The organism is Geothermobacter ehrlichii (genome assembly GCF_008124615.1).
In the GTDB taxonomy this organism is placed as follows: domain Bacteria; phylum Desulfobacterota; class Desulfuromonadia; order Desulfuromonadales; family Geothermobacteraceae; genus Geothermobacter; species Geothermobacter ehrlichii.
Map to the genome: position 1 here is coordinate 57672 of NZ_VNIB01000014.1, position 47402 is coordinate 105073.

Genomic DNA, 47402 nt, shown 5'->3' on the forward strand with positions numbered 1-47402 from the left:
CCGCTGCTCCTTTTCGGCCGGCACAACCGGCGCAGGGGCCTTCGGCACCTTGACCGTAGAGGAGACGGTGGGGCTTTGCGCGGCGGGCTTTCCCTTTCTAGGCTGCGGGGCGACCATTTTCGGCCGGGGCCTGGCGGCCGGCGGCGCCGGTGCATCCGGTCGTCGGTCCTCGGGACTGTCACCACGTGGTGCGGTTTCCCGTTCGACCACCTGGTTGCGCGCCGCCAGGCGCTTTGCCGGCTTTTTGCGCGGCCTGTCGAGCTCGGGTCGCACGGGCAGGTCGAGTTCGCGCGGCAACATACGGACCACGATCCGCTCCGGAACCCTCACCTTGGGCGCGAAGGGGTCGAGATTCCTGGTCAGGTAGAGAAAAACCAGGTGGAGCAAAAGGGAGAGAAGCAGGGCTCCCCAGAGCAGATTCTGTTGGCTTCGGTTCCGGTTCATGCACGATATCCAGGCGGGCAAATCCCACCGGAATTATAACCGAAGCGTTCGAAAAAAGGGTGATTTTTGCCGTGGCGGAAACAGATTTCCGCCACGGCATGTTCAACCGGCCGACAGTTTACCGAATCTTGTCAGCTCAGTCAGAAAAAGGAGGTACGTGTCATGCATTTGGTGGAGAGAATCAAGAACAAGGCCCGAGAGAACGTGCAGACGGTGGTCCTGCCCGAGGGCTATGACGACCGGATGATCGAGGCCGCCGGCCGCATCGTAGGCGATGGACTGGCCAGGGTCATCCTGCTGGGCAGGCCGGAAGCGCTGCAGACCAGGGCGACGGAACTCGGCGCCTCCCTGGAAGGCGTCACCCTGGTCGATCCCGCCACTTCCGACAAACTGGACGCCTATGTCGCCGAGCTGGTCCGTCTGCGCGAAAAGAAGGGGATGACCGCCGAACAGGCCCGGCAGACCCTGACCGCCGAAGACAACCTCTTCTTCGGCGCCATGATGGTCCGCCAGGGCGACGCCGGCGGCATGGTCGCCGGCGCCTACAACACCACCGGCGACGTGCTGCGGGCGGCCTTTCAGGTCATCGGCACCGCCGCCGGCATCAAGACCGTCTCCTCGGTCTTTCTGATGGTGACCAAAACCCCCGAGTTCGGAGAAAACGGCACCATCTGCTTCGCCGACTGCGCCGTCAACCCCAATCCCGACGCCCAGGCGCTGGCGGAAATCGCCGTATCCACTGCCGCCAGTTGCAAGAGTTTTCTCGGCGTCGAGGCCCGCGTCGCCATGCTCTCCTTCTCGACCAAGGGCAGCGCCAGACATCCCGACTGCGACAAGGTGCTCAAGGCGCTGGAAATCGCCAGAGAGATGGCGCCCGAGCTGCAGATCGACGGCGAGCTGCAGGCCGATGCGGCGCTGGTGCCCAGGGTCGGCGCCAAGAAGGCCCCTGAATCGACGGTGGCCGGCAAGGCCAACGTGCTGGTCTTTCCCGACCTCGACGCCGGCAACATCGGCTACAAGCTGGTCGAGCGACTGGCCGGCGCCGAAGCGGTCGGACCGATCATCCAGGGGCTGGCCAAGCCGGTCAACGACCTTTCCCGTGGCTGCAGCGTCGACGACATCGTTTCCGTCGCCGCCATCACCGCCGTGCAGGCGCAGGCCTAGCACCCTCATAGATCCAGGTGTTCCAGCAACAAGGGCCGGTGGGTTGTCCCACCGGCCCTTGTTGTTTGTATCCTGCGCTCAGTACCGCAAAACAGCCTTTACCCTGCCTCCTCTATTCCGACGGTCCCCAACACAGGCACGGCTGGCGAGCCGCCCGCGTCTCGTCGAGACGCCCGGTCCGGGTGCAGCGCGGCGCCTCGTGCAGCAGGTCGGGGTTTTCCTCCGACTCGCGGGCGATGGCCAGCATGGCGTCGCAGAATTCGTCGAGCACCTGCTTGCTTTCGGTTTCGGTCGGCTCGATCATGATGGCGCCGTGCACCACCAGCGGAAAATAGATGGTCGGCGGGTGGTAGCCGTAGTCGATCAGCCGCTTGGCCAGATCGAGGGTGTGGCAGTCGCCGCCGAGCTGACGGTCGGAAAAGACCACCTCGTGCAGCGAGCGCTGCCTGTACGGAAGGTGGAAGGTCTCCTCCAGCCGGGCGCGGATATAGTTGGCGTTGAGCACCGCCAGTTCGCTGACCCGTTTCAGGCCGTCGCCGCCCATGCTGCGCAGATAGGCCCAGGCACGGATCATTACCCCGAAATTGCCATTGAAGGAACGCAGCCGGCCGATCGATTGCGGCCGGTCGGCGTCGAGGCGGTAGCCCTCGTCGGTCTTCACCACCACCGGCGCCGGCAGAAACGGCTCCAGACACTTGGCCACACCGACGGCGCCGGCGCCTGGCCCGCCGCCGCCATGGGGCGTGGAAAAGGTCTTGTGCAGGTTGAAGTGCATGACATCGATGCCCATGTCACCGGGCCGGGCGATGCCCATCAGGGCGTTGAGGTTGGCGCCGTCGCAGTAGACCAGGCCGCCACCCTGGTGAACGATGTCGCAGATTTCGCGGATGTGGGTTTCGAACAGCCCCAGGGTGTTGGGGTTGGTCACCATCAGGCCGGCGACGCTGTCATCCATGTGCTCGCGCACCACCTCCGGCGTCAGCACGCCCCGGTCGCTGCTGGCGATGGGCACCACCTCGAAACCGCAGAGGGCGGCGGTGGCCGGATTGGTGCCGTGGGCGGTATCGGGAATCAGCACCCTGGTGCGTCCGCCGCCGCGGGATTCGTGCCAGGCCCGGATCATCAGCATCCCGGCCAGCTCGCCGTGGGCGCCGGCCGCCGGTTGCAGGGTGACGGCGGAAAATCCGGAAACCTCGGCCAGCCCCTGCTGCAGCTGGTACATCAGCTCCAGCGCCCCCTGGCTGAGGTGGTCGGGCGTCATCGGGTGCAGGTCGGCCAGTCCCGGACGCCGGCAGGCCACCTCGTTGACCTTGGGGTTGTACTTCATGGTGCAGCTGCCCAAAGGATAGAAGCCGGAATCGACGCCGTAGTTCCAGGTCGACAGCCGGGTGAAGTGGCGCACCACGTCGACCTCGGACAGCTCGGGAAAACCCTCCACCTCGTCGCGGACCAGACCGTCGGGCAGACTGGCCGGCGGCACGTCGAGCTCCGGCAAGCTGTAGCCCCGACGTCCGGGAGTGGAAACTTCGAAGATCAGGTTCTCGTTGAGAACCAGGCCGCGGGTTCCGACGCGACTCATGCCGTACCTCCTTTCAGCCCGGCTACCAGCCGGTCGATATCCTCCCGCCGGTTCTGCTCGGTGACACAGATCAGCAGCCGGTTGCTCATGGCAGGATCGAACCGCCCCAGATCGACACCGCCGAGAATGCCCTCACGCTCCAGACGCGCCAGCAGTTCGGCCGCCGGCATCGGACATTCGACCACGAACTCGTTGAAGATCGGCGCCGAATGCGGCAGGTTGAAACCGGGCAGCTCGGCGATCCGCTCGCGGGCGTAGGCGGCCTTGGCCAGGTTGTGCTCGGCCACCTCCCGAATCCCCTGCTTGCCCATCAGCGACAGGTAGATGGTCACCATCAGGGCGCACAGTCCCTGGTTGGAACAGATGTTGGACGTCGCCTTCTCCCGCCGGATATGCTGCTCGCGGGTCGACAGGGTCAGCACGAAGCCACGCTGTCCCCGGTTGTCGACGGTCTCGCCGACCAGCCGTCCGGGCAGCGAGCGGACCGCTTTCTTGCGGGCGGCGAAAAAGCCGACGCCGGGTCCGCCGTAGGAGACCGGCAGACCGAAGCTCTGTCCCTCGCCGACGGCGATGTCGGCGCCGCATTCCCCGGGCGACTTGAGCAGGCCGAGAGCAATGCCCTCGGCGGTGGCGGAGACCAGCATGGCCTTGCGGGCGTGAACCGGTCCGGCCATCGCCGCCAGCGGCTCGATGACGCCGTAGAAGTTGGGATAGCCGACGATGACCGCCGCGGTGCGGTCGTCGAGGGCGTCATCAAGCGCCTGCAGATCGGTCTGGCCGCTTGAGTCCAGCGGCAGCCCGACCAGCTCTAGACCGAGATAGCGACAGTAGGCGGCAACGGTCTGCCGGTATTCGGGATGCAGGCCGTCGGAGATCAGCAGCCGCTTGCGCCGGGTCGCCCGCACCGCCATCAGAGCGGCCTCGGCGGTGGCGGATGCGCCGTCGTACATGGAGGCGTTGGCGACCTCCATGCCCGTCAGCTGGCAGACGAGGGTCTGGTACTCGAAGATCGCCTGCAGGGTCCCCTGGCTTATTTCCGGCTGGTAGGGGGTGTAGGCGGTGTAGAATTCACTGCGCGAGGCCAGGTGATCGACCACCGCCGGAATGAAATGATTGTAGGCACCGGCGCCGAGAAACGACGTCCAGCAGTTCAGCGAAGCGTTCTGCATCGCCAGCCGGTCGAGCTCCCGCATCAGTTCGGCCTCGGAAAGGGCCGGCGGCAGATCGAGCGGTCGATCGAGCCTGATCGCTTCGGGGACCTCGACGAAGAGATCCTCGACACTCTCGACGCCGATGGTCGCCAGCATCTGCCTGACATCTTCATCGGTATGCGGTAGGTAACGCATCATAACCTCCGGAAATCTGGTCCTCAACAGGCGCAGGCCATGGCCGGAAAGGCTTCCGGCCATGGCCTGCGGAGATCGGACAACAACAAGATGGCCCCGTCAATCCGGCCCAAACCCGCGCCGACCCGAAAGACGCCGGCGGCGAATCGACCGACGGGCACAAGCGCCGGCTCAGGCCTCTTCCTCTGTCAGGGCCTCGTAGGCGTCGGCCTCGAGCAGGTTGTCGAGCTCCGAGGGATCGGAGAGGCGGATCTTGATCATCCAGCCGTCCTCGTAGGGCGAAGTGTTGACCAGCTCCGGGGTGTCGGGCAGCTCTTCGTTGACCTCGACCACTTCGCCGCTGACCGGTGCGTAGATGTCGGAAACCGCCTTCACCGACTCGACAACGCCGAAAGGCTTGCCCGCATCGACCTGGGCGCCGACCTCGGGCAGTTCGACAAAGACCACGTCCCCCAGGGCGTCCTGGGCGAAATCGGTGATGCCGACGGTCACGATGTCGTCCTCCACCAGAACCCACTCATGCTCTTCGGTATACTTCAGCTCTTCCGGGAATTCCATGCCAGCTCTCCTTGTCTAGACTCGCGAGTACTGAAAAACAGGGGCTCCATTTCAGGAGCGCCTGTTCTTGATGAACGGGGTTTTGGCCACCCGGCAACCGACCTTGCGGCTGCGGATGCCGATCTGCAGTTCCTTGCCGACGCTGCTGCACTCCGGCCGAACCAGCGCCAGGGCGATGCCTACCTTGAGGGACGGCGACATGGTGCCGCTGGTCACCACGCCGACCTGTTCGTCGCCGTCGTAGACCGGGTAGTCCTGGCGGGGGATGCCGGGATCGGTCATCACCAGGCCGACCAGCCGGCGGGGAATCCCCTCCCCTTTCTGCCTGAGCAAAGCTTCCCGGCCGATGAACGACGGCTTGTCGAGCTTGGTGATCCAGCCCAGGCCGGCCTCGAGCGGCGAAATCTCGGCCGAAATTTCATGGCCGTACAGGGCGTATTTCATCTCCAGCCGCAGGGTGTCGCGGGCCCCGAGCCCGCAGGGCTTCATGCCGTCCGCCTCGCCGGCGGCCATCAGGGCCTCCCAGATCGATTCGGCCGCCTCGCTGGCGAAGTAGAGCTCGAATCCGTCCTCCCCGGTGTAGCCGGTGCGGCTGATGATGGCCGGAACACCCGCCACCTGTCCCTCGGCGAAATGATAATACTTTATCGACGGCAGCTCACAACGGGTCAGCCGGGAAAGAATCGCCTCGGCCTTCGGTCCCTGCAGGGCGAGCTGGGCGTAATCGTCGCTCAGGTTGCGCAGCTCGACGTCGGCAAAGTCGCCCTCATCCAGCACCTGCTGCATCCAGGCGAAATCCTTGTCGGTATTGGCGGCATTGACACAGAAAAGAAAGCGGTCTGCCGCGAAGCGGTAGAGGGTGACATCGTCGACCACGCCGCCGTGCGGATAACAGATGGCCGAATACTGCACCTGCCCGTCGACCAGCCTGGAAGCGTCGTTGACGGTCAGCTGCTGGATGTAGTCCAGGGCGCCGGCGCCGCGAACCTCGATTTCTCCCATGTGCGAGACATCGAACAGGCCTGCCGCCGAGCGGGTGGCGAGATGTTCATCGATGACGCCGGTGTACTGCACCGGCATCTCCCAGCCGCCGAAGTCGACCATGCGGGCGCCGAGTTCGCGGTGGATTCGGTTCAGGGGGGTCTTCTTCATGGGTCTCTCCTTCGCCAATGAAGCCAATTATGGACAACGAAAAAAGAATTGCAAAGATTTTTCGCCGGGTCAAAAAAGAATTTGCCGCATCAGATCCTCCCGCCCGAGCAGCATCAGGTGAACCCCCTGGCAGTGCTCGCGCGCCACACCGACCATGTCGCGGGCGATGGCGACCCCCTCGGCCAGGGGATCAGCCGCCCGGTCGAGCAGCTCGACCAGCCGTTCCGGGACTCTGACGCCGGGGATGCAACGATTGAGAAAACGCGCCATGGAGGCGCTTTTGAGCAGCAGCACGCCAAGAATGACCGGCACGCCGAGTGGACGGACCAGGGTCATGAAATCCGCCACCGCGTCGGAATCGAACACGGCCTGGCTCTGAAAGAAACGGGCGCCGGCCTCGGCCTTCTTCACCACCTTCTGGTAGACGAGTTCGAGGGGACGGGTTGCCGGCGCAACGGCGGCGCCGGTGAAGAAACGGGGCGCCGACGACAGCGGCCGGCCGGCCATGTCGCTGCCGGCGTTGAGCTGCCGCACCGCCTGCAACAGCTGGACGGAATCGAGATCGAAAACCGGGCGGGCGTCGGGATGGTCGCCGAAGCGGGCATGATCGCCGGAGAGGAGCAGCAGGTTCTCCACCCCGAGGGCGGCGGCGCCGAGAAGATCGGACTGCAGAGCTATCCGGTTGCGATCGCGGCAGGTCAGCTGCAGAACCGGTTCGACCCCGCGCCGCACCATGAGCCCGGCCAGCGCCATTCCGGACATGCGCATGTTGGCCCCCTGGTTGTCGGTGACATTGATCGCCGTCACCCCGGTCTGAGCAGCGGCGAGGTCGAGTTCCCTTCCGGGATCGGCCCCCTTGGGAGGAGCGACCTCGGCGGTGACCACGAAATCGCCCGTCCGCAGGCTGTCAGCGAGGCGCGACATCGCCGTCCCGGTCCTTTCCGAGCCGGTGCCGGCCCGGCTTGCGCCGCCGGCTCCACTGCTTGGGCGGAACCAGTCGCCCGAAGACTCCCTGGCGATTCTGCCGCCTGAGCCGCTCGTAGATCAGGTGCCAGGCGCAGTCCTGCTCGCGATCGACTTCGCAGCGTCCCTCTTCCATGCCGCCGCAGGGACCGTTGAGCAGCCCCTTGCCGCAGGTGGTCACCGGGCAGATGCCGGCGGTTTCGTTGAGGATGCAGTCGCCGCAGAGCAAGCACTTCTCCTCGTAGCTGCCGATGCGGCGGATGTTGCCGAGAAAGAGGCTGTTCAACCCGCCGACGACCCGCTTGTCGGTAGAGGCGGAAATCGACTGCACCCCGGCGCCGCAGGCCAGAACCAGCAGGGCGTCCGCCTCCTCGACGCCGCTGCGATGCAGCCGCAGGTCACGGCCGGCGCGCGGGATGTGGCAGGCCTCGTCGATGACGACGCTGCCGGTCACCTGCCGGCCGGTCTCCAACAGCCATTCCTGGGTTTCGAACACCTGCTCCTCGCCGCCTGAACGGCAGGCGGTGGCGCAGGCCCCGCACCCGACCAGAAAGATCCTCCCGGCCCCTTCGAGGGAGCGGTCCAGGTCAGCCCGACTTTTCGGCTCGGAAATGATCAAGCGCCGCCCCTCAGGCTTCGCCGGCCCTCCGCCGGGCGCTTTCCAGGGTATTGTACAGCAGCATGGTGATAGTCATCGGACCAACGCCCCCCGGTACCGGGGTGATAGCCGAAGCCCGCTTGCTGGCGGCGGCGAATTCGACATCGCCGACCAGCTTCTTCTCCCCCACCCGGTTGACGCCGACATCGATCACTACCGCACCTTCCTTGATCCATTCGCCGCGGATCAGCTCCGGCCGACCGACGGCGGCGATGAGCACATCCGCCCGGCCGACCACCTCGGCCAGGTCCCGGGTGCGCGAATGGCAGAGGGTCACCGTGGCATGGCGGGCCAGACACATCAGGGCGACCGGCTTGCCGACGATGTTGGAGCGGCCGACGACGACCACTTCCTTGCCGGTCAGGTCACAGTCGATCGCCTCGAGCATCTTCATCACTCCGTAGGGAGTACAGGGCTTGAAGAGGGGATTGCCGGTCGCCAGGCGCCCGACATTGTAGGGATGGAAGCCGTCGACATCCTTCTGGGGCGAAATCGCCTCGAGAATCTTGCTCTCGTCGATATGATCCGGCAGTGGCAGCTGCACCAGGATGCCGTCGATGCGCTCGTCCCGGTTGAGCCGGTCGATCAGCTCCAACAGGGTCTGTTCGCTGGTGTCGGCCGGCAGCTTGTACTCGTCCGAGTAGATGCCCGCCTCGGCGCAGGCCTTCTCCTTCATCGAGACATAGACCCGGCTCGCCGGGTCGTCGCCCACCAGAACCACCGCCAGTCCCGGTGTCACCTTCTTCTGCCCGAGGCGCAAAACCTCCTGCCGGATCTCCTCGCGCAGACGCGCCGCAATCGCCTTGCCGTCGATAATTTCAGCCACGCTACAACCTCCTCCGTCGGTTTCAGAATCCTGAATCAGTGAGGTTGTGGTGGATGGAGAGTGCAAGTGCCTGGCCTGAATGAGGTCTTCAAAAATCGTCAGGCGCACCCACAGGTTCGCCGGTGATTTTTGGGGAACTCAGACATGTCAATGACATTGTGCTATCCGCCAGCGATGACCCCACTGATTCAGAAGAGTGTGTTCCGGTATTATGTTGAGGGACGAAAACAAAGTAAAGTCCGGCGTCGGCGTTTACGGCACCGCACAACAAAAAATCCCCGGTCGAAGCGACCGGGGATTTTGCGGTTTGCTGACAGCTCAGGCGTTGGCCGCCTTGGGGCAGCTACCACAGGCATCGCTCTTGCCGGCGGATTCGCAGGCCGAGCCCTTGCCGTTGTCGCCGCTGCTGTAGCCCTGGGCGTACCAGCCGCCTCCCTTGAGGGCGAAGGCGGTGCGGGAAATCAGCTTCTGCACCGGGCCGCCGCAATCCCGGCATTCGGACACCGGAGCGTCGGAAAACTTCTGCCGGACCTCGAAAACCAGACCGCAACTGTCGCACTGATATTCGTACAGGGGCATGACCTGAACCTCCTCGTCGGAATTCGAACGGCAATCTAATGATTTGCCACGCAATTGTCAAGGGAGGTCATCCCGCGCGCAACTCCAGCAGACGGCGCACTTCCTCCTCACTCAGCCCTTTCAGCAGCAGGCGCTTGTGGCGAGAGGTTTCACCGGAAAGGATTTCGATTCCGGACCGGGGAAGACCGAACATCTTGGCAAAAAAACGGATGCAGAGCCTGTTGGCGGCGCCGTCGACCGGCGGCGAAGTGAGCGCGACCTTCAGCTCCTCGCCCTGCAGGCCGACAATCCGGTTGCGGCTGGCGCGGGGCTGAACCAGCAGCTTCAGCACCACCCCGTCGGCGCGAGACTCGACGCAGGGCATCAGCCTTCGTCCTCCCCCACCGGCTCGATCAGGGGCGGCGACGCGTCGTCGAAGGGGAGCGGTTCGTCGAGCAGCTTCTCCTCCCTTTCCCGCCGCACCTCGACCACCTCCAGGTCGAGCAGCCGAAGGTGGCTTTCGACCAGGGCGCGCAGGGAGGTTTCGAACGAGATCTTCTGCCGCTTGATCTCCTGGATCTCGTTGATGAGCTGGATGCGCCGCTCCTCGGCGTCGCGCACGATCCGCTCGGCCTTCAGTTCGGCCTCGGTGAGGGTGATTTCGGCCTCGGTTCGGGCATTCTCCCTGATATCCTCAACCATGCGCTGGGTGGTCAGCAAAGTCTCCTTCAGCGTGGTCTCCCGCTCGCGCATCCGCTCCAGCTCGCTGCGGGTCCGGGCCAGCTCCTCTTTCAGCTCCTGGTGTTCCCGGTAGAGCTGTTCGAGCTGATCGGCGACCATCTCGAGAAAGTGATCGACCCCGGCGGTGTCGTAGCCAAACAGGCGGGTCTTGAACTGGTGCTGCTGGATGTCCATGGGCGAGATGGCCATCAGTAGCCTCCAAACCCGGCGCCCAGAGAATAGATCAGGCCGACCAGCAGCTGCCGGCCGACCTCGAGGGCAAGCAGCAGCACGATGGGAGAAAAGTCGAAACCACCGAACTGCAGGGGAAGGACACGCCGGATCCGGTAGAGCACCGGATCGGTGGCGCTGTGCAGAAAGCGGACAATGGGGTTGTAAGGGTCGGGATTGACCCAGGAAACGATGGCCCGGGCGACCACGATGTAGAAATAGATCTGGAACAGGTAGTTGATCACCGTGGCCAGGGCATTGAGCAGGATCGCCATGTCGAAATCGCCCCCAATCAGTCTGGATTCATAAGGGGTTAATTTTACGGATTTTTTCCATCCAGTCCCAAGTTATACAGAATCGCCGGATGGCTGTCAAACGCTTTGCGCCGCCCATGGCGGGGACATTCTTTGACAGAAGCGGGGACTTTGGTTAAAGTAGCCGCCACCAGTGGCCAGCCCGAAAAAAACCAGGCTAAACTCTTATTTATTCAAAACAAATCGAACGGACACAAACCATGACCCGGACCAACAATCTCAACGTCAGCGGCCTGACGCCGATCATCGCTCCGGCCGACCTGAAACAGGTGATCCCCCTGAGCGAAGAGGACGCGCAGTTCGTCACCCGCTCGCGCGAGGCGATCAAGGGCATTCTGCACGGCGAGGACCGGCGGCTGTTCGTGGTGGTCGGCCCTTGCTCCATCCACGATCCGAAGGCCGCCCTGGAGTATGCCGAACGGCTGCAGAAGCTGAGCACCGAGGTTGAAGACCAGCTGCTGCTGGTGATGCGCGTCTATTTCGAGAAGCCGCGCACCACCATCGGCTGGAAGGGCCTGATCAACGATCCCGACCTGAACGGATCGCACCAGATCTCCAAGGGGCTGGGCATTGCCCGCAGGCTGCTGAGCGACATCACCGGCCTGGGGCTGCCGGTCGCCTGCGAGATGCTCGACACCATCACGCCACAGTACCTGGCCGACATGATCAGCTGGGGGGCGATCGGCGCCCGCACCACCGAATCGCAGACCCACCGGGAAATGGCCAGCGGCCTCTCCTTTCCGGTCGGCTTCAAGAACGGCACCGACGGCAACCTGAAAATCGCCCTCGACGCCATGCAGGCGGCCTATCACAGCCACAGCTTCATCGGCGTCAACCGCGAGGGGCGGGTCTCCATCGTCCGGACCACCGGCAACCCGGACGTCCACATCGTGCTGCGCGGCGGCAACAACCGGCCCAACTACCATCCGGAGGACATCGCCGCCACCGAAAAGGCCCTGGCCGAAAAAGGGCTGGGCAACGGCATCATGGTCGACTGCAGCCACGGCAACAGCAATAAGGACCACAACCGGCAGGCCGATGTGCTGAACAGCGTCCTCGAGCAGCTGGCGGCGGGCAACCGCTCCATCTGCGGCCTGATGATCGAAAGCAACCTGAAAGCCGGCAATCAGGCGCTGAAAAACCCCCGCCAGCTGGAATACGGGGTCTCGATCACCGACAAGTGCATCGACTGGCCGACGACGGAAGAACTGCTGCGCCGGGCCCACGAGCGGCTGCGCGCCCTGGGCGGCCGCCGGCTCTGAGGAAGCCGACTCAGAGAGCGAAATTCCCTGCCGCCCGCGCCGCGATCTCCTCGCCTATGGCCAGGGATGCCGTCGCCGCCGGCGACGGCGCATTGAGCACATGGATCATGCCGGGCGCGTCGGCGAAAACGAAATCGTCGACCAGCCGTCCCGCCCGATCGACCGCCTGCGCCCGCACGCCGCTGCCCCAGTCGGCCAGATCCTCCCCCCGCAGCGCCGGAACCAGCCGCTGCAGATCAGCCAGAAACCGCCGCCGGCTCAGTGAACGCCGGTACTCCGCCAGTCCGGTGCGCCACCAGCCGGTCGCCAGCCGCCAGAAGCCGGGATAACCGACGATCTCCGCCAGATCGGCCAGCGAGATGTCCCGGCGCCGATAGCCTTCGCGTTTCAGCGCCAGCACGGCATTGGGGCCGGCCTCCACCCGGCCGTCAATGCCGCGGGTCAGGTGGACGCCGAGAAAGGGAAGCTCGGGGTCGGGAACCGGATAGATCAGGTTGCGCACCAGTTTCGCCCCCTCCTCGCCCAGGTGGTAGTACTCACCACGAAAGGGAAAGATGCGCACCGGCGGCCGCAGTCCTGCCATCCGGGCGATACGATCGCTGTGCAGACCGGCGCAGTTGATCAGCCAGCGACAGGCCGCGTCGCCGCGGGAGGTACGCAGCGAAAACCCGTCCGTCCGCCGGCGGATGGCCTCCAGCCGGCAGCCGGTGACAATCTTTCCGCCCCGGTCACGGATATCTCCCGCCAGCGCCTGCGCCACCGTCCGGAAATCGACAACCCCGGTCTGCGGCACCAGCAGCGCCGCCCTTCCGGCCGCGTGCGGCTCGTAGCGACGCAGCTGTCGCCCCACGAGCCAGCGCAGACCGGTCAGCCCGTTCGCCTCGCCCCGCTGCCGCAGCGCCTGCAACAGCTCCTCCTCGCGAGGGCTCAGGGCCACCACCAGCTTGCCGCACCGCCGGAAGGGAATCCCTTTCCGCTCGCAGTAGGCATAGAGCGCCTCCCGGCCGTGGCAACAGAGCCGGGCCTTGAAGGAACCGGGGCGGTAGTAGAGACCGGAATGGATGACGCCGCTGTTGTGGCCGGTCTGCTGACCGGCCAGCACGGCGTCCTTTTCCAGCAGCGTCAGGGACAGGCCGGGATGGCGCTGCAGCAGCTGCCAGGCGGTCGCCAGGCCGACGATGCCGCCGCCAACAATGGTCAGTCCATCCCCGCCGACAGATAGAGCGGCCAGCGGGCTCATGCCTCTTTCAGCCAGGGAACGTAGAGATGGTCTTCCTGCTGCACGTGCCGGACGAGAAATTCGAGCAGAAAGGCGAGACTGGCGGTGAAGGCCTCGCGCAGCTCCCCCTCTTCGGCCAGCTGGCGCAGCCGGACCAGCCGCTCGCGAAACTTCCGGTGGCTCTCCATATGGGCTTCCAGGTCGGGATAGCCAGCCTCGGCCATCAGCCGTTCTTCTTCGGAAAAATGAAAGCGGGCGTACTGTTCGAGCCGGTCGAGAGTCGACAGCAGGTCAACCCGGTCGGCGCGGGGATTGAGCGTCTTGTCGTGCAGCCGGTTGCAGATGTCGAACAGCTGCCGGTGCTGCTGGTCGATCAGCACGACGCCGGTCGCGAAAGCCTCGTTCCAGACGACGATGGTCATCTCACCTCCCGAAAATCATGGCAAGACTGCCTGCGGTGACTGGCCGGGGCACGCCACCGGCAAAACTTTTCCGTTCACCTTGCGAGTGCAAACCTAATGAAGCAGAGCTTATCCGTCGATAAACAACAAGAGAGACCGGGGCAACCAGCATCGGATCGGCCTCCGGGAGCAGGAAACGGGCTCACTCCTGCGAGCGCACCATGGCCTCGACTTCGAGCCGCACATCGTCGATGTTGACCTGGGCGACCCTGTCCTTTTCCCGTTCGCAGCGCACCAGGCCGGCATCGACCCAGGCCAGGACCTTTTCGGGGGCGAGGCCGAACTTGTCGGCGGCGGCTTCGGGCGTGTACCAGGTTTTGACCAGAGACATATTCACCTCCCGGCTGGACATTGAACCATTCTTCATTATTATAACTCAGAAGAGACCAAGATGACGGGACAAAAACCAAAACTGCAGCTGACTCACGGGGCCCTCGCGACTCCAGCTCACCGCGCCGACATGCCATCATCCATCCTCATCATCGACGATTCCCCCCAGGCCAGACAGCAGGTGATCGAGATTCTGCAGCCGAAGTCGCTGTTCAACTTCTTCTACGAGGCCGGCGACGGCATCGAGGGATTCAAGACGGCACTGAACCGCAAGGTCGACATCGTCCTTTGCGACCTCGAAATGCCGGGCATGGACGGCTTCAAGTTTTTGCAGATGATGAACAGCCGGGAAGAACTGGCGGACATTCCGGTGATCATGGTCACCGGCCGCGAAGACACCGAAACCAAGGTTCGGGGGCTGGAGCAGGGGGCGAGCGACTATGTCACCAAGCCCTACGACCCGGCAGAACTGATCGCCCGGGTCAAGGTGCAGATCAAGATCAAGTCGCTGCAGGACAAACTCAAGCGCAGCAACCAGATGCTGCTCGAACTCTCGCTCACCGACCCGCTCACCGGACTGAACAACCGCCGCTACATGATGGAGGTGCTCGACCGGGAGTTCGAGCGCAGCCAGCGGTCCGGCGCCAGCCTCTGCCTGGTGATGATCGACATCGACCACTTCAAAAGGGTCAACGATACCTACGGGCACCAGAAAGGGGACGTCGTGCTGCGGGGGCTGGCCGACCTGTTGCGCAAGCACCTGCGCCAGTACGACACCGCCGCCCGCTTCGGCGGCGAGGAATTCGCCCTGATTCTGCCGGAAACCGACCTTGGGGAGGCGGCCCTGGTGGCCGAAAGGCTGCGCCGGGCAACGGAAAAACTGACCTTCACACAGATACCCGGGCTGCAGGTGAGCGCCAGCCTCGGCGTCGCCTGCTATCCGATGCAGGGAATCGACGTTCCCGACGACCTGATCCGCGAGGCCGATTACGCCCTCTACAACGCCAAGCGTCTCGGTCGCAACCGGGTCGAGGTGATGGAGAACTGAATTCGGGAATCAGTCCCGCAGCAGGCGAATGGCGTCGTACCAGGCCGTCACCCGGCCGCCGGTATCGTCGCCATCGGTCATGACAGCGACCGCCCCCGCTTCCGGCGGGTCTTCGCCGAAGGCGCGCCGGTAATCCTCGAGCAGGTTCCGCCGTTCCGCAATCCACTGTCCGGCCCTGTCGTTGCCACTTTCGACGGCAATCATCACCGAGTTGCCGGTATAGGGGCTCGGCACAAAAGAGCCGCGCGGCAGCCGGTTGGCCCAGACATAGTTGAGGGCCCTGGTTTTCGGCACGAACCAGTGGGGAAAGACGACATAGACCCGTGCCGGGTAGTCGTCCCCCGCCCTGATCCGCGCATCCCCTTTGGGATGGACATGGTCGATCTTCCAGCGCCAGCTCAGAACCGGCCAGTCCGCCGGCCGGAAGGAGATCTTGCAGGCCAGGGCGCTCGCCGTCCCCGCCGCCTCGGAACGCAGCCAGCCGCCCCCGGAAGGATCGCTTTCGATCCGGTAGTCGGTTTTACCCCGGAAGACCTTCTGTTGCCAGCAGGCCGCCAGGCCGTTATCGAAATCGTCGATCGTCATCGCCGCCGGCGCCGCTCCCAGCAACAGCAGCAGCGGTAGACAGGCAACACACCTAACCCAGAACATCCCTTCGTCTCCGGCTCTCCCCTTCGTTGACCACCCGCACGGCGGAAACGCCGTCCAGGGGGCAACGGGTTTCGCAGATACCGCAGCCGATGCAGCGGTCCGCAAGCACCCGCGGCTGCTTGACCGTTTTCACTTCGCCGGCGACCAGAACCTGCCGCCGGTCGAAGACGATGGCCTTGCGCGGCGTCGGGCAGTGTTCCTCGCAGACTAGGCATTCCTCGCCTCTGGCGTAGGGCAGGCAGGTGTTGCGGTCGATTACCGCCAGACCGATGACAAAGGCCTTTTTCTCCTGCGGCGTCAGGCTCCGGATCGCTCCGGTCGGACAGACCTGGCCGCAGAGAGTGCAATTGTACTCGCAATAGCCCTGCCGCGCCACCAGCAGCGGCGTCCACAGGCCGACGCCGCCCGCCTCGAACAGGGCCGGCTGCAGGGCCCGGCCGATGCAGACCTTGAGGCATTCGCCGCAACGGATGCAGCGCCGCAGAAATTCCTCTTCCGCCACCGCCCCGGGCGGGCGCAGCAGGTAGGGATTGCGGCGCGACGGCTCCGGGCCCAGGCGAATGACCGGCGCCGCCACAGCGCCGGCAGCCAGCGAAACGACAACCCGGCGGCGGCCGACGTCAAGCCCCGCGCCGGCCGCCTGGCCGGTGCCGAACCGCACCTTTTCCGCCGGACACCAGGTCGTACAGTCGAGACAGCGGACGCATTCCGCCTGGCGATGTCCGTCCTGGTCGGTCGCCCCCATCCGGCATTGCGTGGCGCACAGGGAACAGCCGCCACACGGCTCGGCCGGCTGGCGCCGGACAAGGGCATGCCGGGCGCAGATGCCGAGCAGCGCCCCCAGCGGGCAGAGATGGCGGCACCAGAAACGGCGCTCCCAGCGCTCCAGCAGCAGCACGCCGGCAAAGACCAGCAGGGTGAACAGGGCCAGGTCGAACGCCGGCTGCTGAAAGGCCATCAGGTGGTCGCGCCAGAAGGGATAGACAGCGTCCAGCGCCGGCGATACCAGCGGCAGCCGGTGCCGGTAGAAAAAGTCGAACAGGCCGTTGGCCAGCAGGTTGTAGAGCGGATAGAGACTGAAGGTCAGCCCTCGCAGAAAGATGCTCAGTGGGTCGAACCAGCCGAAAAGCTGCACCCCGCACAGGGCGGCACCGGTCAGCGAGAAGAGGAGCAGGTACTTCAGGCGCCGCCACCGCAGGGGGCTTTTTCGCCCCTTCGGCCGCAGGCCGAGCCGGGACGCCGCGTCGAGGCTGGTGCCCAGCGGGCAGATCCAGCCGCAGAAGAAACGGCCGAAAACGAAGGTCAGGGCGAGGATGAGCAGGGCCGGCCAGAGCAGCTTCCAGCCGAAGGGGCCGGGAGCCGCGGCATCGGCGAGTGCGGCCAGTGGATCGATGCGAAAGAGCAGGGAGACGGGCCATGGGATTTCGTCCAGCCCCCGGTACTCGGTGGCGACGAAGAGCCAGAGGAACCCAGCCAGACAGAAAAGCTGCATCACTCGCCGCAGACCGCGCATGATGTCGCCTACACCCTGTTCAGCCGGGAAAGATCCATGACCCCCAGCCCGCGGCGGGCGGCAGCTGCGATGAAGCCCACCTCTTCGGGCCTCAGGCCGAAGAGGGTGGCGGCCATGGCGTCGGCGGCAACGATGTCCGGCGAGGCGATGAGGGTGTTGCGCACCTCGACATCCTCCAGGCGGCCTCCCTGCGGGCCGTTGGCGATGAGAATCCGGGTGGCGTCGACCAGGGTCAGGTCCGACTGCACCACCAGGTTGATGTCGACCAGGGCATCCTCGATGCGGCGGTGCAGAACACCGCGATTGCCGCCGATGACCCCCATGATGTTCTTCATGCCGACGGTGAGGCGGGAGATGGAATGGTGCTTGGCAACCGGCAGATTGATCAGCCGGTCGGCCTCGAGGACCGGCCGGTAGAAGGACCAGCGGCTGAGGGCCTGCCCGCCCCGGATCTCCAAGGTTTGCCAGGCGCGACGGTCCATGTGTTCGAGACGCACCCGGCGGTCACCGATGGCGTCGATCGCTTTCTCGATGCCGCTGTTGCGGTAGCAGCGGCGCGGGTCGTTGCAGGTGCGGTCGAAGACACGGACCTGCGCCGCCCCCGCCTCGAGGCAAAGCTGCACGACGGTGCGCACCACTTCCGGATGGGTGTTGGCCGCCTGTTCCGGGGTCCGGTCCCAGCCGATGTTCGGCTTGACCACCACCGTCTCTCCCGGATGGACGAACCGCTGCATGCCGCCGAGGGCGGCCAGCGTCTGCCGCACCAGTCGGGGAATGTCCTCGCCGGTGCGCATCGCCAGCTGCGGTCCGGCATCGGCCGCCGCCACCGGCAGGGCGTCGAGATCGAGCACACCGACGACTCCGGCGGCGACCAGCGAGCCGGCCTGGAGAAATCGGCGGATGAAAGTGCGCCGGTCGAGCATCCCTAGATCAGCCTGTTGGCTTTCAGAAAGTTGCGGGCCACCTGCTCCGGCGGCCGCGATGCAGCCTCGTCTTCGAGCCGCCTGATGGTCGCCAGGTCGATGCGACCGCCGAGCTTGTTGATCAGCCGGGCCAGGGCGGGAAACTTCTTCAGGGTGTCCTTGCGCACCACCGGCGCCGCCTCGGCCGGCACATCCGCCGGGGCGACTCCGGGAGCATCGAATCCGAACGGCTTGAGCCAGATCAGGTTCAGTTCGCTGTTGTAGCTCTGTTTCACCGCCGCATAGAGCGCCTTCGGGTCCGATATCGGATCGCGGCCGAGAATCTCCACCTGGCCTACGCCGGTATATTCGACATACATGTCGAGCTCGGCCCGCAGCAGCGCCTCGTGCAGCTGGCGGTGGGTCTTGTGCCTGACGATCTTCACCGTGGTTCCGGTGCGCTCGCTGATCAGCACCGCCAGCAGCTGGGCCAGCACCTGCTGCTGCGGCTCCTCGGTGGCACCGATGACCAGAGTCTTGCCGACACAGGCCGACGCCGGCAACACCGGAACCCAGAGAAAAACCAGAAGCAGCAGAGGCAGAAAAAACACGCGCAGCCGAATCATCATTCACTCACTCCCTGTCGGATCATCCGCCACCGCCGCGTCGCCGCCGGCGTTTGCGGTTCGCCTTTCGTCACGGACAATCCACGAAAACAAGTTTCGTGCCAGACTCCTCAGTGGTAGTCGCCGACCGTCGCCGGGTCGTCGGCGGCGACATCCTCGACCGATCCGAAGCGCGCCTCGTAGCGGTCCAGGTTGTCCTGCAGTGCCCGCAGCAGGCGCTTGACATGCCGCGGCGAGGTGATGATCCGGGAGCGGACCTTGGCGCGCGGTGCCTGCGGCTGCACGTAGATGAAATCGAGCACGAACTCGGCGTCGGTGTGATTGACCACTGCCAGGTTGGCATAGGCTCCCTGCGCCGTCTCCTCGTCCAGCTGGATCTCGATGCGGATTTCCCGTCGCTTTTCGTCACTCATGAGTGCTGTCCTGTAGTCAGTTTTTCCTGTTCTGCAAAATCAAGTCTCAGGGCGTAAATCTTCCCGTCCCGGCTGCCGAATACGAGCCGTCCCTGCAGCAGCAGGGGACGGGACTGAATGGCGTCTCCCGCGGCAAAAACGGCCAGCCGGCGACCGTCGAAACTGTTGAATATCTGCAGCCGCCCCCGGTTGTCGCCGACGAAAATCAGCCCGCGGGCTACCCGTGGCGTGGCATAGACCGGCGCCCCGACATCGATTCGCCAGAGCCGCGCCCCCGTCTCCGGGTCCAGGGCGTGCAGAGAGCCGGCGGCAGTCGCCACATAGAGCAGACCGTTTGCCGCAACCGGCGCCGCGTAGAAGGCTTCCTCGCCCAGCGGCATCCGCCAGCGGATCCGGCCGTCGTCGCCCACGGCCACCAGCTCGCCGTTGCGGGTCAGCACCGCCACACCCGTATCGAGCGCCACCGGACTGGAGAGCAGCGGCGATGACAGGTCGAGGCTCCACAGCAGCCGGCCGTCAGGCGCGATCCGGCTGAGCCGGCCGCTGCCGGCGGCCTGGTAGATTGCCTCTTTGCGTACCAGCGGCGCGCTGCGCAGCGGCATGCCGCAGTCGACGGACCAGACCTCGCGGCCGCTGGCCGCCTCCAGGGCGTACAGCCGGCCGTTCCAGGCGGGCACCAGCAGCAGATCCCGCCAGCGCGCCACTCCCCCCTGCCGATGATCGTCATGCGGCGAGGCCGGATAGCGAAAGCTCCAGAGGCGGCGGCCCTGCGCCCTGTCCAGCGCCAGCACCTCGCGCCCCCAGGTCTGGACATAGACCCGTTCGTCATCGACGGCGACCGCAGCGTCGGCGACCTCGCCCAGCTCGGCCGTCCAGCTCACGGTGCCGTCTGCCGTCAGGGCGCGAAGCCGACCGTCCCAGCCTGGCAGAAACAGGGTCTCTTCCGCCGCCACCGGGTCTGCGTCAACATAGCCGCCGGTCGCCAGCGACCAGTCTTCGCCGATGTCCGGCCGCGGATCCGGCCCGGCGGGAACCTGCCAGGTCGGCGCGGCCTCGGCGCTCAGCAGGCCGCTGGCCGGATCCTCGCCCCGGTCATGCAGCAGCCGGTCGAGTTCATCACCGCCGGAAAACCAGTTGCGGCCCAGATGAATCTCACCGCTGAAGAAATCGCCGAGACGGACGTGGGTGTCATTACCGAGAAAATTGTTGCCCGCGACCGTCAGCGGCCGGTCGGTTTCGAAAATGAACAGGCCGGCGTGATTGCCGATGAACAGATTGCCGTCGAGGATGACCTGGCTGTTGCGAAAGTTGATTCCCTTGCCGCTGTTGTGCAGCACCAGGCTGTTGCGCACCGTGTAGCGCCCCTGGCCAAAGCGGGTGCCGTCAATATTGTCCCGCAGAACGCTGTCCGCCACCTCGCCCCGGCTGAAATGGGCGTGCAGGCCATGGGCCGAATCGCGGATCTCGCACCAGCGCAGTTCGATGCGGCGCGAAAAATCGACCTTCAGCTCCAGCCAGTCGCCGGGCCGCGGCCGGTCGGCGGCGCTGCGCAGGCGGATCGGCGCCAGGGGCGTACCTACGGCGACCAGGTCGCCACGCTCGATCTCGATGGCGGCATCGCCGAGGCCGTCCCGGTCGGCGTCGATCCGTTCGAACCGCACCTCGGTGCCCGGCAGCAGGGTCAGGGAAGCGCCGTTGACCAGCCGCACCTTTCCCCGGATCCGCACCTGGCCGCTCCAGGTCTGGTCCCGGGTGAAGGTCGCATCGCCCAGAACCAGCTCCGCCGCCGGCCGGGGCGCGACGCAGCCGGCCAGCCAGAGGGCCAGCAGCAGAACCAGTCCCCTTACCACATCTCCTCCACCACGATCTGCAGGCCGCGCAGCGTCTCCCCCGTCTTCAGGCGCACCGAGTGGTCGTCGCTGCCGTTGTAGGTGCCGTACAGATCGCCGGGACCCGGAGCGCCACCGAGGGTGTTGCGGGCGCCGAGATAGTAGGTGCCGCCCGCTGGCAGCAGCAGCTGCCAGCGGCCGTCGGCACCGGTCGGCTCGGAGACAAGGTCGGGGCGGTTGAGCATCTGCGCATCGCTGTAGAGCACCGCGCGCACGCCGGCGACCGGCTTGCCCGAGGCGTCGCGGATGGTCCCCGCCAGCAGCGTGCAGCCGGCGGTCAGCTTCATCTGCCGAACGCTCTTTTCCGGAACCCGGAACATGGGGATCACAAGCCGGCGGACCTTCCCTTCCCCGAGCCGCAGCGGATTGCCCGGCCAGTAGCCTATCCAGTCGCCGGCGCCAAGCGGGCCGACCTGCTGCCCGTTCGCCCGCTTGCGGGCCAGCAGGTAGTAGGTGCCGGCCGGCAGGGACGCCTCGACCAGGCCTTCGGCATCCGAGGGACCGGCCATGACGTAGCCCATCCCCTTCAGGTCGCTGGTCAGGTCGAGGTAGACGTAGAGGGTGGCGTCCGGCAGCGGCCTGCCGTCGGCCAGCAGCTGTACCTGCACGCCATGGTCGACAAAGGGCTGCGGAAGATCGGCGGCGCGCTGCTCACTGCGCACCAGGCCCAGGTTCAGGTCGGTCACCGGCGTCTCGCCAATGGTGACGGGATTGCGCCCGTAGTAGGTGAACAGGTTCTTCCCCCGCGCCAGCAGAAAGTAGCGGCCAGGCGGCAGCTGCAGGCCGAAACGCCCGTCGGCGTCACTGGGGACCGAGACGTACGGCGCCGCTCCGGCAAGGGTGGTGGCGGCGCGCGGATAGGCGAAGACCCGGATGCCGGCCACCGGCTGGCCGTCGAGCATGGTTCGTCCGGCCAGATTGGGGCGGCGCGGTCCGCCCAGACCGACGCAGGCGGCCAACAACGGCAACAGGACGAGCGATAGCCAGAAGCGAATGGGGGTCACAGGACACTCCTTCGGCAGAAAGCCGTCTGTCAGAACAATCCGGGACGACGGAACTCCATCAGCCCGCCAGCCCGAGCAGCAGACCCAGCAGCACGCAGACGGTCAGGCTGACCACCAGAAAAAGGGTCAGCACCCGGCGGCGGAAAATGCCGGCCAGAGCCGCCATGGCCGGCAGGCTCGAAACCGGTCCGGCCAGCAGCAGGGTGTAGGCGGCGGCGCTGTCCATGCCGCGGTCGAGCAGGCCGGCCAGGATCGGAATCACCGGTATCTGGTTGGCCGGCAGCGGCAGGCCGACAAAAGCCGCGACCAGCGGCGACCAGACGCTGTCATGCCCCAGCGGCCCGGCGATCCAGGCCGTCGGCACCAGGGTCACCAGCACTCCCTCAAGCAAAATGGCCAGCAGCAGGTAGCGGCCGGTCAGCGAGGCCGCATCCAGACTCCGGTCGAAGATGAAGCGCAGCCGGCTGTCACGCGGCACCACCTGCATACTGCGCACGCGGATGCCGGCGGCGGCGCCGATTTCGCTGGCCGGCGCCAGGCTGCCGTCCTCCCGGTAGACCGGCCGCAGCTTCAGTTCGTCCTCGCCGAGCCAGCCCTTCTTCTGCGCCAGCAGGGTGGCCAGACCGACGGCCAGACCGAGGACGCCGGATCCGACCAGTTTCAGCACCGCCCAGTCGCCGCCCAGGCCGCGCCAGGTCAGCAGCAGAGCGTCCGGACCCATGGTCGGCGAGGTGGCGAGAATGGCGAGCAGCGGCGGCAGCGGCGTGCCGATCATCGCCAGGGAGATGACTACCGGCAGGATGCCGCAGGCGCACAGGGGTGACACCATGCCGACAGCGATGGCGATGAAAATGCCGATCACGCCGCTGCGGCGTACGGCGTCGCGGATCCGCAGGTCGAGCTTGTAGCCCTTGATCAGGCCGACCAGCAGCACCGACAGCAGAAAGATCCACCACATGCGACCGATCTCGGTCAGCACCACGTCGGCGAAACGGGCCCACAGCGACTCAGGCACCCTCGTCCTCCCGCCAGAAGCTCACCAGTTCCTCGTCCGGAGCCTGCCAGAGCCGCGGCAGCAGTTCGTCGAGATAGGCCTCGCGCCGGGCCTGCCGCTGCCGACGTTCCTCATCGTCGAGATCGTCCCAGCCAGCCTCGATCTCGTAGCCGAAACGCCGGTACTCCCCGGCCAGCTGCATCGCCGCCTGCGTCAGCTCGACCTCGACGGCGAGCCAGCCGCGCTCAAGGCGCAGGGCGTGCCGCCCCTCGGGACGGATCTCCAGGGTGCCGTCCGCCTCGCTCAGCCCGGTCACTTCCGCCACCCCGTCGATGGCGCAGGTGCGGGTGAAATACCGGCCACGCAGCTCTTCGCCGTTCTCTTCCAGCGCCGCCAGGGCGACCATCGCCAACCGGGCACCAAGCGTGCTCATCGGGCAGCGATGCCCGTGCCGGGCGTAGAGCCGGGCGTAGATGTCGGGAATGGAAACTGCCATCTTCTGCCTGTGAACCTCGGTTTCGCCCCGTCAAGCCATCCAGAAGACAAGGAGTTTTCGTCAGCCCGAGGCGCCAGAACCGCTTCCCGCGGAGGCATAGCCCCAGTACGTCGCACAAGGGAATCGGCCCGACAACTCGAAAGCTGACGAAAAAGAACCGCCCCCCCTTCAGAACTCGTAATGATGCGGACAGTCGGTCTCCCGAATCTCCCAGTACTTTTTTACCATGTCGGGCGTCAGGAAGGGGCGCACCTCTCTCAAGGCCTGCCGAAAATGCTCGGCGGTCACCTGCTCCTGGTCGGCCTTGATGGCATTGACCGTCGCCCGCTTGCACAGGCTTTCGATATCCCAGCCGACAAATCCCTCGGCCGCCTCGGCGATGGCCCGCCGATCGATGCCGGGGGCGAGGTTCGGCATCCGGTCCATGTAGATGTCGAGCATGCCGAGCCGGTCTTCGAGTTCCGGCGGATGGACGAAAACCTTGCGGTTGAAGCGTTTCTTCTCTTTGATCAGGGCCTGGTCGACGGTGTCGATGCGGTAGCAGGAACCGAGCAGCCTGACTTCGGGATGCCGGTTGATCCGGTCTACCTGCTCAATGAAGAGCCGGGTCAGCTCGCGGTCGGCGAAGGTCGGCGGCACCGCCCGCCGGTTGCCGGGGCTCCATTCGTAGTCGCAGCCGGCCCGCGGCGCCAGCCATTCGCAGTCGGAGACGAACAGGATGCAGGGCGCCTCGTGCAGGGCGGTGTCGAAGGCCTCCTGCAGCTCAGCGTGCTTGCCGAGCATCTCCTGCCCCGACACGTAGACGAAGGAGACGCCGGCCTCGCTGGCGCAGGCCTCCGCCAGCATGGTGATGCCGGTTCCCAGCGGTCCCCACATCATCACCCCCGCCGGCAGGCCGAGATTGTGCCGGGCGATCAGCTCCGGTTTCTGCAGCGGCAGGCAGACCATTTCCTTCAGGGTCTGCTTGACGTCGGCGTAGCCGCCGATGTCGTCCCAGGTCAGTTGCGGATCCCGCGCTTCGTAGAAGATATTCTGCAGTTTGCGATGCATCAGCTATCCACCTTCGTCGTTGAGTCCGGAGCGTCCGGCGCCGTAAGCACAAGCAACTGCCGTGCCACACGCGCCCCATCATAGCACCGCACGCCCGAACGGCCAACCGCGCCGACGTCCCGCCGACCGTCCATGCGGCGCACCAAATCGCCGAGGGCCCTGCTATACTTGGAAAAATCGTTCAACCGACCGCCGGCAAGGAGGCCGCCATGGGCAAGCTGATTCTCGCCATCGACCAGGGAACGACCGGCACCACCGCCCTGCTGGTCGACGGCGACCTGCACATTCGCGACCGCGTCAATGTCGAATTCCCCCAGCACTTCCCGCAACCGGGCCGGGTCGAACACGACCCGGAGGAGATCTGGACCTCGGTCCGGGCCGCGGTGACCGGGCTGCTCGAACGCGCCGACTGCCGGGCGACCGACATCGCCGCCATCGGCATCACCAACCAGCGGGAGACGGTACTCATCTGGGAACGGGAAAGCGGCCGTCCCTGCGGCAACGCCATCGTCTGGCAGGACCGCCGCACTGCCGACATCTGTGACGAACTGAAGGCGCGTGGCCTCGAACCCCTCTTCCGCCAACGCACCGGGCTGGTCTTCGACCCCTACTTTTCCGGCACCAAGCTGACCTGGATGCTGCGACAGAGCCCGGAACTCGCCGAACGGGCCGCTGACGGCAGCCTGGCCTGCGGCACCATCGACAGCTTTCTCGTCTGGCGGCTGACCGGCGGGCGGGCGCATGTGACCGACGTCTCCAACGCTTCCCGCACCCTGCTGCTCAACCTGGAAAGCCTCGACTGGGACATGGAGTTGGCCGACCGGCTCGGGATTCCGCTCGCCCTGCTCCCGGAAGTGCGACCGAGTTCACAGGTCTATGGCACCACCTGTGGGCTCGACTTTCTGCCCGACGGCATCCCGGTGGCGGGGATGGCCGGCGACCAGCAGGCAGCCCTGTTCGGCCAGGCCTGCTTCGAGCCGGGGGACGGCAAATGCACCTACGGCACCGGCGCCTTCCTGCTGGTCAACACCGGCGACCGCCCGGTCACCAGCGGCAGCGGCCTGCTTACCACCGTCGCCTGGCAAATCGACGGCCAGACCTGCTACGCCCTGGAAGGGAGCGCCTTCATCGCCGGTGCCGCCGTCCAGTGGCTGCGTGACGGACTGGGGCTGATCGAAAGTTCCGCCGACATCGAAGCTCTGGCAAGACAGGTGCCCGACAGCGGCGGCGTGGTCTTCGTCCCCGCCCTGACCGGTCTCGGCGCCCCCCACTGGCGGCCGGAGGCGCGCGGCGGCATCTTCGGCCTGACCCGCGGCACCACCCGGGCGCACCTGGCCCGGGCTACCCTGGACGGAATCGCGCTGCAGATCTACGAACTGGCGGCGGCCATGGCCGAGGATCTGGGAGAACCGCTGGGCGAATTCAGGGTCGACGGCGGCGCGGCCGCCAACGACCTGCTGATGCAGCTGCAGGCAGACCTGCTACGGACCGATGTCGTACGGCCGGAAACGATCGAAACAACCGCCCTGGGCGCCGCCCTGCTGGCGGGGCTGGCGACGGGCGTCTGGCAGGGGACGGAACAGATCCGGCAGGCATGGCGGGAAGAACGCCGCTTCCGGCCGCAGATGGAGGATGCCGACCGGCAGCGGATGCTCGCCGGCTGGCGACGGGCGGTCGGCCGCGTCTGAGAACCTGTCGGCCCGAGCGTCCTCAGAGGTCGTTGAGCAGGCGGTAGATGGTCTGCTGCAGGTTCCAGAGCCGTCCCGCCCAGTCGGCGGCCTGCTCCTCCAGCTCGACCCGCACCCGGTCGATCTGGTTGTGGGCACGCAGCAGCACCGGCGTCAGCTCCCGCTCCAGGTGCATCTGCGGAATCTCCCCGACCCCCTCACGCAATTCGGCCAGGGTCACCACCGCCCTGGACAGCCGGTTCGCGAACCGGACCAGCCCCTCGTCCTGCTCGCGGGACAGGCGCCGCTGCAGATTTTCGGTTTCGGCGACCAGCTCACGATAGCGTGCGGAAATGCTCATGCCACCACTCCTGCAGAGTTCGAATGAAAAGGGGGCTCATGGTAGTCAAAACCCCGCCGCCTGGCAAGGGGGAAAAGAGTTGACGCCCGAGGGCAAGCGTTGGTAGTGTGAGAGCGCCAGTTGCCCTGGGGGAGTCTTTGACTGAGAATTCCGACCGACGGAATGACCCTTTGAACCTGATCCGGATCATACCGGCGTAGGGAAGCGGCACCGACAACAGTCTGCACAACCTGTTCTCGGCCGCTTTGCGCGGCCGTTTTTCGTTTATGAAAGTATTTGTCAACGAACGCCCCGTCGACACGGAGGCTGCCAGCATCTTCGCCCTGCGCGACCAGCTCAAGCCGGATGCCGACATCGTCATCCGCAACGGCTTCCCGGTCGACAGCGACGCTCCTCTCCGCGAAGGCGACCGGGTGGTGCTGATCCGGCGCGGCGAAATTCCGCCGGCAGAGGAGCTCGAGGCGCTGCTGGTCGCCCGCCACACCCCCGGCGTCCACGAACGGGTGAAGAAGGCCTGCGTCGGCATCGCCGGCGTCGGCGGTCTCGGTTCGGCGGTGGCCGTCGCCCTGGCGCGGCTCGGCGTCGGCCGCCTCATCCTGGCCGATTTCGACATCGTCGAACCGAGCAACCTGAACCGCCAGCAGTACTTCATCGACCAGCTCGGCCTGCCCAAGGTGCAGGCGATGGAGCAGAACCTGCGACGGATCAACCCCTACGTCGCCATCGAGGGGCACCAGGTCAGACTGACGGCAAAGAACGTGCCACAGATTTTCGGCCAGGCGGATGTGCTGGTCGAAGCCTTCGACCGTGCCGACCAGAAGGCGATGCTGCTCGAAAGCTTCCGGCTCGGCTGCCCCGGAAAGCCGGTGGTCGCCGCTTCGGGAATGGCCGGCTTTGGGCCGGCCAACACCGTCGTCACCCGCCGGCGCGGCCGCACCTTCTACCTGGTCGGCGACGGTACCAGCGCCGCCGGGCCGGGAGAGGGACTGATGGCTCCCCGGGTCGGCGTGGCGGCCCACCACCAGGCCAACGCCGTGCTGCGCCTGCTGATTGGACTCGATGCCGAAGGAGAAGATGCATGAACGTCATCGTCAATGGCAAGGGCATGGATGTCGCCGACGGCATGACCGTCACCGGCCTGCTCGGGCTGCTGCAGCTCGACGCCAGCCGGGTCGCCGTTGAACGCAACCAGAACATTGTCGCCCGGGCCGACTTCGACAGCACCGAACTGCTCGAAGACGACCGGCTCGAAATCGTCCAGTTCGTCGGCGGCGGCTGAGCTGCGCCGCGCACGGACCTTTCGCCAACGGAAAACAGGATAGGATTCATGTCTGATCTGCTGACAATTGCCGGACGCAGCTTCCGGTCCCGACTCATGGTCGGCACCGGCAAGTTCAGCTCCAGCTCCGCCATGGTTGCCGCCCTCGAGGCCTCCGGCGCCGAAATCGTCACCGTCGCCCTGCGGCGCGTCGACCTGCACAACCCCCAGGACGACATGCTGGCGCATATCGACCGGCAGAAATATCTGCTGCTGCCCAACACCAGCGGTGCCCGCGACGCCGAAGAGGCGGTGCGCCTGGCGCGCCTGGCGCGCGCCGCCGGCTGCGAGCCCTGGGTCAAGCTGGAAGTCACGCCCGACCCCTACTACCTGCTGCCCGACCCGGTCGAAACCCTGAAGGCGGCGGAGATCCTGGTCCGGGAAGGCTTCACCGTCCTGCCCTACATCAACGCCGATCCAGTCCTCGCCAAGCACCTGCAGGAAGCGGGGACGGCCACGGTCATGCCGCTCGGAGCCCCCATCGGAACCAACCGTGGGGTGCGCACCCGCGACCAGCTCGCCATCATCATCGAGCAGGCCATCGTGCCGGTGGTGGTCGACGCCGGCCTCGGCGCCCCGAGCCACGCCGCCGAGGCGATGGAACTCGGCGCCGACGCCGTGCTGGTCAACACCGCCCTGGCGGTGGCCCGCGACCCGGGCGCCATGGGCGCCGCCTTCAGAAAGGCAGTGGAAGCCGGCCGCGAGGGCTACCTGGCCGGACTTGGCGAAGAACGCAGTCAGGCCGAAGCCAGCAGCCCGCTGACCGGGTTTCTGCGCAACGAGGATTGAACCCACCGGGAGCCGCGAGCCAGAATTCTGGAGGGCAATCTCCCGACTTCTGACTCCTGACTCCTGAACACAACGGTTTCCCCATGAGCTTTCTCGATATCATTCAACGCTTCGATCCGCAGCAGGTCGGGGCCGACATCATGGCCTGCAGCGCCAGCGACGTGGAGCGGGCCCTGGGGGCAGAACGGCTGAGCGACGCCGATTTCATGGCCCTGCTCTCCCCCGCGGCCGAAAACCACCTGGAAGAGCTCGCCCGGAAGGCCAGCCGGATCACCCGGCGCCGCTTCGGCAACACCATCCTGCTCTACGCCCCGCTCTATCTCTCCAACGAATGCAGCAACGGTTGCCGCTACTGCGGCTTCTCCGCCGACAACCGGCTGCCGCGCCGAACCCTGGCCCCGGATGAAATCGAGGCCGAAGCCAGGGTTCTGGCCGACCAGGGATTCCAGCACGTGCTGCTGCTGACCGGCGAGGCGCCGCGCGCCGCCGGCGTCGACTACCTCGAAGCCGCCGTACGCCGGGTACGTCCGTTCTTCTCGTCCATCGGCATCGAGGTCTTTCCCATGAGCAGGCAGGACTACGCCCGCCTGATCGCCGCCGGGGTCGATTCCCTGACCCTCTACCAGGAGACCTACAATCCGGAGCTCTATGCCGAAATGCACCCCTACGGCCGCAAGCGGGACTTCGCCTGGCGCCTGGAGGCGCCGGAGAGAGGCGCCGCCGCCGGCATGCGGCGCATCGGCATCGGCTCGCTGCTGGGGCTGGGGGATTTTCGCACCGACGCCTTTTTTACCGGCCTGCATGGGCGCTATCTCGCCCGGCACTACTGGCGTAGCCTGCTCACCATCTCCTTCCCCCGCCTGCGGCCGGCCGACGGCGGCTTTCAGCCGCGGGTGCCGGTCGGCGACCGGCAGTTCGTCCAGCTCATCTGTGCCATGCGTCTCTGGCTGCACGACGCCGGGCTGGTGCTGTCGACCAGGGAACGGGCCGAACTGCGCGACAACCTGCTGCCGCTGGGCATCACCCAGATGAGCGCCGGCAGCTGCACCGCTCCCGGCGGTTATGCCCAGGGGGAACACGAAGGCCAGCAGTTCGCCATCGACGACGACCGCAGCCCGGCCGAATTCGCCGCAATGCTGCGCCGCCGGGGATTCGATCCGGTCTGGAAGGACTGGGACGCCGCTTTCCAGCCGGCGGCCGGCAAGGGCGCCGCCTGAAGCTGATCTCGCCATGCCCGGCCCCTTTTACCTGATCTCCGATCGCAACTGCCTTGCTGGCAAGGATCTGCCGGCGGCTGTCGAGCAGGCCGTCGCCGGCGGCGTCTCCATGGTGCAGTTGCGGGAGAAGGATCTGGCGGACGATGAACTCCTGCGGCTCGCCCGCGCCCTGCGCGACGCGACCGTCCGGCACGAGGTGCCATTGCTGGTCAACAGCCGGGTCGACATCGCCCTGGCCTGCCGGGCCGACGGCGTCCACCTCGGTGTTCATTCTCCGGGACTGAAACAGGCCCGCAAACGTCTCGGACCGCAGGCGCTGATCGGCTTTTCCGCCCACAGCATCGATGAAATCCGCCTGGCCGAGACAATCGACGCCGACTTCGTCACCTTCGGCCCGATTTTCTTCACCCCCTCCAAGCAGTCATACGGCCCCCCGCTCGGTCTTGACGCCCTGAAAAGAGCCTGCGCCGCCACCGAACTGCCAGTCTACGCCCTGGGCGGCGTCGATGCCGACAGCCTGGCCGACATCCGCCGGACCGGCGCCGCAGGCTTCGCCTGCATCCGCGCCGTTCTCGACCGCGCCGAACCGCGACAGGCCGCCAGCAACCTGCTGCGGACCTGGCAGGCCGCCCTCTCAGCGGATGCGTAGGCCGAGACCGACTCTGGTCAACGAGCGGCCATGGTCGATCAGGCTTTCGCCATAGCCATCCCAGTACTGGACATAGAGACCGATGTTGCTGCCGCCGAGCGGCAGGGTGAGATCGGCCTGAACCGCCCCCTTGCCGGTGACGAAATTTCTGAATCAGTGAGTTTATGCCGGACAGAGAGTGCAAGTGCCTGACCTGAATGGGTTTCAAAAAATCCTAGGCGCACCCGCAGGTTCGCCGGCAATTTTTGGAAAACGCAGGCTGGTCAATGACGTGTGCTATCCGCCGGTGATGAACTCACTGATTCAGGAAAATTGTGGCGCAAATTGTGGCGCAGCATCAGCCGCAGGCTGCCGAGGTCGAAATCGGCGCCCAGGCGCAATTCGCCGTGCCCGTAGTGGTCGATGACGTCCGGGGGGCTTGCGGCATCCGCCAATGATAAATTCACTGATTCAGGTTAAAATGAAAGAAAACCTTCTCGAGGCCACATGGAAATCGTCCTGGTCCTGCTCATTCTCGCCGGCGCCATCCTGCTCTATGCCACCGAATGGCTGCGCATGGATCTGGTCAGCCTGCTGGTCCTGCTCGCCGTCGGCCTAACCGGACTGGTCACCCCGAACGAGGCCTTTTCCGGCTTTTCCAATCCCGCCGTCATCACCGTCGCCGCCATGTTCGTCCTCTCGGCGGGCCTGAACCAGACCGGGGCCCTGGCGCCCCTCGGCGAGCGGCTGCTGAAGGTGGCCGGCCGCTCGGAAATGCACATGATTGCCGCCATCATGCTGGTCAGCGCCTTCTTCTCCGCCTTCATCAACAACATCGGCGCCACCGCCATGCTCATGCCGCTGGTTACCGCCACCGCCCAGAAAGGAAAGATCAGCCCCTCGAAGCTGCTGATTCCACTGGCCTTCGGCTCCCTGCTCGGCGGCGTCTGCACCCTGATCGGCACCCCGCCCAACATCCTGGTCAACGAGCTGATGCGCGAACACACCGGCACCGGGTTCGGCATGTTCGCCTTCACCCCGCTGGGACTGCTGCTGCTGGCCGGCGGCATCCTCTTCATGCTGCTGGCCGGTCGCCATCTTCTGCCCGACCGCAAGGCCGGCTCGCTCACCGAAGCCTACCAGGTCAAGAACTACATCAGCGAAGTGGCCATCCTCCCCGCCTCGCCCCTGGTGGGCATGACCATCGCTGCCAGCGGCATCGAACGGGATTTCAACCTGCGCGTCCGCGCCTTGCTGCGCGGGAGGCAGAAATTCCCCTTCCCGCACCGCAACCGCAAATTGAAGGCGGGGGACGTCCTCTTTCTCGAGGGCGATTCGAGCGGCATCCTGCGGGTGCGGGAGAAGAAGGGCATCCAGCTGGTGCAGGAAGCCGAACATCCGGTCAGCGACGTCGGCAAGCGGGACGAGGTGGTGGTCGTGGAAGCGGCCCTGACCCCGACCTCGGAAATGGTCGGCAAGACCCTGCGCGACGTGCGCTTTGCCGATACCCACGGGCTGACAGTGCTGGCCATCTGGCGCAAGGGTGCCCCGGTGCTGCGCAAGGTCGACCATGTCGCCCTGCGCTTCGGCGACGTACTACTGTTGCAGGGAACGCGGGAACGGGCCATCCATCTTGGCCGCGACCACGGGTTTTTGCTGCTCGGCGATGTCGACCGGATGCCCTTCCGCCCGCGTCGCGGGCCGACTGCAATCCTGATCCTGCTCGGGGTGGTCATCAGCGTCTCCGTCGGGCTGATGCCGATCATGCTGGCGGCCACCCTCGGGGCACTGCTGATGGTCCTGTTGCGTTGCCTGAGCGTCAAGGATGCCTACGAGGCGATCGACTGGTCGATCATCGTCCTCATCGCCGGCACGCTGCCGCTGGGCATCGCCATGGAACGCAGCGGCACCGCCCGCATGCTGGCCGAACAGCTCCTCGGTCTGCTCGGTCCGCTGGGCCCCTGGGCGGTTCTCTCCGGCCTCTTTCTGATCACCTTCCTGCTGACGGCGATGATGAGCAACGCCGCCACCGCCGTGCTCATCGCTCCCATCGCCTTCGAGACGGCGACCAAACTGGCCGTCAGCCCCCATCCCTTCTACATGGCCGTCGCAGTCGCCGCCTCGGCCAGCTTTCTCACCCCGATCAGCCACCAGTCAAACGCCCTGGTCATGGGGCCGGGCGGCTACCGATTCGTCGACTACCTGAAAGTGGGGACGCCGCTCAACCTGCTGATCTGGCTGCTCGCCTCGCTGGGCATTCCCGTCTTCTTCCCCTTCTCCTGAACCGGCTTCCCGGCGCGAGATTTTGACAAAGCAGCCTACATCGGTTAATGAAAATAGCAAAAAATCGCCGACAGGTGACAAATCGCATCTTTGGGGAGGATCACACCTTGCCGCGCCTTCTCTTCGCCAGCCTGCTGCTTCTGCTGCTTCTGCTGCTTCTGGCCGCCTGTCGCCAGAACGACCCGGTACGCATCGGCTATCTCGCCGAACTGAACGGCCGCTATGCCGACGTCGGCATGGCCGGCCGCAACGGAGCCCTGCTGGCGGTCGAAGATGCCAACCGCAAAGGAGGCATTCATGGACACCCGGTCGAGCTGCTGGTACGGGACGACCGGCAAAATCCGGATGTCGTCCGCAAAATGGTCGCCGAACTGCAGGCGGCCGGCGTTGCCGCCATCGTCGGCCCCATGATCAGTCAGATGGGCATTGCCGTCAAACCAGAGCTCGACCGCCGGCGGCTGCTCGCCCTGAGTCCGACCGTCAGTACCAGCCGGCTCGACAACCAGGACGACTGGTTTTTCCGCCTCTATCCATCCACGCGACAATTCGGCGCCGACTATGCCGCCTGGATACGCCGGTCGCACGGACTGGACAGCATGATCGCCGTCATCGACGAAGCCAACGCCGCCTACACCCAGACCTTCTACCAGGCCTTCTCCCGCAATTTCAGCCGCCTCGGCGGCCGCATGCTGCCGCCGGTAACCTACTATTCGGGCAAACACATCCCCTTCTATCGCCTGGCGCGCGAAATCGCCGCCAGCGCCGCAGCCGGCCTGCTGATCCTGGCCAGCGCCATGGACACCGCCATGCTGTGCCAGCAGCTCAAGGGTCTCGGCTTCAGCCGTCCGACCTTCGCCAGCGAGTGGTCGGGAACCGAGGACATCCTCAGGTTCGGCAGTTCGGCGATCGAAGGACTCATCTTCTACAACACCTTCGACCGCGACAACGGATCCCATCTCTATCGTCGCTTCGTCGAGCGCTACCGACAGCGGTTCGGCCAGAATCCGGGATTCGCTTCGGTCCACGCCTACGACGCCGCCAGTATTCTCATCGAGACCCTGCGCCGCAACGGCGACCCGGCCCGGCTGAAAAGGACCCTCCTCGCCATCGGCAGTTTCCGCGGCCTGCAGGGCCTGCTCACCTTCACGCCGACCGGCGACATCCAGCGGCGCCGTTTTCAGGTTGAGATCCGCGACGGACGATTCCGCACCATCGACGAGGATAGCCGGCCGGCCTCCCCTCCCGGTCAGAAGACCTCTTCCTCGTAATCGGGAACCTGTCGGTACCAGTCGGGATGACGGCGGGCCGCCTGCAGGGCGGTTTCGGCCTGGGCGATCACCCGCTCCCGGTCCCGGGGATAGCGTCCTTCGAGAAGCAGGCTGTTGGAGACGTGATTCGAACGCAGGATGGTGCCCTGCGGGTCGAGCCGGCGCACCAGGAGCAGGGCCTCTTCCAGCACCTCGCCGTTGCTCAACTGCTCGATGCGGCGAAAGTGTTCGCCGTTGTTGCGCCGGAACATGGTCAGCAGGGAAAAATAGTCGGGGCTGAGCCGGTTGACCCAGTCGGCCGTCGCCTCGGCGTGTTCGCGGCTGCGGGCGCGGCCGGCCAGACCGAGGATGGCGGTCACCGACAGTTTCATCTCCGCCTGCTGCGCTTTCCGGCAGAGGGCGAGCATCTCGTCGCCGGTGAAGCCCTTGTCGATCAGCGCCAGGGTGGCGTCGTCGCCCGACTCGAGTCCGAAGTAGAGAATCCGCAGCTTGCGCTGCCGCAGGGCTTCCAGCTCGTCCCGGCTCTTGCCGGCCAGGGCGTTGGGCGAGGCGTAGCAGCCGATGCGGGTCAGGGCCGGGAAGGCGGCATCAAGCAGCTCGAGAATCTGCAACAGACCCGGCTGCGGATAGATCAGGGCATCGCCGTCGGCGAGAAAAATCCGCTGGATCCGTGCCCGGTGGGTGGCAGGCACCAGTTCGATCTCCCGCCGGATCTCGTCGACAGGCCGCACCCGGAAACGCTTCATCTTATACATGCCGCAAAACGTGCACCGGTTGCGGCTGCAGCCGTAGGTGATCTGAAAGATCAGCGACCGCGCCTCGGACGGCGGCCGAAAAAGGGGCTGGTCGTAATCGAAATACCAGAACATGCGTCAATCCTCCCGTCCACCTGCCTGCAGCAGGGCGAGGTAACGACGGGCGGCATCGGCATCGCCACGCGAGCGGGCGGTGTCGATGGCGCCGAGAAAATAGTGATAGGCACTGGTACGGCAGCGCGGACGCAGCAGCATGGCCCGCCCGGCGCCGAGATAGGCCCGGCTCAGGCCGGGGTCGGCGGGCCGCTCGGCGATGAAGCGGCGAAAGACCGTCAGCGCCTCGTCGGCCCGGCGCCGCTCGAGCAGAAAATCGCCGATGGCCAGAACGTCGGCCGGCGCCACCTGCAGCCGCTCGCTGCGGCTGTCGAGCTGCAGATAGGCCAGAGCCGCCCGCGGCAGATCGCCGGCGGCCAGCAGTTCGTTCACCAACTCCGCCACGCTGCGAACCGGCGGCGTCTCGTCCGGCTGTTCCCGCCAAAGCCGGTTCAGATGCCGTCGCATGCGCCAGCTCAACCCCATGCGGTCGCTCCACAGAGCCAGGCCCGCGCCGGCCAGAAAACCGCCGATATGGGCGCCGTAGGCGACGCCTCCCCCGCTGCCGCCGGTCAACAGGAAAGGAAGCAGGTTGTCGACCACCAGGTAGAAGCCGAGCACCAGCCGCGCCGGCACCTCGATCACCTGCAGCAGAAAGAAGAAAAAGAAGAACATCTTCACCTTATTGCGGGGGAACCAGACGAAGTAGAAACCGAGCACGCCGGAGATGGCGCCGGAGGCTCCGACCAGGGGCACCTGCGAACCGGGGACGAAAAGGGCAAAAAAGAGGGTGGCGGCGATGCCGGTGGCCAGGTAGGCGAGCAGAAACCGAATCCGGCCGAGCCGGTGCTCGACATTGTCGCCGAAGATCCAGAGAAAGAGCATGTTCCCCAGCAGGTGCATCCAACCGCCGTGCAGGAACATGGCCGAAAAGAGGCTGACCAGCGACGGCTGCGCCGGCCGGAAGCCGTACTTGAAGACAAACAGGTCGTAGGCCGACACGCTGGCCAGAATGGAGCGGATCGACACCTGCCCGTAGACCCCGAGACTGCGCAGGTAGTCGAGCAGCACCGGGTCGGCCAGGTCGGGCCGACGGACGGAGAGCGGCAGGGTGACCAGCAGAAAGACCGCCACGTTGACAGCGATCAGCAGCCAGGTCATCCAGGGCGTCGAGCGGGGATTCGGATTGTCGCCTATGGGCAGCAGCATCTTTCCGGGTCCTGTTTTCGCCTGAATCCGGATTCAGGTTCGGGTAGAATGGATGGTTAAACGATCAGAAGTCATCCGCGCCACTATAGCACAAAACGTCGCCGTGCTTGCCATCGCGGGTTCCGGCGTCCATACTCTGACATTCCGCATGACAACAACCCAAGGGAGGAGAAGAATGTACCAGGTGCACATGATCGACGGCGGCGCCTTCAGTGTCGGCAAGATCGTCTGTCTCGGCCGCAACTACGTCGAACACATCCGCGAACTGGGCAACGAAATTCCAGAGCGGCCGGTGATCTTCACCAAGCCGGCAACCAGCATCATCGGCGAAGGCGGCCGGATCCGGATTCCGTCCTGGTCGCGGGACTGCCATCACGAAGTCGAACTGGCGGTGCTGATCGGCACCGGCGGCAGGGAGATCTCCCGCGACCGGGCGATGGACCATGTCGCCGGCTACGGCGTCGCCATTGACCTGACATTGCGGGACATCCAGTCGGAACTGAAAGCGAAGGGCCTGCCCTGGGATATCGCCAAGGGATTCGACACGGCCTGCCCCCTGTCAGCCTTCGTCCCCGCCGAGCAGGTGGCGGATCCGCACGATTTGGGGATCAGGCTCCGGGTCAACGATGACCTGCGCCAGGATGGCCACACCGGGCAGATGATGCGCCGAATCCCGCAGATTATCGAAGAGATTTCGGCCATCTTCACCCTCGAACCGGGCGACCTGGTTCTCACCGGCACGCCGTCGGGAGTCGGTCCCCTGCGCAGCGGCGACCGGGTGGTCGCCGAAATCGACCAGGTCGGCCACCTGGAGGTCAGCGTGGCATGAGGCAGCGGTTCGCGCTCATAGGCCCCGGGCGCGTCGGCCAGACCGTCGCCCGGCTGCTGGTCGAAGCCGGCTACCGGCCGGCGGCCATCGTCAGCCGCGACCCGGAACGGGCGCGGCAGGCGGCCCGTTTCGCCGGCCGGCTGAAGGCCGCCGCCACCGATCTGAAAAAAGTCACCGATGCCAAACTGATCCTGGTCACGGTTCCCGATGACCACCTGCGCCAGGTCGCCGAAAAACTGCACCGGCTGCCGCTGAAACCGGGCACCCTGCTGGTTCACTTCAGCGGCTACCATCCGGCGGCGATCCTTCTGCCGGACGACCCCGGCGAGCTGCGGGCCCTGGCCATCCATCCGCTGCAAACCTTCGCCGACGCGGTCATGGGGGTGCAGAACCTGCCCGGCAGCCCCTGCTCGGTGGAAGGAAGCGAAGACGCCCTGCCGCAGGGAGAAAAGCTGGTCCGGGATCTCGGCGGCCGGCCCTTCCGGCTGCGAAGCGAGCAGAAGACCCTCTATCACGCCGCCGCCTGCGTGCTCTCCAACTATCTGGTCGCCAATACGCACGCCGCCTGCGACATGCTCGCCGCCTGCGGCTTTTCGCGGGACGAAGCCTTCGACCTGCTCAAGCCCCTGCTCACCGGCACCCTGCGCAGCCTGACCACCCTCGGCCCCGATCTCGCCCTGACCGGTCCCATCGCCCGCGGTGACGTCAGGACGGTGACGGCGCATCTCGACGCCATGCGCCCGCTACCGGACGAGCTGCAGCAGATCTACCGCGTCCTCGGCCGCAAGGCGGTGCAGATCGCCCGACAGCGCGGCAGCATCAGCAAAAAAACGGCGACGCAGCTGCTGAAGCTGCTGGATGACAAGTGACGGGTGACGGCAAGGGGGTGTTTTCCTTCGCCGCCCGGCGCCCGACGCCGGGAACAAGGGCTAGCTGCCGCTTCGCCTGGCCTCGTCCTCGCGCCGCAGCCGGTTGGTCTCCAGGTGCGCCAGGCGGGTCGGCTCCGGCATCCGGTAGCGGCCGCAGCAGGCCAGCGTCCAGTCGACGGCGGTCGGAATGTCGATCCGGTGCCCCGGCGAAACATAGAGCGGCCGCACCCCGTCGCGACTGCGGACGATGGCGCCGATCTCCTCGCCGCCTTGGCGCAGCGGGCTCCGGTCGCCCTTGGCGAAACCCGGTTCAGGGCCCTCCCCGGTCAGGCGGCTCTTGGCACAGCCGACGGTCGGCAGATCGAGCCACAGGCCGAGGTGACAGGCCAGGCCGCAGCGACGGGGATGGGCGATGCCCTGGCCGTCGACCAGCACCAGGTCGGGACGGTGACGCAGCCGGCGAAAGGCGTTAAGCAGCACTGGCAGCTCGCGAAAGGAGAGCAGTCCGGGAATGTAGGGAAAATCGACCCGCGCCTGCCAGGAGGCGACTTCGACCGGACGCAATTCGGGAAAATCGAGCACCACCACGGCGGCGTAAAAGATGTCGCCCCGCTTGCGGTAGGAGACATCGACCCCGGCCACCCGCCGCACCCGTTCGGGCAGGCGGTTGGTCAGCTCGACCTGGCGCGCCAGTCGCCGCTGCAGGGCGACCGCGGCGGCGTAGTCGAGATTCCAGGAATGCAGGTCGGGAAAATTCATAAATCGAGCTACAAGCTGTAAGCTGTAAACAAAAAAACTTATAGTTTACAGCCTTGGGCTACGCTAGCTCACCACATTCTGCGGCTTGCCGTCGATGAAAGCCCGCAGGTTGGCGACCAGGTAATCGAGCAGCCGCTGACGGGCGGCTTTGGTCGCCCAGGCGACATGCGGCGTGATGAAACAGTTGGGTGCCGTCAGCAGGGGGTTGTCGCCCGGCGGCGGTTCGACGCTCAGCACGTCCAGCCCGGCGCCGGCCAGCTGCTTCTCCTTCAGCGCCCGCGCCAGGGCCGTTTCGTCGACCAGGGCGCCACGGGCGGTGTTGATCAGAAAGGCGCTCGGCTTGAGCAGCGCCAGCCGCCGCGCATCGAGCAGCCGTTCCGTTTCGGCGCTCAACGGACAGTGCAGGGAGACGACGTCGCTGCTTTGCAGCAGCTCCTCCAGGCCGACGAAGCGGACATCCCGGTTCTCCGGCCGATCGCGGTAGCGCTCCGGCGTCCGGGTGTGAACCTGCACCTCCATGCCGAAGGCCCGGGCGATACGGGCCACCCGCCGGCCGATCTGGCCAAAGCCGACCAGCCCCATGGTCATCCCCTCCAGCTCGATCAGCGGCCGGTCCCAGAAGCAGAAGTCAGGGGCCTCGGTCCAATGCCCCCAGCGCACCAGATGATGATGGTGGCCGACGTTCTGCGTCAGCTCCAGCAACAGGGCGAAGACCATCTGCGCCACCGAAGCGGTGGAATAGGCCGGGATGTTGGTGACAATGACGCCGCGTTCGCGGGCAGCTTCCACATCGACGATATTGTAGCCGGTCGCCGTGACGCCGATGTAGCGCAGATGCGGCAGGGCCTGCAGCCGCTCGCGGTCGAAGGGGACCTTGTTGGTCAGCACCGCCTCGGCGTCGCCGATGCGCTCGAGGACCTTCTCCTGCGGTGTGCGATCGTAAATCGCGACCTCGCCGAGGGCTTCCAGGGAGGACCAGTCGAGATCGCCGGGATTGGCGGCATGGGCGTCAAGATAGACAATTTTCATGGCGTGAATTCCTTTCGCGGCAAGCTTCGCACACAAAGATCATTCTAGGAAATGCCGGCAGGCGAAGCAATCGAAAGACCTGAAAGAGCCCCGGCGATCAGGCGCCGGGGCTCTTCGGGTCGGACAATTGGAATTGAAAAACGGTTCTTGCCCTGCTCAGTCCTGCTGGTCCATCAGAGCCGCCTGCGCCGCCGCCAGCCGGGCAATCGGCACCCGGAAGGGCGAGCAGGAGACATAGTCGAGACCTATCCGGTGGCAGAAAATCACGCTCGACGGCTCGCCGCCATGTTCGCCGCAGATGCCGAGCTTGATGCCGGGCCGGGTGGCGCGGCCCTTTTCGCAGCCCATTTTGACCAGCTGGCCGACACCTTCCTGGTCGAGAGCAACGAAGGGATCGTTGGGATAGATCTCCTTTTCGACGTAGAAGGGCAGAAACTTGCCCGCATCATCGCGGGACAGCCCGTAGGTGGTCTGGGTCAGGTCGTTGGTGCCGAAGGAGAAGAAGTCCGCATGTTCGGCAATGACATCGGCGGTCAGGGCGGCGCGCGGCAGCTCGATCATGGTGCCGATCAGGTACTCGACCTCGACACCGTACTCGGCAATCACCTCGTCGGCCACCCGGATGGCGCTCTGCCGCAGAATGGCCAGCTCCTTGGCCTCGCCGACCAGCGGAATCATGATTTCGGGAACAATCTCGAAACCTTCGTTCTTGATCAGTTCGCAGGCCGCCTCCATGATGGCGCGCACCTGCATGTCGTAGATTTCGGGATAGGTGATGGCCAGCCGGCAGCCGCGGTGACCGAGCATGGGATTGAACTCGTGCAGCGAATCGACCTTGGTCCGGAGCACGTCCGGACGGACCTTCATCTCCTCGGCCAGCTGCTCGATCTCCCTGTCGGCCTGGGGCAGAAACTCGTGCAGCGGCGGATCGAGCAGACGGATGGTCACCGGCAGCCCCTTCATCTCGCGGAAGATGCCGATGAAATCGCCTTTCTGCATCGGCAGAATCTTCTCCAGGGCGCGCTTGCGACCCTCGAGATCGGCGGCGAGGATCATCTCGCGCACCGCCATGATCCGCTCACCCTCGAAGAACATGTGCTCGGTGCGGCACAGGCCGATCCCCTCGGCGCCGAAAGCGCGGGCGACCTTCGAGTCGTGCGGCGTGTCGGCGTTGGTGCGCACCCGCAGCCGGCGGAAGCGGTCGACCCACTCCATCAGCTTGCTGAAATCGCCGGTCAGTTCCGGCTCGACCGTCGGCACCCGGCCCTTCATCACTTCACCGGTGGAGCCGTCAAGAGTGATCAGGTCCCCCTTGCGGATGGTCACGCCGTCACGGGTAACGAAGCATTCCTGCCGGTAGTCGACCTTGATGTCGCCGCAGCCGGAGACGCAGCACTTGCCCATGCCGCGGGCGACGACCGCCGCGTGCGAAGTCATGCCGCCGCGGGCGGTAAGAATCCCCTGGGCGGCGTGCATGCCGTGAATGTCCTCCGGCGAGGTCTCGATCCGTACCAGGATCACCTTGTGCCCCTTCTTGCCCAGTTCCTCGGCCTCATCGGCGGTAAAGACCACCTCGCCGCAGGCGGCGCCGGGCGACGCCGGCAGGCCCTTGGCGATCACCTCGCGCGGCGCTTTGGGATCGAGGGTCGGATGGAGCAGCTGGTCGAGCTGGGCAGGCTCGATGCGCATCACCGCCTCTTTTTCGCTGATCAGTCCCTCCTCCACCATGTCGACGGCGATCTTGACTGCCGCCCTGGCGGTGCGCTTGCCATTGCGGGTCTGCAGCATGTAGAGCTTGCCCTTTTCGATGGTGAACTCGATATCCTGCATGTCGCGGTAGTGCTTTTCGAGGATATTCTTGATCTCCACCAGCTGGGCGTAGCACTCGGGCATCACCTCTTCCATCGACGGCAGGTCGGAGTCGGCGCCGGAACTGTTGATCGGCTGCGGCGTACGGATGCCGGCAACCACGTCCTCGCCCTGGGCGTTGACCAGAAACTCGCCGTAGAAGACCTTCTCGCCGGTGGACGGATCGCGGGTGAAGGCGACGCCGGTGGCGCAGTCGTCGCCCATGTTGCCGAAGACCATCGCCTGCACATTGACCGCGGTGCCCCACTCGGCCGGAATGTTGTGCAGCCGGCGGTAGGTGATGGCGCGCGGGTTCATCCACGAGCCGAAGACGGCGCCGATGGCCCCCCACAACTGCTGCTGGGGGTCGAGCGGAAAATCATGCCCCAGCTCCTCCCTGACCCGGAGCTTGAACTGGTCGACCAGCTCCTTCAGGTCATCTGCGGTCAGCTCGGTGTCCTGGGTGACGCCGCGCCGCTCCTTCATCTGCTCGAGCAGATGCTCGAGGATGTCAGCGTCCAGGCCGAGAACGACGTTGCTGTACATCTGGATGAAGCGCCGGTAGGAATCCCAGGCGAAACGCTCGTCGCCGCTGCGGGCGATGACGCCCTGCACCGTCTCGTCGTTGAGGCCGAGATTGAGCACCGTGTCCATCATCCCCGGCATCGAGGCGCGGGCGCCGGAGCGGACCGACACCAGCAGCGGGTTGTCGGCGTCGCCGAACTTCTTGCCCATCAGCTCCTCGACCCGCGCCAGGTTACGGGCGACCTCATCCCGCAGGCCGTCGGGATAGTTGCGGTCGTTCCTGTAGAACTCGGTGCACACCTCGGTGGTGATGGTGAAGCCGGGCGGCACCGGCAGGCCGATGCTGGTCATCTCCGCCAGGTTGGCCCCCTTGCCTCCCAGCAGTTCGCGCATCTGCCCGTTTCCTTCGGCCTCCCCTTTGCCGAAGAAATAGACGTACTTTCTGCTCATGACAAATTCCTCCTCCAGTGGTTGGTAATGGACAAATCCCCGAAAACCATGGCGGCCGGCAGCCGGGAAATCCCCACCAGCTGCCAGCGCCCACCTTTCGTCCGTCTCTCCCCGGCGCCCTGGCGGCGCCCATGAAAAATGCAAACGCCCGAATCAGGCGATTCGGGCGAAGTCGGCAATTCCCTTGAACAGGTCGGCTACGGCATTGAGAATGGCCAGGCGGTTGGCGCGTATACGCTCGTCCTCCGCCATCACCATGACCCCGTCGAAGAAGGCGTCGACGGCCGGCCGCAAGCCGGCGATGGCCTGCAGGGCCTCGCCGTAGGCGCCCCTCGCCACCTGCCCGGCCACCTGCCCGGCAGTCGCCGACAGCGCCTGCCAGAGCTGACGCTCGCAGTCGGCCTCGAACAGCCCGGGGTCGACCGGCGGCACCTCGCCGGCCTTGCGCAGAATGTTGCCGACCCGCTTGAAGGCGGTGGCCAGCGGCTCGAAATCGGCCTCTCCCTTCAGCGCGGCCAGGGCGCGGGCACGGGCCAGGGCATCGACCGGATCGTCGAAGCCGGCCGCCAGCACGGCGTCGACCACGTCGCCCGGGATGTCGTCGAACATGTTCTTGAAACGCCCCTGGAAAAAGGCGAGCACGTCGGCGCGCACCTCGTCGGCCGGCCGGGTCAGCTTGTCGGCCAGCAGCCCGAGGCTCTGGTCGACCAGGCCGGGCAGCGAAAGCCGGTAGCCGCGGTCGAAAATGATGTTCAGAATGCCGATGGCGCCGCGGCGCAGGGCATAAGGGTCGGCACTGCCGGTCGGAATCAGGCCAACCCCGAAACAGCCGCAGATGGTGTCGATCTTGTCGGCGATCGAAACAAAGGCACCGATATTGTCGGACGGCAGCTCGCCGCCCGCCTCCACCGGCAGGTAGTGCTCGTAGATGGCGACAGCGATCCGTTCCTTTTCGCCCTCGAGCCGTGCGTACTCGCGGCCCATCACTCCCTGCAGCTCGGGAAACTCGTAGACCATCCCCGTCTCCAGGTCGCACTTGGCCAGCAGCGCCGCCCGCTCGGTGTCGGCCACCGCCTCCGGCTCGAACTTTTCGGCCAGGGAGCGGGCGATGGCGGCAAAACGCATCACCTTCTCATAGCTGGTGCCCAGCTTCTGCTGGTAAACCACCTTCTTCAGCGCCTCAAGCCGGCTCTCCAGCTTCACCTTGCGGTCTTCCTGCCAGAAGAACATGGCGTCGGAAAGCCGGGCGCGCAGCACCCGCTCGTTGCCGCGGGCGACCACGCCCAGATCCTCGGCGCGGGTGTTGGAGATGGTGATGAAATGGGGCATCAGCCGCCCCTCGCGGTCGGAGATGGTGAAGTAGCGCTGGTGCTCGCGCATGCTGGTGATCAGCAGTTCGCGCGGCAGCTGCAGGTACTCCTTCTCGAACGAGCCGGTCACCGGCGTCGGGTCCTCAACCAGATGGGCGATCTCGTCGAGCAGTTCCTCGTCGATGTTGACCTCGCCGCCGAGCGAGGCCGCCGCCTCGGCCACCTGCTCGGCGATCAGCGCCCGGCGTTTCTCCTGGTCGGCGGTGACGAAGCGTTTTTCCAGCTCGGCCAGCCACTGATCGCAGGAGGTGACGGTGAACGGTTCGGGCGCCATGAAGCGATGGCCGCGCGACTGGTCGCCGCTTTCCAGGTTGCCGAAGGAGAACGGCACCACCTTGCCGTCGTACAGGGCAACGATCCAGTGCACCGGACGGGCGAAACGGACGTCGAGGTCGTTCCAGCGCATCGACTTGCGAAACGGGATGGACGTCACCACCCGCCCCAGGATTTCCGGCAGCAGCCCGGCCGTCGGCCGGCCTTCGATCACCTTGCAGACAGCGACGTAGGTGCCCTTTTCGGTCTCCACCCGCTGCAGATCGCCGACATCGACGCCGTTGCTGCGGGCAAAACCGAGGGCCGCCCTGGTCGGGTTGCCGTCGGCGTCGAAAGCCACCTGAACCGAAGGTCCGGTCAGGCTCAGCTCCTGTCGCGGCGTTTCCTCCGCCAGGTCGGCGACAGCGACGGCGATGCGACGGGGAGTGGCAAAGGTACGGATGGCGCCGAAGGCCAGGCCGGCGGCTTCGAACTCCTTGCGCAACAGCCGTTCGATGTCGCGACGGGCCGGAGTGAGAAAGCCGGCGGGAATCTCTTCGGTGCCTATTTCAAGAAAAAGCTCTGCGGACATCTATAAACTCCAGGAGTCAGGAGCCAGGCATCAGGAGTCAGGCGCCGGGACCCCCGTGAGGGCCGGCAGCCGAATCCTGCCTTCTGGCTACTTTTTCAGCAGGGGGAAGCCCATCTTTTCGCGCTGTTTGACATAGCCCTCGGCGCAGACCCGGGCCAGGTTGCGCACCCGGCCGATATAATGCGCCCGTTCGGTGACCGAAATGGCGCCGCGCGCGTCGAGCAGGTTGAAGGTGTGCGACGACTTGAGCACAAAATCGTAGGCCGGAAAGACCAGCTCCTTTTCCGCCAGCCGCAGACATTCCTTCTCGTACATGTCGAACAGCTTGAAGAGCATGTCCGTGTCGGCCGCCTCGAAATTGTAGTGCGAGAACTCCACCTCGGTCTGATGGTGGACGTCGCCGTACTTCAGGCCGCCGCCCCAGTCGAGATCGTAAACGTTGTCGACCCCCTGGATGTACATGGCGATGCGCTCGATGCCGTAGGTCAGCTCGCCCGACACCGGCTTCAGGTCGATGCCGCCAACCTGCTGAAAGTAGGTGAACTGGGTGATCTCCATACCGTCGAGCCAGACTTCCCAGCCCAGCCCCCAGGCGCCCAGGGTCGGCGATTCCCAGTCGTCCTCGACAAAGCGGATATCGTGCTTGGCCGGATCGATGCCGAAGCTCCTGAGCGAATCGAGGTAGAGCTCCTGAATGTTGAAGGGCGAGGGTTTCAGGATGACCTGAAACTGGTAGTAGTGCTGCAGACGGTTGGGGTTCTCGCCGTAGCGGCCGTCGGTGGGCCGACGGGAAGGCTCGACATAGGCGACATTCCAGGGCTCGGGGCCGAGCGAACGCAAAAAGGTGGCCGGATGGAAGGTGCCGGCCCCCTTTTCCATGTCGTAGGGTTGCAGGATGATGCAGCCCTGGTCGGCCCAGTAACGCTGCAGGGCGAGAATCAGATCTTGAAAGGTCACGTTGCCTCCAGACTGCAAAACCGGCGACCGCCGGTCGGCGAAAAGCGCCGCACGGCGCCGGCAGGGTTATCCGCCGCCGGCGGAAAGCGGTAGAAGTATACAGTATACAAACCAAAAAACCGGCGGCAATTCTACCGCCGCGCTCCGGCAGGTGTCAAGGATTGCGCGTCGTTTCGCCGCCGGCCGAGACCGGCGGCAGCGGTCCGAGATGGTCGAGGAAGACGCGGCTCTTCAGGGGATGCGGCAGCATCTGCTCCAGTGCCTCGGTGACCAGCGGCGCCCCCTCGCCCAGGGTCCTGGTGCCGAGCCGGATGCCGTCGAAGCGGTCGACGGCCGTCTCCCGGCAGCGGGCCAGGCTGCCCAGAGTGGTCAGCGCTACCGGCCGGGCGCCGGGAACCGCGCAGGCCGAACAGAGACTGCCGTCGTGCCGGGCGCTGAAACGGGCGTCGTCCGGCAGGGATCCGCCGCAGACGGCGCAGTGCAGCAGATGCGGTTCGTGGCCGGAGAGCCGCAGCAGACGCAACTCCAACAGCAGCCGGTACTCGGCGCGGGCACCGTTTCGCTCGAGCTGCGCCAGCAGGGTGTCCAGCAGGCGGAAGACCTCGGGATGACAGCCACCCTCGCCGAACAACATCTCGACCAGTTCGCAGGCGTAGCCGGCCAGAGCCATGGCCTTCAGGTCGTTCCGCAAACCGGCCCGCAGCGAGACCAGCTCCGCCTCGCGCAGGGAGACCAGCGCCGAACCGGGGCGCGGCCGCCAGACCAGCCGCACCAGCGAAAAAGGCTCGAAAGCGGCGCCGAAGCGCCTTCGGCTTTTGCGGGCGCCACGGGCGAACCCCTTGACCAGGCCGTCATCGGGGGTAAAGAAGCTGACGATGCGGTCGGCCTCTCCGTAATCGGTGTGGCGCAGGATGATGGCGTCCGTCGTTCGCGGCTGCTGCATGGTTGAAATCGGTTACTGCCGGACAATGCCGTTCCATGGCTCTGAGCTGGCAAGCCGCCACGACGTCATTCGATGACGGCCGCCAGACCAATGGTCCCTGTGGCGACATTGCCATTTGAATTCACCGCCCGTGGGAAAACAAGCAAAATTTTCGCCCATATGGCAAAGGATTGGAACTGAGGGGGAAATTGAATACACGCTATACACGCTATCGGAGAAAAACAGCCCACAGCCGAAGTATTGATGCTGTCAAAACAAAGAGTGTCCTGGTAATATATCCAACCTGATCCGGAAATATCCGCCTGCTGCAGTCATTTCATCCGCAAAATCGCAAAGGAGCCTTCCCATGTTCAAGGCAACAGGACTCGGAAAAGTCGTAATTGCAACGGTCGCGATCGCCTCGGTGAGCCTTTTTTCGGCTGCTTTTTGCCTGGCATCCGACACGGGACATGGTATGCATCCCAAAGAGCAAGCGGCCGGCGTTCACCTTTCCCCCGACGTAAAAGCCATCCTGAACGAGGAAATGCGGGGCATTGAAGGGGGCATGATAAAAATCATCACGGCCATTTCGACGGGTGACTGGAAAACCATCGCCACAACCGGAGAGCAAATCAGGGACAGCTTCATCCTGAAGCAGAAACTCACCAGCAAACAGATGAACGAGCTGCACCGGGCCCTGCCGGCCGACTTCGTTGCCATGGACAGAAGCTTCCACGCCGCCGCCGGAAAACTGGCCCGTGCCGCTCACCGGCACGATGGTGAACTCGTCAGTTTCTATTTCTACAAACTCCACAGTCAATGTATCAGCTGCCATTCCCGATACGCCACAGAGCGTTTTCCCGATCTGAAACAGGAACCGAAGAGTGACCACCACTAAGCAGAAAAACTCTCGCCTTTCATCTTTTAGTTCCAACAGAAAAGAGGTTGGCCTTCCCCCGGCTTAGTGGACACCGGGTTAGGCTGCAAGTTTAAAATAGGCCGCTTCGTATTCAGCCGGGCTTTTGTAGCCCAGCGTTGAGT

At 65.5% G+C, this 47402-nt stretch carries 49 protein-coding genes and 1 riboswitch (1 of these 50 only partly in view); of the genes, 14 read left to right on the forward strand and 35 right to left on the reverse strand.

Annotation, left to right across the window (positions count from 1 at the left end):
- Positions 1 to 444, reverse strand: the start of a protein-coding gene (locus tag EDC39_RS12975) for a TonB family protein (protein WP_148896821.1). It extends 480 nt beyond the left edge of the window; only the first 444 of its 924 coding nucleotides appear in the window; it begins with the start codon at positions 442 to 444; its stop codon lies off the left edge, out of view.
- A 162-nt stretch (positions 445 to 606) separates the two neighbouring features.
- Between EDC39_RS12975 and pta the strand changes: the two genes are divergently transcribed.
- A complete protein-coding gene (gene pta, locus EDC39_RS12980) occupies positions 607 to 1608 on the forward strand; it encodes a phosphate acetyltransferase (protein ID WP_148896822.1) in 1002 nt (333 codons plus the stop codon).
- A gap of 112 nt (positions 1609 to 1720) precedes the next feature.
- On the opposite strand, the gene gcvPB is transcribed toward pta, so the two are convergent.
- The 11 genes from gcvPB to EDC39_RS13035 form a co-directional block, all read right to left on the reverse strand.
- A complete protein-coding gene (gene gcvPB / locus EDC39_RS12985; RefSeq protein WP_148896823.1) occupies positions 1721 to 3187 on the reverse strand; it encodes an aminomethyl-transferring glycine dehydrogenase subunit GcvPB in 1467 nt (488 codons plus the stop codon).
- Positions 3184 to 4533 (reverse strand): aminomethyl-transferring glycine dehydrogenase subunit GcvPA, encoded by a 1350-nt coding sequence (gene gcvPA / locus EDC39_RS12990; protein ID WP_148896824.1) that lies wholly within the window; start codon positions 4531 to 4533, stop codon positions 3184 to 3186. The genes gcvPB and gcvPA overlap by 4 nt, the downstream gene beginning before the upstream one ends.
- Positions 4534 to 4704: 171 nt before the next feature.
- Positions 4705 to 5091 carry a glycine cleavage system protein GcvH gene (gcvH, locus tag EDC39_RS12995; protein WP_148896825.1) on the reverse strand — a complete coding sequence of 129 codons (387 nt, stop codon included), beginning with the start codon at positions 5089 to 5091 and terminating at the stop codon, positions 4705 to 4707.
- Between the two features lie 51 nt (positions 5092 to 5142).
- Positions 5143 to 6243 (reverse strand): glycine cleavage system aminomethyltransferase GcvT, encoded by a 1101-nt coding sequence (gene gcvT, locus EDC39_RS13000; protein WP_148896826.1) that lies wholly within the window; start codon positions 6241 to 6243, stop codon positions 5143 to 5145.
- A gap of 69 nt (positions 6244 to 6312) precedes the next feature.
- The gene (locus EDC39_RS13005; RefSeq protein ID WP_148896827.1) at positions 6313 to 7167 is read right to left on the reverse strand and encodes a methylenetetrahydrofolate reductase; all 855 of its coding nucleotides are present in this window, start codon (positions 7165 to 7167) and stop codon (positions 6313 to 6315) included.
- Positions 7151 to 7825: a methylenetetrahydrofolate reductase C-terminal domain-containing protein gene (locus EDC39_RS13010; RefSeq protein WP_148896828.1), complete on the reverse strand. Its 675-nt coding sequence runs from the start codon at positions 7823 to 7825 to the stop codon at positions 7151 to 7153. Before EDC39_RS13010 ends, EDC39_RS13005 begins: the two co-directional genes overlap by 17 nt.
- Positions 7826 to 7835: 10 nt before the next feature.
- A complete protein-coding gene (gene folD / locus EDC39_RS13015; protein ID WP_148896829.1) occupies positions 7836 to 8690 on the reverse strand; it encodes a bifunctional methylenetetrahydrofolate dehydrogenase/methenyltetrahydrofolate cyclohydrolase FolD in 855 nt (284 codons plus the stop codon).
- Positions 8691 to 9008: 318 nt separating this feature from the next.
- Complete coding sequence (locus EDC39_RS13020) at positions 9009 to 9269, reverse strand: FmdB family zinc ribbon protein (protein WP_148896830.1); 261 nt, start codon at positions 9267 to 9269, stop codon at positions 9009 to 9011.
- A 67-nt stretch (positions 9270 to 9336) separates the two neighbouring features.
- The gene (locus EDC39_RS13025) at positions 9337 to 9633 is read right to left on the reverse strand and encodes a DUF167 domain-containing protein (protein WP_148896831.1); all 297 of its coding nucleotides are present in this window, start codon (positions 9631 to 9633) and stop codon (positions 9337 to 9339) included.
- Positions 9633 to 10178, reverse strand: coding sequence for a DivIVA domain-containing protein (locus tag EDC39_RS13030; RefSeq protein ID WP_148896832.1), 546 nt, complete (start codon positions 10176 to 10178; stop codon positions 9633 to 9635). The genes EDC39_RS13025 and EDC39_RS13030 overlap by 1 nt, the downstream gene beginning before the upstream one ends.
- Positions 10178 to 10474 (reverse strand): YggT family protein, encoded by a 297-nt coding sequence (locus EDC39_RS13035; protein ID WP_148896833.1) that lies wholly within the window; start codon positions 10472 to 10474, stop codon positions 10178 to 10180. The genes EDC39_RS13030 and EDC39_RS13035 overlap by 1 nt, the downstream gene beginning before the upstream one ends.
- A gap of 239 nt (positions 10475 to 10713) precedes the next feature.
- Here EDC39_RS13035 and EDC39_RS13040 point away from each other — a divergent pair, with 239 nt between their 5' ends.
- On the forward strand, positions 10714 to 11775 hold the full coding sequence (locus EDC39_RS13040) for a 3-deoxy-7-phosphoheptulonate synthase (protein WP_148896834.1): 1062 nt from the start codon (positions 10714 to 10716) through the stop codon (positions 11773 to 11775).
- A 10-nt stretch (positions 11776 to 11785) separates the two neighbouring features.
- Here EDC39_RS13040 and lhgO read toward each other — a convergent pair whose 3' ends face one another.
- The 3 genes from lhgO to EDC39_RS13055 all read right to left on the reverse strand — a co-directional run bounded on the left by lhgO (position 11786) and on the right by EDC39_RS13055 (position 13786).
- A complete protein-coding gene (gene lhgO, locus EDC39_RS13045; RefSeq protein WP_148896835.1) occupies positions 11786 to 13015 on the reverse strand; it encodes an L-2-hydroxyglutarate oxidase in 1230 nt (409 codons plus the stop codon).
- Positions 13012 to 13416 carry a bacteriohemerythrin gene (locus EDC39_RS13050; protein WP_148896836.1) on the reverse strand — a complete coding sequence of 135 codons (405 nt, stop codon included), beginning with the start codon at positions 13414 to 13416 and terminating at the stop codon, positions 13012 to 13014. Before EDC39_RS13050 ends, lhgO begins: the two co-directional genes overlap by 4 nt.
- 181 nt (positions 13417 to 13597) lie before the next feature.
- Positions 13598 to 13786, reverse strand: a complete 189-nt coding sequence (locus EDC39_RS13055) for a MerR family transcriptional regulator (protein ID WP_148896837.1) — start codon at positions 13784 to 13786, stop codon at positions 13598 to 13600.
- A 60-nt stretch (positions 13787 to 13846) separates the two neighbouring features.
- Between EDC39_RS13055 and EDC39_RS13060 the strand changes: the two genes are divergently transcribed.
- Entirely contained in the window at positions 13847 to 14833 is a 987-nt protein-coding gene (locus EDC39_RS13060; protein WP_281289764.1) for a diguanylate cyclase, read from the forward strand.
- Positions 14834 to 14842: 9 nt separating this feature from the next.
- Here the strand turns inward: EDC39_RS13060 and EDC39_RS13065 are convergent, their stop codons facing one another.
- From EDC39_RS13065 to EDC39_RS13110, 10 genes are all read right to left on the reverse strand, one after another.
- Entirely contained in the window at positions 14843 to 15484 is a 642-nt protein-coding gene (locus tag EDC39_RS13065; RefSeq protein ID WP_148896838.1) for a DUF3047 domain-containing protein, read from the reverse strand.
- Positions 15471 to 16997: a 4Fe-4S binding protein gene (locus tag EDC39_RS13070; RefSeq protein WP_148896839.1), complete on the reverse strand. Its 1527-nt coding sequence runs from the start codon at positions 16995 to 16997 to the stop codon at positions 15471 to 15473. Before EDC39_RS13070 ends, EDC39_RS13065 begins: the two co-directional genes overlap by 14 nt.
- Positions 16998 to 17005: 8 nt before the next feature.
- Complete coding sequence (locus EDC39_RS13075) at positions 17006 to 17920, reverse strand: DUF362 domain-containing protein (RefSeq protein ID WP_148896840.1); 915 nt, start codon at positions 17918 to 17920, stop codon at positions 17006 to 17008.
- Positions 17921 to 17922: 2 nt separating this feature from the next.
- Positions 17923 to 18528 (reverse strand): glycine betaine ABC transporter substrate-binding protein, encoded by a 606-nt coding sequence (locus EDC39_RS13080; protein ID WP_148896841.1) that lies wholly within the window; start codon positions 18526 to 18528, stop codon positions 17923 to 17925.
- A gap of 107 nt (positions 18529 to 18635) precedes the next feature.
- The gene (locus EDC39_RS13085) at positions 18636 to 18938 is read right to left on the reverse strand and encodes a DUF3467 domain-containing protein (RefSeq protein WP_148896842.1); all 303 of its coding nucleotides are present in this window, start codon (positions 18936 to 18938) and stop codon (positions 18636 to 18638) included.
- Positions 18935 to 20788, reverse strand: coding sequence for an outer membrane protein assembly factor BamB family protein (locus EDC39_RS13090; RefSeq protein ID WP_148896843.1), 1854 nt, complete (start codon positions 20786 to 20788; stop codon positions 18935 to 18937). The genes EDC39_RS13085 and EDC39_RS13090 overlap by 4 nt, the downstream gene beginning before the upstream one ends.
- Complete coding sequence (locus EDC39_RS13095) at positions 20782 to 21831, reverse strand: hypothetical protein (protein ID WP_148896844.1); 1050 nt, start codon at positions 21829 to 21831, stop codon at positions 20782 to 20784. Before EDC39_RS13095 ends, EDC39_RS13090 begins: the two co-directional genes overlap by 7 nt.
- Before the next feature lie 58 nt (positions 21832 to 21889).
- Positions 21890 to 22846 (reverse strand): permease, encoded by a 957-nt coding sequence (locus tag EDC39_RS13100; RefSeq protein ID WP_148896845.1) that lies wholly within the window; start codon positions 22844 to 22846, stop codon positions 21890 to 21892.
- Positions 22839 to 23321 carry a formylmethanofuran dehydrogenase subunit E family protein gene (locus EDC39_RS13105; RefSeq protein WP_148896846.1) on the reverse strand — a complete coding sequence of 161 codons (483 nt, stop codon included), beginning with the start codon at positions 23319 to 23321 and terminating at the stop codon, positions 22839 to 22841. The genes EDC39_RS13100 and EDC39_RS13105 overlap by 8 nt, the downstream gene beginning before the upstream one ends.
- A 168-nt stretch (positions 23322 to 23489) precedes the next feature.
- A complete protein-coding gene (locus tag EDC39_RS13110) occupies positions 23490 to 24371 on the reverse strand; it encodes an AAA family ATPase (RefSeq protein ID WP_148896847.1) in 882 nt (293 codons plus the stop codon).
- A 209-nt stretch (positions 24372 to 24580) separates the two neighbouring features.
- Here EDC39_RS13110 and glpK point away from each other — a divergent pair, with 209 nt between their 5' ends.
- Positions 24581 to 26059, forward strand: a complete 1479-nt coding sequence (glpK, locus tag EDC39_RS13115) for a glycerol kinase GlpK (RefSeq protein WP_148896848.1) — start codon at positions 24581 to 24583, stop codon at positions 26057 to 26059.
- Positions 26060 to 26081: 22 nt separating this feature from the next.
- Here glpK and EDC39_RS13120 read toward each other — a convergent pair whose 3' ends face one another.
- Positions 26082 to 26399, reverse strand: coding sequence for a hypothetical protein (locus tag EDC39_RS13120; protein WP_148896849.1), 318 nt, complete (start codon positions 26397 to 26399; stop codon positions 26082 to 26084).
- A gap of 117 nt (positions 26400 to 26516) precedes the next feature.
- Positions 26517 to 26619: riboswitch (TPP riboswitch) on the forward strand.
- Between the two features lie 46 nt (positions 26620 to 26665).
- Between EDC39_RS13120 and thiF the strand changes: the two genes are divergently transcribed.
- The 5 genes from thiF (at position 26666) to thiE (ending at position 30372) form a co-directional block, all read left to right on the forward strand.
- Positions 26666 to 27481 carry a sulfur carrier protein ThiS adenylyltransferase ThiF gene (gene thiF / locus EDC39_RS13125; protein ID WP_148896850.1) on the forward strand — a complete coding sequence of 272 codons (816 nt, stop codon included), beginning with the start codon at positions 26666 to 26668 and terminating at the stop codon, positions 27479 to 27481.
- Positions 27478 to 27678, forward strand: coding sequence for a sulfur carrier protein ThiS (gene thiS / locus EDC39_RS13130; protein WP_148896851.1), 201 nt, complete (start codon positions 27478 to 27480; stop codon positions 27676 to 27678). Before thiF ends, thiS begins: the two co-directional genes overlap by 4 nt.
- A gap of 48 nt (positions 27679 to 27726) precedes the next feature.
- A complete protein-coding gene (locus EDC39_RS13135) occupies positions 27727 to 28506 on the forward strand; it encodes a thiazole synthase (RefSeq protein WP_148896852.1) in 780 nt (259 codons plus the stop codon).
- A gap of 83 nt (positions 28507 to 28589) precedes the next feature.
- Positions 28590 to 29723: a 2-iminoacetate synthase ThiH gene (thiH, locus tag EDC39_RS13140; RefSeq protein ID WP_148896853.1), complete on the forward strand. Its 1134-nt coding sequence runs from the start codon at positions 28590 to 28592 to the stop codon at positions 29721 to 29723.
- 13 nt (positions 29724 to 29736) lie between these two features.
- A complete protein-coding gene (gene thiE, locus EDC39_RS13145; protein WP_148896854.1) occupies positions 29737 to 30372 on the forward strand; it encodes a thiamine phosphate synthase in 636 nt (211 codons plus the stop codon).
- Here thiE and EDC39_RS15980 read toward each other — a convergent pair.
- Entirely contained in the window at positions 30358 to 30477 is a 120-nt protein-coding gene (locus tag EDC39_RS15980) for a phospholipase A (RefSeq protein WP_148896870.1), read from the reverse strand. The two genes, thiE and EDC39_RS15980, sit on opposite strands and share 15 nt — an antisense overlap.
- Before the next feature lie 381 nt (positions 30478 to 30858).
- Between EDC39_RS15980 and EDC39_RS13160 the strand changes: the two genes are divergently transcribed.
- Together EDC39_RS13160 and EDC39_RS13165 are read left to right on the forward strand one after the other, a co-directional pair.
- On the forward strand, positions 30859 to 32634 hold the full coding sequence (locus EDC39_RS13160) for an SLC13 family permease (protein ID WP_148896856.1): 1776 nt from the start codon (positions 30859 to 30861) through the stop codon (positions 32632 to 32634).
- Between the two features lie 107 nt (positions 32635 to 32741).
- A complete protein-coding gene (locus EDC39_RS13165) occupies positions 32742 to 33902 on the forward strand; it encodes an ABC transporter substrate-binding protein (RefSeq protein ID WP_187426802.1) in 1161 nt (386 codons plus the stop codon).
- Here the strand turns inward: EDC39_RS13165 and EDC39_RS13170 are convergent.
- Both EDC39_RS13170 and EDC39_RS13175 read right to left on the reverse strand, forming a co-directional pair.
- Entirely contained in the window at positions 33881 to 34771 is an 891-nt protein-coding gene (locus EDC39_RS13170; RefSeq protein ID WP_148896858.1) for a radical SAM protein, read from the reverse strand. The two genes, EDC39_RS13165 and EDC39_RS13170, sit on opposite strands and share 22 nt — an antisense overlap.
- 3 nt (positions 34772 to 34774) lie before the next feature.
- Positions 34775 to 35959, reverse strand: coding sequence for a rhomboid family intramembrane serine protease (locus EDC39_RS13175; RefSeq protein WP_148896859.1), 1185 nt, complete (start codon positions 35957 to 35959; stop codon positions 34775 to 34777).
- Between the two features lie 175 nt (positions 35960 to 36134).
- Between EDC39_RS13175 and EDC39_RS13180 the strand changes: the two genes are divergently transcribed.
- Both EDC39_RS13180 and EDC39_RS13185 read left to right on the forward strand, forming a co-directional pair.
- Positions 36135 to 36788, forward strand: a complete 654-nt coding sequence (locus tag EDC39_RS13180; protein WP_148896860.1) for a fumarylacetoacetate hydrolase family protein — start codon at positions 36135 to 36137, stop codon at positions 36786 to 36788.
- Positions 36785 to 37657: a Rossmann-like and DUF2520 domain-containing protein gene (locus EDC39_RS13185; RefSeq protein WP_148896861.1), complete on the forward strand. Its 873-nt coding sequence runs from the start codon at positions 36785 to 36787 to the stop codon at positions 37655 to 37657. The genes EDC39_RS13180 and EDC39_RS13185 overlap by 4 nt, the downstream gene beginning before the upstream one ends.
- Positions 37658 to 37717: 60 nt before the next feature.
- On the opposite strand, the gene nfi is transcribed toward EDC39_RS13185, so the two are convergent.
- The 6 genes from nfi to recO all read right to left on the reverse strand — a co-directional run bounded on the left by nfi (position 37718) and on the right by recO (position 46382).
- Entirely contained in the window at positions 37718 to 38416 is a 699-nt protein-coding gene (gene nfi, locus EDC39_RS13190) for a deoxyribonuclease V (protein WP_148896862.1), read from the reverse strand.
- Positions 38417 to 38479: 63 nt separating this feature from the next.
- The gene (locus EDC39_RS13195; protein ID WP_148896863.1) at positions 38480 to 39445 is read right to left on the reverse strand and encodes a D-2-hydroxyacid dehydrogenase; all 966 of its coding nucleotides are present in this window, start codon (positions 39443 to 39445) and stop codon (positions 38480 to 38482) included.
- A 156-nt stretch (positions 39446 to 39601) separates the two neighbouring features.
- Complete coding sequence (ppdK, locus tag EDC39_RS13200; RefSeq protein WP_148896864.1) at positions 39602 to 42268, reverse strand: pyruvate, phosphate dikinase; 2667 nt, start codon at positions 42266 to 42268, stop codon at positions 39602 to 39604.
- A gap of 153 nt (positions 42269 to 42421) precedes the next feature.
- Entirely contained in the window at positions 42422 to 44482 is a 2061-nt protein-coding gene (glyS, locus tag EDC39_RS13205) for a glycine--tRNA ligase subunit beta (RefSeq protein ID WP_148896865.1), read from the reverse strand.
- A gap of 87 nt (positions 44483 to 44569) precedes the next feature.
- On the reverse strand, positions 44570 to 45439 hold the full coding sequence (gene glyQ, locus EDC39_RS13210; protein WP_148896866.1) for a glycine--tRNA ligase subunit alpha: 870 nt from the start codon (positions 45437 to 45439) through the stop codon (positions 44570 to 44572).
- A gap of 154 nt (positions 45440 to 45593) precedes the next feature.
- Positions 45594 to 46382 carry a DNA repair protein RecO gene (recO, locus tag EDC39_RS13215; RefSeq protein WP_148896867.1) on the reverse strand — a complete coding sequence of 263 codons (789 nt, stop codon included), beginning with the start codon at positions 46380 to 46382 and terminating at the stop codon, positions 45594 to 45596.
- 346 nt (positions 46383 to 46728) lie between these two features.
- Between recO and EDC39_RS13220 the strand changes: the two genes are divergently transcribed.
- Positions 46729 to 47259, forward strand: coding sequence for a cytochrome c (locus EDC39_RS13220; protein WP_148896868.1), 531 nt, complete (start codon positions 46729 to 46731; stop codon positions 47257 to 47259).
- Positions 47260 to 47402 lie beyond the last annotated feature (143 nt).

What these genes read in the sequence shown, in the direction of transcription:
- EDC39_RS13085 (WP_148896842.1), bottom strand. Translation starts at nt 18,938, where the DNA reads ATGAGTGACGAAAAGCGACGGGAAATCCGCATCGAGATCCAGCTGGAC.
- thiE (WP_148896854.1), top strand. Translation starts at nt 29,737, where the DNA reads ATGCCCGGCCCCTTTTACCTGATCTCCGATCGCAACTGCCTTGCTGGC.
- EDC39_RS13175 (WP_148896859.1), bottom strand. Translation starts at nt 35,959, where the DNA reads ATGCTGCTGCCCATAGGCGACAATCCGAATCCCCGCTCGACGCCCTGG.
- glyS (WP_148896865.1), bottom strand. Translation starts at nt 44,482, where the DNA reads ATGTCCGCAGAGCTTTTTCTTGAAATAGGCACCGAAGAGATTCCCGCC.
- EDC39_RS13065 (WP_148896838.1), bottom strand. Translation starts at nt 15,484, where the DNA reads ATGTTCTGGGTTAGGTGTGTTGCCTGTCTACCGCTGCTGCTGTTGCTG.
- nfi (WP_148896862.1), bottom strand. Translation starts at nt 38,416, where the DNA reads ATGAATTTTCCCGACCTGCATTCCTGGAATCTCGACTACGCCGCCGCG.
- EDC39_RS13080 (WP_148896841.1), bottom strand. Translation starts at nt 18,528, where the DNA reads ATGATGATTCGGCTGCGCGTGTTTTTTCTGCCTCTGCTGCTTCTGGTT.
- EDC39_RS13120 (WP_148896849.1), bottom strand. Translation starts at nt 26,399, where the DNA reads ATGAGCATTTCCGCACGCTATCGTGAGCTGGTCGCCGAAACCGAAAAT.
- thiS (WP_148896851.1), top strand. Translation starts at nt 27,478, where the DNA reads ATGAACGTCATCGTCAATGGCAAGGGCATGGATGTCGCCGACGGCATG.
- glpK (WP_148896848.1), top strand. Translation starts at nt 24,581, where the DNA reads ATGGGCAAGCTGATTCTCGCCATCGACCAGGGAACGACCGGCACCACC.
- EDC39_RS13055 (WP_148896837.1), bottom strand. Translation starts at nt 13,786, where the DNA reads ATGTCTCTGGTCAAAACCTGGTACACGCCCGAAGCCGCCGCCGACAAG.
- ppdK (WP_148896864.1), bottom strand. Translation starts at nt 42,268, where the DNA reads ATGAGCAGAAAGTACGTCTATTTCTTCGGCAAAGGGGAGGCCGAAGGA.
- EDC39_RS13070 (WP_148896839.1), bottom strand. Translation starts at nt 16,997, where the DNA reads ATGCGCGGTCTGCGGCGAGTGATGCAGCTTTTCTGTCTGGCTGGGTTC.
- EDC39_RS13040 (WP_148896834.1), top strand. Translation starts at nt 10,714, where the DNA reads ATGACCCGGACCAACAATCTCAACGTCAGCGGCCTGACGCCGATCATC.
- EDC39_RS13075 (WP_148896840.1), bottom strand. Translation starts at nt 17,920, where the DNA reads ATGCTCGACCGGCGCACTTTCATCCGCCGATTTCTCCAGGCCGGCTCG.
- EDC39_RS13030 (WP_148896832.1), bottom strand. Translation starts at nt 10,178, where the DNA reads ATGGCCATCTCGCCCATGGACATCCAGCAGCACCAGTTCAAGACCCGC.
- EDC39_RS13005 (WP_148896827.1), bottom strand. Translation starts at nt 7,167, where the DNA reads ATGTCGCGCCTCGCTGACAGCCTGCGGACGGGCGATTTCGTGGTCACC.
- EDC39_RS13035 (WP_148896833.1), bottom strand. Translation starts at nt 10,474, where the DNA reads ATGGCGATCCTGCTCAATGCCCTGGCCACGGTGATCAACTACCTGTTC.
- EDC39_RS13025 (WP_148896831.1), bottom strand. Translation starts at nt 9,633, where the DNA reads ATGCCCTGCGTCGAGTCTCGCGCCGACGGGGTGGTGCTGAAGCTGCTG.
- recO (WP_148896867.1), bottom strand. Translation starts at nt 46,382, where the DNA reads ATGCAGCAGCCGCGAACGACGGACGCCATCATCCTGCGCCACACCGAT.
- pta (WP_148896822.1), top strand. Translation starts at nt 607, where the DNA reads ATGCATTTGGTGGAGAGAATCAAGAACAAGGCCCGAGAGAACGTGCAG.
- EDC39_RS13195 (WP_148896863.1), bottom strand. Translation starts at nt 39,445, where the DNA reads ATGAAAATTGTCTATCTTGACGCCCATGCCGCCAATCCCGGCGATCTC.
- EDC39_RS13110 (WP_148896847.1), bottom strand. Translation starts at nt 24,371, where the DNA reads ATGCATCGCAAACTGCAGAATATCTTCTACGAAGCGCGGGATCCGCAA.
- EDC39_RS13170 (WP_148896858.1), bottom strand. Translation starts at nt 34,771, where the DNA reads ATGTTCTGGTATTTCGATTACGACCAGCCCCTTTTTCGGCCGCCGTCC.
- EDC39_RS13185 (WP_148896861.1), top strand. Translation starts at nt 36,785, where the DNA reads ATGAGGCAGCGGTTCGCGCTCATAGGCCCCGGGCGCGTCGGCCAGACC.
- gcvH (WP_148896825.1), bottom strand. Translation starts at nt 5,091, where the DNA reads ATGGAATTCCCGGAAGAGCTGAAGTATACCGAAGAGCATGAGTGGGTT.
- lhgO (WP_148896835.1), bottom strand. Translation starts at nt 13,015, where the DNA reads ATGAGCCCGCTGGCCGCTCTATCTGTCGGCGGGGATGGACTGACCATT.
- EDC39_RS13020 (WP_148896830.1), bottom strand. Translation starts at nt 9,269, where the DNA reads ATGCCCCTGTACGAATATCAGTGCGACAGTTGCGGTCTGGTTTTCGAG.
- EDC39_RS13180 (WP_148896860.1), top strand. Translation starts at nt 36,135, where the DNA reads ATGTACCAGGTGCACATGATCGACGGCGGCGCCTTCAGTGTCGGCAAG.
- thiH (WP_148896853.1), top strand. Translation starts at nt 28,590, where the DNA reads ATGAGCTTTCTCGATATCATTCAACGCTTCGATCCGCAGCAGGTCGGG.
- gcvPA (WP_148896824.1), bottom strand. Translation starts at nt 4,533, where the DNA reads ATGCGTTACCTACCGCATACCGATGAAGATGTCAGGCAGATGCTGGCG.
- gcvPB (WP_148896823.1), bottom strand. Translation starts at nt 3,187, where the DNA reads ATGAGTCGCGTCGGAACCCGCGGCCTGGTTCTCAACGAGAACCTGATC.
- EDC39_RS13060 (WP_281289764.1), top strand. Translation starts at nt 13,847, where the DNA reads ATGACGGGACAAAAACCAAAACTGCAGCTGACTCACGGGGCCCTCGCG.
- gcvT (WP_148896826.1), bottom strand. Translation starts at nt 6,243, where the DNA reads ATGAAGAAGACCCCCCTGAACCGAATCCACCGCGAACTCGGCGCCCGC.
- thiF (WP_148896850.1), top strand. Translation starts at nt 26,666, where the DNA reads ATGAAAGTATTTGTCAACGAACGCCCCGTCGACACGGAGGCTGCCAGC.
- EDC39_RS13050 (WP_148896836.1), bottom strand. Translation starts at nt 13,416, where the DNA reads ATGACCATCGTCGTCTGGAACGAGGCTTTCGCGACCGGCGTCGTGCTG.
- EDC39_RS13160 (WP_148896856.1), top strand. Translation starts at nt 30,859, where the DNA reads ATGGAAATCGTCCTGGTCCTGCTCATTCTCGCCGGCGCCATCCTGCTC.
- EDC39_RS13135 (WP_148896852.1), top strand. Translation starts at nt 27,727, where the DNA reads ATGTCTGATCTGCTGACAATTGCCGGACGCAGCTTCCGGTCCCGACTC.
- EDC39_RS13220 (WP_148896868.1), top strand. Translation starts at nt 46,729, where the DNA reads ATGTTCAAGGCAACAGGACTCGGAAAAGTCGTAATTGCAACGGTCGCG.
- EDC39_RS13105 (WP_148896846.1), bottom strand. Translation starts at nt 23,321, where the DNA reads ATGGCAGTTTCCATTCCCGACATCTACGCCCGGCTCTACGCCCGGCAC.